The sequence below is a fragment of the Paenibacillus eucommiae genome, from assembly GCF_017874215.1.
Taxonomy (GTDB): Bacteria; Bacillota; Bacilli; order Paenibacillales; family NBRC-103111; genus Paenibacillus_AI; species Paenibacillus_AI eucommiae.
In genome coordinates this window covers 57,672-115,342 of sequence record NZ_JAGGLB010000010.1, presented here as the reverse complement: position 1 = coordinate 115,342, position 57,671 = coordinate 57,672, and the positions used below count along the sequence as shown (strand labels likewise).

Sequence of the window (57,671 nt, the reverse complement as noted above, 5' to 3'; positions counted from 1 at the left end):
TCGCCCGAGGCAGAGAATGGGCAGCGCTGACCAAGAATTTGATAGACGAGGATTTCACACCGAAGACAGGGATTGAAGTCAATGTGAATACGGTTCCGGGGGATTCGGAGCATCTGCTGCTGCTGGCCTATACGGCTGGGGAGGCGCCAGATATTGCGTTTGGGGTGTCGTCGCAGACTCCGGTTGATTTTGCCGCCAGAAATGCCCTGCTTGATCTATCCAGCTTCGCGGATACGAAGGCGGTTACGGATCAATTCGTAGCGGAATCTCTTATTCCTTACAGGTATGCGGGCGGATTATGGGCTTTGCCGGAAACGCAGGATTTTCAGATGCTGTTTTACCGCACCGATATGTTTGACAGCTTTGGGTGGAAGACGCCGGATACCTGGGAGGATGTGTATCAGATGCTTCCCCTGCTTCAAGAGCAAGGGCTGGAGTTTTATTACCCGAGTGGTGTGGGGGGCTTTGCACCGTTCCTGTTCCAGCGTGGGGGGGATTTCTATGCTTCCGATCAAACCCGCTCCAAGCTAGATTCGCCTGAGGCGTTTACTGCCTTCAAAGAATGGACGGCGCTTTCTACCAACTATAAGCTGCCGCTAAAAGCGGATTTCTTTCAGCGCTTCCGTCTGGGTGAAATGCCAGTTGGTGTAGGCAACTACGAATTCTATGTACGGCTGAAGACTTCTGCACCGGAATTGAATGGCTCGTGGGCGATGATTCCGCTGCCTGGCATGCGGAGTTCCGATGGTGAAGTGGATCGTTCCATCGGGGGAGCGGGCCAGACGGCCGTCATCCTCAAGACGACGAAGCATCCGGACGCCGCTTGGGCATTGCTGAAATGGTGGCTGTCGGAGGAGACGCAAACCCGCTACGGTTTAGAGGTCGAGGGACTTCTGGGAGCGGGATCACGGTGGAATACGGCGAATGTCAGAGCGCTGCAAAGGATGCCATGGACAAAACCGGAGATCGAAGCAATATTGGAGCAATGGTCGTGGTTTAAGGAGCAGCCGGTTGTGATGGGCGGGTATTACACGTCACGTCATTTACAGAATGCCTGGAACAAGGTTGTGCTGAATGGAGACAATCCACGAACCGCATTGGAAGATGCGATCAAAGAGATCGACAAGGAAATTTTGCGGAAGCGGGAGGAGTTTAATATCAAGCCTACTGACACCAGTTCGGGTGGCGTTGAGGAAGGAGGGGGAGATTCATGAAAAAGTCGCTGCCGGCCTTTGTGCTTACACTCTGGAGATGGCGGGCCTCCTATTTGTTTCTGGCTCCTTTCCTGCTGCTATTCCTCGTGTTTATCATTACGCCCGTGCTTACATCGGCGGGTCTCAGCTTCACCTACTACAACATGCTGGAGCCACCGCGGTTTAACGGGTGGTCCAATTATAAGCTGCTGTTTGTCGATGATGACATTTTCATCAAGGCGCTGACCAATACGTTTTATTTCGCCCTTGTGACAGGACCAGCCAGTTATATCCTGGCTTTCCTGTTCGCTTGGCTTATTCATCAGGTTCCGCGGCGTATTCGTCCGTTGTATACGACGATGTTCTACATTCCGTCCTTGACAAGCGGCGTAGCTATGGCTGTGGTCTGGCTCGTTTTATTCGCTAACGACAGCTATGGATACTTAAACAGCTTGTTGATGGTGGCCGGACTCATAGATGAGCCTATCCAGTGGCTGCAGAACGTAAAGCTAATTATGCCTGTTATCATTACAATATCTCTCTGGATGAGCCTGGGCACTGGCTTTCTCGCCTTTTTGGCCGGCTTTGAGACGATCAATACGGAATTATACGATGCTGGCAAGGTAGATGGCATCCGTTCCCGGGTGCAGGAGCTTTGGTATATCACGATTCCGTCCATGAAGCCTCAAATGCTTTTCGGGGCCGTTCTCGCCGTCGTCGGCTCGTTCAAGGTCGGTGAGATCAGCCAGGCTGTAGCCGGTTTTCCAAGCCCGCTTTACGCTGGTCACACCATAGTTCTTCATTTGCGTGACTATGCGTTCTTACGTTATGAGATGGGATATGCGGCAGCCATATCTGTGCTGTTGTTCCTGATTATCTACGGTCTTGGAAAATTATGTTTCAGAATGTTTGCGTCTAAGGGGGAGCTGTAATGAAAAAGTTGTGGAAACGCAAAGATGTCGGGCTGTTCGGAATTCTACTTTTGCTTACGGCTTTTGGAGTCTTCATGCTGCTGCCGCTTGTTTTTCTGGTGAGTACCGCATTTAAACCCCCCGAAGAATTGTTTATTTATCCACCCCGCTTTCTGGTCGACAATCCGACGTTAGCGAACTTTAGGGATTTGTTTATTTCAAGCTCGGCGGATCGTATTCCATTTACCCGCTATGTATTCAACAGCCTGCTAGTAACCCTTGTAACGGTTGCTTTTACCGTTATTATTGGTTCATTGGCCGCTTTTCCGCTGGCTAAGCATGCGTTTCCCGGCAGGAATGCTATCTTCGGCCTGATCATCGCTTCGTTGATGTTCGCGCCGGAAGTCGTGGAAATTCCTAGATTCCTGATCGTGACGAGTCTGGGGCTCATGGACACATACGGAGCATTGATTTTACCCAACCTGGCTTTCCCTATTGGATTATTTCTAATGAAGCAGTTTCTTGAACAGGTACCTGATGCGATATTTGAAGCAGCCAGAATGGATGGGGCTGGCGACTGGAGGCAGTTTTGGTTCATTGCGCTGCCATTGATTCGTCCAGCTTGGGCAACTGTAGTGATCTTGAGTTTTATCGGCGTCTGGAATGATGCCGGATCAGCTGCACTCTTTACACAAACGGAGCAGATGAAAACCTTGCCCTATTATTTGTCGACCGTTATGGGCCAAGGCGTAGCGCGTGCGGGTGCCAATGCCGCTGCCACGTTCCTTATGACCGTTCCGACTGTGCTTATCTTTATCCTGTTTCAAAGCAGAGTCATGTCGACTATGGCTTATTCGGGCATTAAATCGTAGGAGGCACCTTTTATGAAGCAATTACATAGGTTTGTGAGGATTGTTCTTGCGACGATCGTGGCTCTGACTGGCTTTGGCTTCACATCGGAATTCACATCGGAAGTCCATGCGGATGTACCCTACCCGCATTATTTCATGAGTCCGGCTGGGGACTACTTTCCAGTGCCTGCTCCTTATGAGCCGGATGGAACGATCCGGCTTGAAGGGCAGCTGGAGGGAGGACTTAGTAAGCCGAAGGATTTGTTTATTGACCGGGATGACCGCATTTATGTGGCGGATACAGGCAACAATCGCATCGTCGCTATGGATCGTTCAGGCAATCATTTGCAAATTTACGGCGGCGGGGCTGAGGGGGATGAGGAAGGGGAGCAGCCCTTAACGGAAGCGGAGAGTCTGAAGGAGCCTTCAGGTGTATTCGTTAACCAAGAAGGCATCTATGTCGCGGATACAGGCAACAAACGGATTGTGCTTTTTAATCGATCTGGAGAAGTATTGCGTACTATCGGACAACCGGCTTCTACACTTCTGGGTGAAGATTTTACCTATGCTCCCCTTAAAGTTGTTGTAGATTCGCGAGGGTATTTGTATGTGGTGAATCAAGGCACCCAACGCGGGCTTCTTATGATGGATACAAAAGGACAGTTCCGAGGCTACTTCGGTGCCAATAGAACGCAAGCCGGGTTAAGCCAAACGCTTATCAGGCTGCTGTATTCGAAAGAAATCAGACGCGGTACGGCGGTCATTCTGCCCTATTCGTTTAATAATGTCGTGCTCTCGCCGGACGGATTTCTTTATACGACTACGACAGGTCAAGCGAGCAAGCAGATTCGCAAATTAAATGCTGTTGGCGGAGATATTTTCCCTAACGCGGCCCGCAATTTCAGTGAACCCTCCCCCTTCCAGGCTGACAAGGGAGGACAAATCTTCACAGATGCGGCTGTTGATCAATCAGGAAATGTAACACTGCTGGACAGTACATACGGGAGAATGTACCAGTATGATGCGACGGGAAGGCTGCTCTTCTCTTTCGGTGCGACAGGTCTTGGCAAAGGCTTAACCGGCTCCCCTCAATCGATTGCGGTTGATTCTCAAGGTATTCTTTATGTTCTTGATGCAGCGCGGGGTGAAATTCAGCGTTTCCGGCCGACGCCGTTTGCGCAGCTGGTCCACCAGGCGAACGAGCTATACGCCCAAGGCCGATATAACGAATCCTTCGAGCCTTGGCGGGAGGTCGTGAGACTGGATGCCTATTATACGTTAGCCTTGCAAGCCATGGGACAGACGCAGCTTCGTCAGGAGAACTATGCCGGGGCTATGGATTCCTTTCGTGCCGCGGACGATAAAGGTGGTTACTCGGCGGCATTTTACGAGCAGCGCCGGTTATTTATTCGTGATCATTTTGGATGGATTGCATCTGTAGTACTGGCAGCTATTGCAGCTATAATGGTGATTAGATCTATATGGGTAAGGCGCAAAAGGAAATTGTCCAAAACGAGAAAAAAATCGTCCGAATTTTTGTTGATCGAGCAAATAAAAGGGGTTTTAAAACATCCGACTTCCAGCTTCGAAGCTCTGCGGTATGAAGGTAAGGGGCGCTGGAGAGATGCACTGCTGCTTGTCGGACTGTTCGTCATTGTCAATCTGCTGGGGTACCTGCTTCCTTCTTTTCATTTCCAAACAACACCGCTGCGGCTTGTCCGGTGGGAGTTCGTTGCTATGCAAACGATAGGGGTGTGGCTGCTATGGTGCCTTGTTCAATACGGTCTCACGACTGTCCTCTCAGGGGAGGGGAGACTGCGTGACGTCATGATTGGGACGGCTTATTGCTTTGCGCCGCTTATTTTGTTTACCGTTCCGCTTCGAATAGCTACGCATGCTCTGACTTTTCAGGAGAAGCCCATCTATGATCTGTTTATGACAGCTCTATATGCCTGGGTGATTGTTTTGCTGTTTATCAAAATTCGCGAAACCCACGATTACAGCAATCGCAAGGCGCTCGGCGTGGGTATGGCTACGGTAGCCGGATGCTTTGTTGTTATTGGATTTGCCATCGTTCTCTACGGCATGTCGTTGAATCTGCTGGATTTCGTCAATCAAATTGTCAAGGAGGCGACGGCTGTTGATTAATAAGGTCATTAAGGTCATTCATATCATGAATCGTAAAACAATAATCGGATTAGCATGGCTGCTCGTTATTCTCTGTATCGGAAGTTGGTTGATCCTAAGAATAGGGCTGGCCGATGGCAGCGCGGTTACCTTTCATTACGATTCGTCCATGGGCAGACCGGCCGGGCTGCCGATCGGTGATGAGCTTCCACCCGGAAAAGGATTGCAAACTTTCGCGGAGGACGGACAATGGGTCTTCTCCGCAGATTTGGACTCGCAATTATTTCAGGTTAGAGATAAGCGCAGCGGTGTAGTCTGGTCGAGCAGTCCAGTACCGGAAGCACTTACAGCTACCAATCAAACAGCAAGTCAAATAGCCGGATCACCGATCCTTCTATCGTATACGACCCAGTTCAAGGACATTTTGACCACAAGCTTGTTGACTGAGGATGTGACATGGAAATCCTTCAAGATGGAGGGAGGTGTACAGATTTACTATGAGCTGCCCCGTCTGCAGCTGGCGTTTACAGTGGAATACACGCTGCGGGATGGAGGCTTGCACGTTCGCTTGCCGGAAGACGGCATAAGTGAGGGTGGGGCAGCGGCCATCACCTCCCTGGAGCTGTTTCCGATGTTCGAAGCTGCCAAGCAGGGAGAAAAGGGGTATGTCGTTGTTCCGGATGGTTCGGGTGCTCTTATGTATTTCGATAGACCGCACACCTTTATCAATCGCGGATACGAGAAATGGATATACGGAGTTGATCCGGTCTTCGATTTCTCCAGGACCCCGCCGATCGGCGAGAGGCTCACCCTGCCCTTACTGGGCATGGTGAAGGAGAACGGAGGTTATGTGCAAACCATCCTGAAAGGTGCTGAGGATGCGAAAATCGTGATCAATCCGCCTGGTGTATACAACGTTGATTATTATCGCGGGGGAATGGAATTTGCTTTACGAAAAACGTATGCGACGAAATTATCAAAAGCTGGCAGCGACGTGCTGCTGGTCGAGAAAGAGCGGATCCGCAGCGACCGGGAAATAAGATTTGATTTCCTCGCAGGTTCCCGAGTAGGCTATCCTCAGCTAGCTGAGATCGTAAGGGAGAGGCTGATGTCTTCGGACATGTCTCCGGATACGTCTTTGGGCTTGGAGCAGACGAGTGAGGGCGATCCATATAATGCCCCGCTTATACGTTTGCTGATGGGAACTGAAAAAAGGGAAGATGGGCTTAGCGGAAGCCTTGTCATAACGACAACTTTTAATGAGGGAGGGGTCATTATGGATGAGCTTCTGCAAGCCGGGGTAGAGAAGCTGACAGTTGGGCTTAAGGGCTGGCAGCAAGCTGGCGCCTATGGGGATACCCACCATTCCGTTAAACCGGATGCCCGCTTTGGCGGAGAAAAGGGCTTGAACCGTCTGCTGCAGCAGGCGGAACAGCTGGGTGTTGCTATAGCGCTGGAAGACAATGAAACGGATATATACAGTCCGAGAAAAAGTAAAGTAGATATGCGCTCCCAAGTGGTGCGAAAACCGGACGGTTCGCTGTACACACACCTTCCGCTCGGACCAACGGGATCCTACCGGACGGAACCCTCCTGGTATTTGTTGAATGCAGCTGCAGCTGAACACATGCGTGGACCGAAGTTAGATGCTTATGAGGAACTTGGGGTTCCTACGGTTAATCTGCAGCGAACGGGTGACACCTTGTCCAGCGATTACAATCGCAAAAATCCTTTGCGGCGTAATCAGTGGGCGATACATGAGCAGCAGGCGCTGAGTGACATTCGTTCAAGACTTGGTTCGGTTGGAGTGTTCTATGGATATTTGTATGCTGCTAAGGAAGCGGATCGGATTATCGATATTCCGATATCGACGTCCCCGGATGATTTGTTGGATGAACAGATTCCTTTTCTCCAATTGGTTTATCACGGAAGCCTCACTTACTATGCCAGTCCAGTTAACCGCAGTGAGAACCCGCAGATGCAATTGCTGCGAGCCATTGAATATGGAGCCATTCCTTCATTCGAGTTAACGTACCGACCTACAGTTGAACTGAGAGACACCTATGAGGACCGCTTGTTTAGCGGGGAGTACTCGGAATGGATGGCAGATGTACAGAAGGCCTATTCGATGTGGGATTCTGCGCTCAAGGATGTGTATAAGCATCAGATGACCGATCACCGCGAGATGGCAGAGGGTGTGTACCGCACAACTTATGAGGACGGAACCTCAATCTGGGTCAACTATGGATCCCTGCTTTATGACAGCAACGGAGCGGTAGTAAAGCCGATGAGCTTCGCTGTTTACAAGGGAGGAGAGGGGCTTTGAAAAACCGGAAGATACTGCGCCGATTTGGTTATGAACGCCGGAGAATGGTCGAAGGAATGACGTTCGTGTCGATCTGGGTTATCGGTTTTGTCCTGTTTATGATTTATCCGCTGTTTTATTCACTAACTATTAGTTTCACTCACTCCACGTTAAAGGATATCTTTGGCGGTCCTTTCATTGGTTGGGACAATTACAGGTCGGTTGTATCGAGTCCTCAATTTGCAACGATATTCGTTAAAACATTGCTGAATGCGCTTTTGGATATTCCGACAATTGTACTGTTTTCCCTGTTGTGCGCTGTTTTGCTCCATCGGCCTATGGTAGGAAGGGTATATTTTCGAGCTGTGTTCTTTGTCCCGGTCATCATTGCAGGAGTCGTAATGCGTCTGCTGTTCGAGCAAAATGCGGCCGATTTTTCCATCTTCGGTAAATTGGCAGGCGGTATGCTTGTTGTTAGCGACATGATTGGTTCCGATTTGTTTGACAGGATAGGCGTATTGATGTGGCGCAGCAGCGTAGAAACACTGATCTTTCTAGCCGGACTTCAGGGAATTCCCCGGAGTCAATATGAAGCGGCACATATCGATGGGGCAACGGTTTGGGAGAGTTTTTGGTTAATAACGATTCCTTATTTGTCGCCGATTATATTGTTGAACCTTATTTATGCGACGATAGATTCATTCACGGAGCCGCTCAATCCTATTATTGAGTATCTGAAGCTTCTGGTGTTCAATCATTTTAATTTCGGTATCGCTGCAGCGATGAGCTGGATGTATTTCCTGGTTATCCTTGTCATTGTGCTTATTATGATCGCTGTCGGCAGGAGGTATGTCTATTATGGAAGTGATCCGAGGTAAGCTGAAAAGATGGTTTGAATGGCCATATAACCGAAACCTTTGGTTCCTATATCGAAAAAAGAGTGGGCATTTGCTACTCCATACAGCCGTCTACCTGATTGTACTTTCTCTTTCTTTTATATTTCTGCTGCCAGTACTCTATATGCTTGTAACTTCCTTTAAATCACTGGGAGATTTGCTGGATTCTACGATCGTATGGATTCCCAGGGCTATTCAATGGTCAAATTTCGTGGAGGCTGCACGTGGTTTGCATCTGGAACAATCGATTCGCAATACCTTGATCGTATCTGTCATACCTTGTGTGGGCCAATTGATTTCTTGTTCCATAGCGGGCTACGGGTTTGGCAGGTTTCGATTTCCAGGGCATAACCTATTGTTTGGGCTCCTGCTGCTCAGCCTGCTTATTCCTCCGCAAACGATCATTATTTCCCTGTTCACTTTATTTCAAAAAATAGGGTGGCTGAATACACTTTGGCCGTTCATTGTGCCGTCTTTTTTTGCCCAGGGTTTACGCGGAGCCTTGTTCGTGCTCATCTTCAGCCAGTTTTTTCGTAATTTACCACGCGAATTAGAGGAGGCTGCACGTATTGACGGCGCAGGGCCGATCCGCTTGTTCACGGTTATCATGCTGCCGCTGGCAAGACCTGCCCTGTTCCTGGTCGCCCTGTTTTCTTTCGTCTGGCACTGGAATGACTACTATGAGCCTTCGCTCTACTTGAATCTCGACTCCCTGTTTACCTTGCCCATCTGGTTATTATCCATTGGGGCTGGACCTAAAAGCACGTTCGATGCAGGTGCAGGCGGGCAGGCCGGTCTAGGATTCAATGAACCGATTATTATGGCAGCCTGTTTAATTGTAGTTGTGCCGCTGATGGTACTCTATGTGTTCGCGCAGCGTTACCTGAAGGAAGGGGTAGAGCGGACTGGGTTTGGTGGCGAATAGAGCGGACGCCTTGTGTGGTGTCCTTTGAAATGGGAATTCGATAAGTGGTGCGTAGGGAGGGAGCCTGCTATGGGATTCCACCGCTGTTAAAGATGTGTTCCCTTGAATGAATCTAAGTTGTTAGGAACACATCTTTAAAGGCGGACGCTATCGCTCTCCACCCCATAGCAGGCTCCCTCTATCAGCTGCCGAGCGTAGCGAAAACATCCAAACCTCAAACGGCCAACTGGCAAGGTGTTTTTCCTTGAATTGAAGGGATAGTGAAACAATAAAAATCTATGCTTCACATGATAGGTGCCTTGCAAGTATTTGGCGGGCTGAACATGGACTATACAGCGGCAGACTCCTGGAGGTAAATGGAAATGAGTACAAAGGGGCAAGCAAAACGTTTGGGAACGGTAGCAATCTGTCTGTTTGTAGTCATCATGGTTGTATTATCAGCTTGTTCAAGTACTGAAGGGGGAGTGGTTTCTACGAACTATTGGAACGGGAAAAAAGTTAATTTTATCGGGGATAGTATCACGTTTGGAGTAGGTGCCAGTGTTACAGAGAATCGGTTCACTTCTGTAACGGCGAAAATGCTTGGTTTGATAGAGACTAACTACGGAATACCTAGTAGTATTCTAGCGGTAACTGCGGCAAGTCCAACCGACCGGGATCCAATTGCGACAAGATATGTTGATATGACGGATGATGCAGACTTAGTCATCGTTTTCGCTGGTACCAATGATTGGTGGTCTGATCAAACTCCACTAGGTACGATGTCAAGCCGCAGCAATACCGACTTTTACGGAGCTCTGCACAATTTGTGTCTGGGATTGCTCGATAAGTATGTTGGTAAACACATCGTATTCATGACTCCGATTAAACGCAGTTACCTCAAATATATGGAGCCTGACGCGGTAAATGCTAACGGTAAGTCGTTAATGGAATACGGAGACATCATCAAGGAAGTCTGTGCCTACTACAGTATACCCGTACTTGATCTTAACAGGGAAAGTATGCTTAATCCGTATTTCGAAGGTCAAAAAAGTGCTTTTATTCCTGATGGAATTCATCCGAATGATGCGGGTCATAAGCTAATAGCACAACGGTTAGTTGGGTATCTCAAGCAATTGGTATCGAACTAACGACAGTTTCCGTTCTATTCTTGGAAAGGAGCATGCAATCATGCAAAGACAGAAGGGTGATTTAACGCATGCTACACCCACAAAGGGTATGAATGGCTTGCATGTGAAGTCGTATAGCCGTAACCGTGTCGAAGCTTTAGAAGGATTTTTATTTATTTCACCAGTTGTATTAGGTCTGCTCATCTTTTGGGCGTGGCCGATCCTGCAATCTTTTTATTATAGCTTTACTACATACAGTATTTTGAAGCCTGCAGAATGGATCGGTTGGGCAAATTTTAAGACGCTTTTCAACGACCCCGTGTTCTGGAATTCTTTAAAAATTACACTTATTTATACAGTGCTAGCCGTTCCATGCGGGTTGATCGTCGGGTTCTTTCTTGCACTGCTCCTAAAAAGACAGGTACCAGGCGGACGCTGGTTTCGGACTTTGTTTTATTTGCCGGTCGTAGTGCCCATTGTGGCCCAAGGGGTTTTGTGGAAGCATATGTACAGTCCGGAAGTAGGACTCGCTAACCAGATATTAAAGGGAATCGGATTACAGCCCTATCCTTGGTTCAGTGACCCTGACACGGTGATGACCTCCTTGATTATTATGTCCTTGTGGCAAGCGGGAGGATCGATGATCATTTGGATTGCGGGACTCGAAGGGGTGCCGGAGCATCTATATGAAGCAGCGATTGTGGATGGGGCTTCGCCGCTCCGCCGGTTCTGGAGTGTAACGATTCCGCTCGTCACGCCTGTTATCTTTTTCAATCTGATTATTGGGATGATCGGCGCTTTGCAAGTATTCGGTCAGGTGCTCGTGACCACTGGCGGGGGCCCGCTTGATTCAAGCAAATTCCTGATGGTGTTAATTTATGAAGAAGCTTTCGGCAAGCTGAACATGGGTTATGCATCGGCAGTTTCCTGGGTGCTGTTTCTTATTGTTCTTATGTTTACTCTCATTATTTTCCGTAGCAGCCGGCTTTGGGTGCATTACGAGGGGGAGCAATAATATGAAATCCATTCGAAATACGCGCATGATGTCCTATGGGATCCAATATGTTCTCATGATTTTCGGAGCTGTGATCTTTATGTTCCCTCTCGTATGGATGGTATCCAGAAGTTTAATGGGACTTGCTGATTTATACACGCTACCACCCCGTATTTTTCCCAGTGAATCAACGCTGCAAGCATACAGGGAAATATGGGACATAAAACCGTTCGGTCTATTCTTCAAAAATACAGTAATCATCGTTGTATGGACGGTGCTTGGAGGGACGATTTCTTCGGCTTTGTGCGCTTTTGGTTTTGCGCGGCTTCGATTCCCATTAAGAAATCTGATCTTTGGCATTGTGTTAACGACGATGATGCTGCCAGGTGCCGTAACGATGATTCCGGTATATGTGCTTTTCAGTAAGCTTGGCTGGGTGAATTCGCTGCTTCCGTTAATCGTGCCGAGCTTTTTTGGCGGCGGAGCCTTTAACATATTTTTGCTGCGCCAATTTTTTGCTACCATTCCCAAAGATTTTGATGAGGCTGCAAGAATGGATGGGGCTAGCACATGGGCCATTTTCTGGAGAATTTGTTTGCCGCTATGCGTGCCTGCTATAACCGTTGTTGCTGTTTTTGCTTTCAAAGGAGCTTGGGACGATTTTATGGGACCACTTATTTATTTGAACAGTGAAGAGAAATTCACCCTGGCACTGGGCTTGTTCAGCTTGTCGCCGGCACGTGTTGGCGTTGCGTCCTTTGCGAATACGGCCCATGTGATGGCGGCGTGCAGCCTGGCTATCCTTCCGGTCATTACAGTGTTTATAGTTGCGCAAAAACGACTTATCTCTGGTACAGTTGTCTCAGCTGGTATAAAGGGGTAGGTGGGATTTGAGTGTGTACTTCTTCACTTAACGTTGATTTTTTTCGCGTTCTTTATAAGTGGACAGGCTGCTCTCACTTATAAAGCGCTCTTAATACGGATTTGAAACGAGATACACACTATTGGGCATCCTGTTGAGGGTGTCCTTTTTATGTGCGCCTCACATTCGCACAATCTAAGTGGTTCAAATCCACTGAGTAACTTTACCCTTTAAAGTGCCGTAGCCGAAGCAGATGTCCTAGCTTCATGAAGAAAGAAGGACTGGCAGGGTGTCCCTCGCAAGAGGGAATCTGAAGGGCCTGCAAGCAAAGTCCAGCCCGACATCTTCAACGTAATCTTTAGGCAGCTCATTGTAGTGGAAGCTAACGATTTTATCAACAACGACCGTCTCCCGCAACTTCAACATTCTCAGTTCCAATGAAGAACCCCCTTTCTGCTCCGATTTAACGTTTACTAACTATATATTCTTCGCTTTCAGTAGTTTCCCTTCTGATCGAAAGAACAAAAAAGGTGACTCAAAATCCAAAGAAACCCGAATTGGAACCGGATATACTGGAATTCAGATGAAATAAACCGCTTTCACAGACAATTCATCGATTGGAGGTGATTTCCGATCCAAAAGAAATAGACGCATTTTTATGAGAAGGAAATATTATGTGCCAAGGAGGATTTATATTGATACGTACAAGTAGATCGACATCGAAATGGGCCATCGTTTTTCTCGTCATGCTGCTACTCCTCGTCTCTTTTCCGTTCGCGGATGTGCGCGCCGAAGGAGAAGAAACGTCGTTTTCGGCAAACGAGGGTGTTCCGAACATGATCGCAAACCCCGGCTTCGAAGACGATTTCGCTGGCTGGGACGTTTCTTGGCCGGACACGGTGGCCCAAATTACGGATGAGGCACAAAGTGGCAGCAAAGCGATCAAAGTCAATGCGAGCAGTCAGGAGCAAACTGTGCCGGTTGTTTCGGGGAAAAGCTACAAAATGACCTTTTGGGCGAAAAGGGCCGGACCCGAGGTGCTGAATCTGGTCGGCATCAACTTTTGGAACGTTCCGGGGATCGGCCTGCAGGGGGCCCGGGTAACGGTCGATTCGAGCGAATACAAGCAATATGAAATTTATTTCACCGCTCCGGCCGGTTTTTCTCATTCGACGATTGTCATTTATAGAGATCCCGGCATCGGCTGGGTTTATGTGGATGATATGACGTTGCACGAGCTGCCGAATTTAGCGGCAAACCCCGGTTTCGAAGACGACTTTACCGGCTGGGACTTGTCGTGGCCGGACACCGTTGAAAGCATTACAAGCGATGCCGCGAGCGGAAGCAAAGCGCTGAAAGTTAATGCGAGCAGTCGGGAGCAGACGGTAAACATCGTGACGGGCCAAAGCTATAAGATGTCCTTCCGGGCGAAAAAAGCCGGTCCTCCGGAATTGAACCTTGTCGGTATCAATTTCTGGGACGTGCCGGGAATCGGCTTGCAGGGGAGCCGCGTTACGGTTGAATCCGCCGATTACAAAGAGTACACGGTTTATTTCACGGCACCGCCAGGCTTTTCGAAAGCGACCATCGTCGTCTACAAAGACGCCGGCACCGGTTCGGTTTACGTGGACGACTTTGTCCTGACGGAATGGAGCGCTCAGAGCGAGGAACCGGCGCCAAAACGAAACGATCGAACGATTCTGCAGGAACAATCGAAAACGCAGCCGTATTTGATGCTGATGCAGCAGCCGGACGGCAATACGACGACTCCGGAAAAAGTGAAGGGCAACATCGAATATATCGAATCGCTGCCGTTCGACGGCATGATGATCACCCCGTCCTTTTCGCCGAAGCTGATGACGCGCGAACAGATTTCATACGAGACGATCTATGACGAGCTGAAAGTATTAAAAGGATTGTTTAAGCGGATGGATAAAAACTACTTGGCGTTTGTGTCAAACCGTCCTGCTGATCCGAATGATCCGACAGGAACGGGCGATACTGTCGACAACGAAGGATGGACGAACGTTGGAAAATCGGGCGATTTATTCGACGACGAAGGGTGGTCCATTGTCGAGCAAAATGTAAGAAATTTTGCCCGTGCCGCTAAAGAGGTGGGAATTACGCGTATTCTTTACGACAATGAGGAATACTTCCGCAAGTTCTCCTCCTACCCTCAAGACTCCTACTATAAAGAGAAATCGTTAAAAGAATATCAGGATAAAGCTAGCGAACGCGGAAGGCAGATCATGAACGCCATTGTTAGTGAAATTCCCGACGCCACCGTTATGGTGCTCCACGGTCCGTATGTGTCGGATAAAAATAAGCCAGACTGGTTTAAGAAAAATATCGGCACCGTAAACTTGATGGGTCCGTATTTCATCGGCATGCTGCAGGCGGTTAAAGAGGCCGGAGATAAAGCGAAGCTCGTCGACGGCGGCGAATTGTATTTGCTTCGATCGGAGGGCGATTTCGAAGACGCCTACCAGTTCCGCAAGTACGAGCTGGCGGACTCTTACAGCAACAACGATTTTATCCCGGAAGAATTGAGAGAAGATTTCGGGGATAGCGTAAGCATGGCTTTCGGCATTTACAATATGCCATGGCAGAACTATCCGATGACTCCGCAAATTATGAGAACGATGCTCGAAAACGCGCTCCGTTCCGCCGAGGAGATGGTCTGGTACTATACCGAACCGCCGGGCGGACATTGGTTGATTCCCGGGAGCATGGGCCAGGAATGGTTCGACGCCGTCATCGGAGCGAGACAAGCGGTCGCGGACGTAAAGACCGGAACGAACCGGATATACAACGGCGGATTCGAGTTTGACGATGTCAACTGGGATCTCTCCGGCAGCACCGAAATTATGCATAATATCGGGCCGATTTTGACGGCGTTTTCCGATGCTAACGCGCTCGTCATCGGCAAGGAGCAGGGAGCGGCGAAGCAGAAGCTAACCACCGGGTTGAAGCAGGGGAGCACCTATATGCTGAGCGCTTGGGGGAAAGCGTTGGCGAAAGGCGACCGGGCGCAAGTCGGAATCATCTTGAAGGATGAACTGGGCAACGTCGTTGGCGAACAATCGTTTCAGCTTGAAGCGGAGGTTTACAGCAAAGGGTCCGTCTCCTTCGTCGTACCGTCCGGCATCAGCAGCGCGGAGGTTTATGCGAAGAGGGAGGCAGGCGACGATTATATTTTCATCGACGATATCATTTTGCGCGAAGTAGAAGCAAGCAGCAACGCCGACTTGAGCGGACTGACCTTATCGGGCGGCGCATTAAGTCCCGCATTCGCATCCGGGACAACGGACTACACGTCCAGTGTGGCTAATGATGTAACGAGCCTAACTGTAACGGGGAGTGTATCCCAGAGTCATGCCACGATGACGGTGAACGGAATTCGGGCAGAAAGCGGTCAAGCGAGCGGAGCGATTAACCTGAACGTGGGCAATAACCTCATTACTATTGTCGTGACGGCTCAGAATGGCACAACGAAGACCTATGAAATTGCAGTGACTCGCGCGGGAGCCAGCAGCAGTAGCGGCGGCAGTTACACGGGTTCAATATCCTCAAGCGACAATATCGTTACCGCCATAGATGGCAAACTAACCCTTCCTGCAGGTAAAAAAGGAAAAGTTAGTTTGGAAGATACGATTACGATCGATATTCCTGCCGATGCAGCAGACAAAGAATTGAAAATAACGATAGACAAAGTAGCGGCGGACATTCAAAACCTGCTAACAAATCAAGACGTTCTAGCCAGTCCGGTCTTTGAAATTTTGAAAAACTTCTCGGACAATTTCAAAAAACCAGTGACCCTAACCTTTACTTTTGATCCAAACAAAGTGAAGAGCAATCAGCGGGCGGCTGTATACTATTATGACGAAGCGAAGAAGGTATGGGTGGAAGTCGCGGGCGGTAAGGTGAACGGCTCCACGATCTCCGTTGAGGTTAATCACTTTACCAAATTTGCGGTATTCGTTGTAGATGAAGCATCTGTGATAGACCCGGAACCGAATAGTACGTTTACCGATATTACTGGGCACTGGGCTGAGGCGAACATTAAGTTGGCGGTAAGCAGCGGAATCGTCAGCGGTTACCCGGACGGAACGTTCAAGCCTGGGAACAACGTGACGCGTGCGGAATTCGTGGTGATGCTGATGAATGCGCTTAAGCCGCAAGGAGAAGGAGCGGAACTCGCGTTCACGGATACAGCGAAGATAGGAGCTTGGGCACAGCAAGCGGTTGCGCAAGCGGTGCAAGCAGGCATTATCCAAGGATATGAGGATGGCAGCTTCCGTCCGGACGCAGGAATAACACGTGCTGAGATGGCGGTCATCCTTGCCAATGCGTTGGGTCAGCAGGGCGAATCGTATGCTGCAGCAGGCTTTGCGGATGATAAGAACATTCCGGCATGGGCCAAAGACGGCATTGCTTTCGTGAAGCAAGCAGGCATCGTTCAGGGCAAAGGCGATAACGTGTTCGCGCCTCAAGACCAAGCGACAAGAGCCGAGGCTGCAACGATACTGCTGAACATGTTGACGTACAAGAGCAAGTAAAGCTGGAGACGGGTACGCCGGAATTGCCGCAAGAGCGGCGAAAGCGGCGGTGACGCGCGCAGAATTTGCCGCCATGGGCGACCCGCGCCGAATGCGCACAGGCGGTCTATAACTTGATCAGGAGCACTCCATAATTCGGCAATGAGCCTTCCATACCATGACTAGGAGGCTCGGAGGAAAAAATAAAAAGCGGATCATCAGTAGACGGGAGCTGCTTGCTTCGATGGGCGCAGCCGGTGTGGCGCTCGCTTATGGCGGGCTCATTCAAGCCACTACCGTTCATGTGGATAATGAACCGGTAAGCGAAGCAGTGTACGGCACCGGCGCGGAGAATAAGAAACCGCCCGTAAAAGAGCCCTTTGCCGTCGATTGGCATAATGTCAAAGAATATGGCGCTCGCGGCAACGGAAGTTCGGACGATTTTCCGGCGCTGTCGCACCTGTTCGCCGCACGTTTGTCTGCGGAAAGCGGAACTGTCTATTTGCCGCAGGGAACGTACCGGATCGGGACTAGTCTGACGATTCCTGCTAATGCACATCTCGTTTTTGACAAAGGTGCTCTTTTAGCTCCCGATGCAGGAGTTACCGTAACGATCGCGGCAACTATCTCTGCCGGGACGTACCGCATTTTTGCGAGAAGCGGCTCGGTTCGTCAGCGGTTTCGGTAAGATCCATTCACTTGCGAAAGGAGCGGTTTGAAATGGAATATAACGTAGTGCATTACGGAGCGACGGGGGACGGGACGACCGACGATACGGCCGCGATCCAGTCGGCCATCGACTCCGCGCTAGGACGTTCACGACGACGGTAGCGGGTTACTTGTATGACAGTTCGGTCGACTCGAAGCCATTAATTTTTCAGGGACTGACGATCGATGGCAACTTGCAAAATCAAGGGACTTACGAGAATTATGAGCTCGAGCAAGCGCATCTCATCTTTCTGATGGGAAATGCCACCAACAGCGGCAAGCTGCGGGCCGTCATCGAGGATTGCTATTTCAAAAATTGCGTTGCCGACGCGATCAGTGTCTACACTAACGTATCGGTGCAAATATCCAATTGCACCGCTGTCGACTGCTTTCGCGGCGGTGTTGTCGTTACCGGTGGTTATTCCAATGTGCATGTGAACAATTTCAAAGCACACGGAGTGGTTCACGCGACAGGCATCGACGTCGAGCTCGACGGTTCGGGCTACGGAAATACGTTGAAAACGGACATAACGATGAACAATCTTTATTTGCCCGACGGCGAATTCGATGTGGGAGTGCTGCAAGGGTCGAAGTTAGTTTATATACTGTACATATTCATCCAGAAAGGAGGGGTAGGCAGTGGCCTCATATTCTCAAACGCAGCAAATAACTGTCAAGCCAAAGAAGCCAACCAGGTTTTCCGCCTGGCGCAAGAATTGGGATTTGTATGTGTTGATAAGCCCGGTAGTCGTGTATTTTATTGTTTTTCACTATTTACCGATGTACGGGGTACAGATCGCCTTTAAGGATTTTGTCGCGAGCAAAGGCTTTTGGGACAGCCCATGGGTGGGTTTTAAACATTTCCAACGTTTTTTTGACAGCTACTACTTTTGGCGGCTGATCAAAAATACGCTCGGCATCAGCTTGTACCAGCTGGCTATCGGGTTCCCTGTACCGATTTTGCTCGCGCTTATGATCAATGAAGTCCAGAGCAAGCGATTCAGGAAAACCGTGCAAACGATTACGTATGCGCCGCATTTTTTATCGACAGTCGTTGTGGTCGGTATGATTTTCATTTTTCTATCGCCGAAATCAGGCCTTCTTAATCTGGCGCTGCAGGCACTCGGGTTTGGTCCTGTTTTTTTCATGACGGATGCGGGCTGGTTCAAAACGATTTACGTCTTTTCGGACGTATGGCAGCAAATGGGCTGGAGCTCTATTCTTTATCTGGCCGCTCTTGCCGGAGTGGACCCCCAGCAGCATGAAGCAGCAAAGATGGACGGAGCCAGTAGGCTTCAGCGGATATGGCATATCAACCTGCCTTCCATTTTACCGACCATTATTATCCTGCTCATTTTGAGCATGGGCTCGATGTTCAGCCTTGGCTTCGAGAAAATCTTTTTGATGCAAAACGATCTCAATATGGAAGGGTCAGATGTCATCAGTACTTATGTATACCGGTCAGGGATTTTAGGTGCGCAGTACAGTTTTTCTACAGCCGTAGGCTTGTTTAATTCGGTTGTTAATTGCATACTGCTTATTTCTGTTAATCAGATAGCCAGAAAGGTGAGTAGGACCAGCCTATGGTAAAAGTAGAGAAGCTCAGACAAAATCGCATAGGCCAGACAAAGGGTGATCAAATGTTCAGCGTGCTGAATTACTTGATCCTGTCCATGACGCTGCTGATCGTTCTGTATCCGCTGGTTTTTGTACTCATCGCCTCGCTTAGCAGTCCGGAAACGGTTATCCGCGGCGAGGTATGGATTTGGCCGAAAGGCTTTAACCTGGATGCTTATTCCCGCGTATTCCAGAACAAGGACATTATGAGTGGTTATTTGAATACGATTATGTACACGATAGCCGGAACAGCCATCAACCTCGTTATGACTGTGCTGGCCGCTTATCCGCTATCGCGTAAAGATTTAAAGGGCCGGAACGTGATCGTGATGTTTATGATGTTCACGATGTTTTTCAGCGGGGGGCTCATCCCTACCTATATGATTATCAAAAACATGGGACTCATTAACACGTTCTGGGCAATGGTTGTGCCTAATGCCGTCTCAGTATTTAACATTATTATTATGAGAACTTTTTTTCAGCACACCATTCCGAACGAAGTGCAGGAGGCCGCTGTTATGGACGGATGCTCCAACATGAACATTTTGGTACGAATTGTGCTGCCTTTGTCTATGCCGATCATTGCCGTTATGATTTTGTTCTACGGCGTCGGGCACTGGAATGCGTATTTCAACGCTTTGATTTATTTGTCCGATCGGGATAAATTTCCGCTGCAGCTTATCCTGAGGGAAATACTGGTGCAGAACCAGACCCAGGATATGATGGATCTGAACAGCGAGTCGGCTTCACAGCAAGCGCTTGTAGCGGCTTCGATCAAATATGCGGTCATTATTGTGACCAATGTGCCTGTACTTTTACTGTATCCGTTTTTACAGAAATATTTTGTCAAAGGTGTCATGGTTGGCGCCATTAAAGGCTAGTGCTTGATTGACTAATTAGGAGGAACGATCCCATGAAACGTGTCACACTGATCATCTTGATGCTTGTCCTTTTTTCTACTGTTCTCCTGACTGCCTGTTCCGGAGGTACGGCGAAGCCAACAACGTCCCCGTCCCCATCTGATGCTCCATCCGGCAGCGATGCTTTGAACCCTGGAATGCCTATCGTCAATTCGCCGATTTCTTTGAAGGTGTTCTCCTACTACCCCGCAGCAGTTAATCCGGATTGGGGCAATATCAGACTGTGGAAAGATTACGAGAAAATGAGCGGCATTCATATCGACTGGGATTTGGTGCCAGCAGCGAATATGACAGAACGGCTGAATTTGATGCTGGCCAGCGGGGATTACCCGGAAATTATATATGGAACTGGCGTTTCCAATCTGGATTTAATTAAATATGGGGAAACCAAAGTATTTTTACCGCTAAACGATTTGATTGACAATCATGCACCGAATTTGAAAAAGCTGCTGGATGAGAACCCGTCTATCAGAAAAAGTATCACCATGCCTGATGGGAACATTTATGGACTGCCTACGCTCTTCGATCCGGAGTTCTCCTCTGTATTGAGCGGCCAGAAGTTCTGGGTTAAGGAAGATTGGCTGAAGCAGCTCGGAATGAAGCTTCCAACGACGGTTGATGAGCTGTACTTGCTGCTGAAGGCGATACACGAAAATGATTTGAACAAAAATGGCAAACAAGATGAGACTCCCATCTACTTCTCAGGGCCCCAACACTTGCTCTCCTATTTAAAAGGGGCTTGGGGTCTCGGTAATCGTGGATCAAAGCATTATTTAGTGGATGTAGACCAGAAGACGAATCAATTGCGCTTTATTCCGACCGATCCAGGCTATAAAGAAATTTTGGAGTTTATGAACAAGCTGTTTAAAGAAAATATTTTCACCAAAGAATTGTTTACAATTACGAATGAGGAATTCGTCGCCAGGGCGGGCGAAGGCAATATTGGTACCTTTGTTGGTATTGGGCCGGCTGCGTTCAACGGCACAGGGTACGTAGGAGGGGAAGTGCTGAAGGGTCCTCACGGTGATCAAATGTACTCGTTGGTCAATCCTTCCGTTATTGCTAATGGAGCGTTCGTACTTACGGACAAAAATAAACACCCGGAAGCATCCATGCGCTGGGCAGATTATTTCTACAGCGAAGAAGGGGTCCGCATGTACTTTATGGGATTTGAAGGGGATACGTACAAAGTAACTGAAGATGGAAACTACGAATATACCGACGAAATCGTCAAAAATCCGAAGGGGCTCAATTTGAATCAGGCCATAGGCCAATATTTGGTATGGCCGGGTCTGTTTTATCCGAGCATGGTCAAACAGAAGACGTTCAAAGGGACGGAAGGCAGTGTGGATGCGATTGCAGCAGCGGAAAAAGTGAAGCCTTATTTCCCTAAGGAGACATGGGCGGATTTCAGCTATACTCCAGAGGAAAACGATCAGATTACTGCTTACGGCACAGATATCGCTACGTATGTTATGGAAATGCAAGCGAAGTTCGTCAGCGGTGAAGTTCCGTTCACTGATTGGGATAAATATGTCGCTACGCTGAAAAAAATGGGTCTGGATAAATATATGGAAATTTACAATCTCGGTTACCAGCGGTATCAGAATAATTAACTCTATATAGATTGACAAGCGGGTAGAGATAAGTGGCAAACATCTGGGTCTACCGATCATTCAAAAGAACATTTTCCAACGGGCGCATAACGGGCATTCCCGGTCCCTCCAACATTTCCAGAAGGCCGGGCTTCCCCCAGTTCTCGTATCGGTACTTATAATCGAAAAATCTATCGATCGTATACGTCCCGCTTGCTGCATAGACGTTGGGATCGTTGCGGAACGTGTAGTAAACAGCAAGGCCATAGATAAAGCTGTTGGACGAACGATATTCTTCGAGCTGAAGGACTACATTGACGAAAGTATGGAGAACCTGTTTTCCCCGAAATACGAAACGATGGAGGAGCTAGAGGAGCTCGTTGTCAATTTCTGTTCCAGGGTATGCAGCTACATCGAGGGTCAGAAGGAAAGCAAGAACGTGAATCTGTATCAAAACGTACTGGCCTATGTGAACGATTGTTATACGGACCCGTCTGTCAGCTTGGAAAACATCGCGGAAAAGTTCGGTGTATCGCCCTCCTATTTATCCCGTTATTTTAAAGACCAAACCGGCTACCCGCTGATGCGTTATATGGATGGGATGCGGATGAACAAAGCGAAGGAATTGCTGAAAAATACGGATATGAAGCTGAAGGACATTGTCGAGCACGTCGGCTACGTAGACCAAACTAATTTCATCCGCAAATTTAAACGGAACGAGGGCATTACACCGATACAGTATCGCAATGTCGGTGAAGAGTGATGAGAGGGAAAGACGGACATACAGAAATACGGTATGTATATGAACCTTCTGAATAATATGTTGGTATCTAATGGAGCCTTCGAGTCATCTCGCCGCATCCATGCTATTGCATGGCCATATAAGCATGAACTATTGCGAGCTGAGGGCAATGACGGCGTTAGGATTAAGATCGTCAGCGATATGGAAGACACTATTTTCAATCGATTTCTGGCACTAAGCAGCTTTTTTGCTTAAGCCGGCTTACCGTGGGCTATTTCGACACAACCGTTTGTTTTGAAAGAATATGATAAATTTCTTTAATGGTTTGAATAAGAGGGAGTGTGCCGTATGTCGCATTATTATTCAATGGGCGAGTATTTGAAAGAGAAGTACAAGGAGACTGCAAGGCCCTTTAGTTTCCGAGCGGATAATAAGGAAGATTGGGAGCAATGGAAGCATCAATTCACGGAAAAGCTGTATGAGCTGCTGGGCGAATGGCCAGCGAAGATCGTCGATCCCCGTCCGCTAGTTCTCGAGAAGGTGCGTTATGAGGGGTACGTATGCGAGAAAGTAATGATTCATAGCGAGGCAAATATGCAGGTGCCATTTTATTTTCTCATCCCGGATTCAGATAACCCCAAAGCGGTAGCCCGCAGCAGAAACGGAAAGCTTCCTGCGGTGCTATGCCTGCATGGGCATGGAGGGGGCAAGGATGACGTTGCCGACATTCAACATGGGGAAAGGCTGCGGGAGGTTGACTATAAATCCCACAATTATCATATGGCGCCAGCCTTGGCGCGGGAAGGTTACATCGCGATTGTTCCGGATGCCAGAGGTTTCGGAGAGCGCAAGCTGGGCTACGGCAAGCCTCACGCAGGAGGAGAGAAGGATGGATGTGATCTTGTTTTCTTGAAGTCCATTATGCTTGGCATAAATCCGCTCACTCTGAATATTTGGGATGCCATGCGCTGTGTCGATTATTTGGAATCCAGGGATGAGGTCGATTCCGAGAGAATTGGCTGCATCGGATTGTCGTTCGGTGGAGCCTGGGCGCTGTATACGTCGATACTGGACAATCGCATCCGGACTGCTGTGATTAGCGGGTATTTTAATTCATTTGAGTCCCATGCCATCCAGTGGGGGAATTTCTGCGGCTCGATGACAATCCCTAATCTGTTGAAATATGGAGAGATGGCTGATCTGGCTGCGCTCTTGGCCCCTAAGCCTGTGCTGCTGACCAGTGGCAAGCATGATATTGGATTTCCTTATGAGGCATCGGAGCAAGCCTATGAGACTGTAAAAAGAGCTTATGCCGCAGCGGGCTGCGAGGAGAGAACGAAGTTTGACGGCTTCGATGGCGGGCATCAGTTCAATGTTCCGACTACATTGGATTGGCTCAATCAATGGTTATAAGCCTTCGTTAGGAGGGTTTCAATGCTGGATAGCCTGGAGAGGCGTTAGAATTGGCTTCCCTAACATCTTTTTGTACACTAATCAGAAAATGCATTTGAATATGTTGGTGCTAAATGGATGTTTGGGTTTCACCTGAAATCGGTGATTGGCCGTGAATACCTACAATTGTGCAGGAAAATATCCACTTGGAGCATCAAACGGACAAGAGCCTTCTATTTGAAGTGTATAGGATGGTAAACGTCAAATAATACCCACTTACAAGAGTATTGGCGTTGCCTCCTTTGCGAATACGGCGCATGTCATGGCGGCTTGCAGCCTGGCTATTTTTCCTGTTATTACGGTGTTTATAGTTGCGCAAAAACGACTTATCTCTGGTACAGTTGTCTCAGCTGGTATAAAGGGGTAGGAGGGATTTGAGTGTTTACTTCTTCACTTAACGATGTTTTTCATCGTTAAAGGAAGTGTTTCGAGGCCATCAGTCACGTTAATGATGATTTTCATCGCTAAAGGGGACGGATGGCCTCTTTGGGTGGTAAAAAGGGATTTTAATGATGTTTTTCATCGTTAAAGTAAGAATGTGGAGACCACTTTTGCTTTTAACGATGAAAAACATCGCTAAAGTAGCAGCACTTCATCCCCAGCGTCTTTACAGCTAGGAAATCTCCTCCGGCCAAGAGAAAAACCCTTGCTGGCTGCTCATTTGAGCTAGGTGTTCGTGCGATTGTAGCTGGGAGAGGTAAGGGATGCGATAGCTAACTATTTACGATGAGAACGATTCTCGATATAATGGGGGGGAGAAGGAAGGGAAGGTGTCATTCGATGAAGCGACAGGAAGAGTATAAAGCATGGAATCAATTGCATATCGAGATTTTGGATATTCGTCTGCATACTCTTGCACCGAGAGAAGCTAGTCTCGGCTACCTTTTGCCTGCCAGTGCATTGCTATTCCCATATCGGGGAAAAGCGAAAGTATGGATGGATAAGCTCTTGCATCCTGTGGAGCATTTTCATTTCTTTCACGGCTGTAAGGGCACCCGTCTTGATATCGAAGCAGAGGAACATTTTGAATATTATCTGGTATTGTATCGTGCCGAGCTTCCGGTCCGTCGAAGACTTTCTCTAGTCCATGGCGAGCTTCTCCCGTTTCAGCAAGTATTCGGGTTTTCACCTTTACAGCCTTTGCTGCTCTATCCGATTATTCAGCGTATGGAAGAAGAGTGGAGACGATCAACGGAGAAGGAGAAGCTGAGGGTGAAGGCTCTATTCTATCAATTCATCGTGGAAATGCTGCAGCAAAAGCAACAACAGGGACTCGAACTGCTTCCAGCAGAAGTAGTCAAGCAAGCAGTCCAGTATATGCTAGACCATGTAGAGCAACCCGTAACACTGGAGATTCTGGGACAAAAGTTCGGCTACAACTCCCAATATCTTGCCCGCAAATTCAAGGGAATTATGGGGCGCAGCCCGATTGATTATCTAATTGGCTTGCGGATTGACAAAGCGTGCAGCATGCTGCGGCATACGGATGCGTCAATAGGCGACATTGCACGCAGTGTAGGATATGAGGATCTCTTTTACTTTACCCGGATTTTCAAAAAAAACGTAGGTCTTTCTCCGAGTCATTACAAAAAAAAGATGCTGAACGAGACGGATGTACGCTTTTCTCCATATAAGGGGTGGACATCGTCCATGGTGAAATCAGATTCCCTATATTATAGTAATGATGTTAATGATAATCATTATCACTATAAAGAAGAAGGGGATTTTAACATGTACAAGACATCCAGAATGAATGTAGCGGTGACCGTTTTGCTAGGACTTACCCTGCTGCTAACAGCTTGCGGGGGAGGAAATTCTGCACCTCCAACCCAGTCAGGGGTGGCTTCCACTTCAATTGCATCATCGATTCCATCCAATGCAAATTCAAATGCCTCGACGACGCAGGAAGCAGCGCCAGCTGCAGCTACCAAGATCGTGAATACGGCATTTGGCGAAGTAGAAGTACCGGTAAAGCCGGAACGGATTGCAGCGATACAATATTTGAGTGGTATGCTTGCCGTCAAGGCTAGTCCGATTGCCTCTACTACGCGTATATTGGAAAATCCATATTTCAGCGGATTGACGGATCATATTGAAATTGTGGGCGCTTCAGGCAGTGAAGTTTCTTTGGAAAAGCTGGTGGATCTTGAGCCGGATCTGATTGTCGTTATGACCTCAAAGAAAGAAGAAGTTGAAACGTTCAGCAAAATTGCCCCAACAATCGGCATACCCTATGGATCGTTCGCAACTATTGAAGAAGAGGTGACTTTCTTTGGGGATTTGCTGGGAAGAAAGGACGAAGCCTCAGCATGGCTGACAGATTATGCAGCACGTATGGCTGCTGCGAAGGCAAAGGTCATGGCGGTTATACCTGCTGACGCAACCTTCAGTATTATTGAGGTGACGGATAAAAACCTGAGTGTATTTGGTAAAAATTATGGCCGTGGCGGAAAAGCAATTTACGAGATTTTTGAACGCTTGGCTCCTGCGTCTTATGCAGCCGAGATTATGGAAGAAAACTACCGGGAAATCTCAATGGAAGTGCTGGAGGAATATGCGGGGGACTACATCATTCTAACCACAGACAAATCATTGGAAGAAATAAGGGGTGATAAGCTTTGGGGAAAACTGGACGCAGTCAAAAAAGATAGGCTATATGTCTGGCCTAACAAGAAATCTTATTTCACGGACCCCTTGTCTGTGCTGTCACAGACGGAAGACTTGGCTGAATGGTTGACCCGTGGAGAAAAGAACAATTAAGGGATATGCAGCTAAAACAGTTCTCACATTTAAGACGATGTTAATAAAACCTCCCAAACAGGGGGGGGGGTTGTAATCAGCGCGCCTAGCCAAGCTAGGCACAAAGGACAAGAGAGAGTCGAGCCTTGTGTGTTTGGGCGAAGACCATGGAATGCGTGAAGCCCTTGGAAGTGCAGCGCGGAATGGTGGAAGAACTCAACCCCAAAATACAGGGATGGAGAAACTACTATGCGATGGATGCCTTTGCTGACCTTTTCTTAAATAAAATCGACTGGTACATTCGAAAGAGGCTGACGTTGTTTTAGAACAAGAAACGGAATTGGCGTAAGAAGCAAGGGAAGTCCAGATGAGCGGGCATTGTCGCTCAGCAATCGGGTCTGAAGAAACGGGTCGGCTAGGAAAGTACCGCAACGCGGAAGAAAGAAGAACATCGGAAAGCCGGATGAAGGAGAAACTTCACGTCCGGTTTGATGCAGGGGGAGCTGAAAAAGTAAAAGAAGGGCTTACGCCCTCCAATGAAATTTCAGTTGTCTACTCTACTGATAGCTAGACTATATCTTTACAAATTAAGGCTAGCGGTCGAAGTAGTATAATGCTCACTCAAATACTAGCCATAAAATTAGCCTGAAGAACGTTTATTCCACAAGAACGAAAGCCCGAAAGCCCGAAAGCCCGAAAGCCCCGCGATCCCACGGATATGCTCCGAAGTACGCTCCTCATGACCAATTTTCAATACAACATGGATGATTGGGTGCATCAGCTTAGCACTGCTTCTCCCCGCTGCTTACGAAATCCTCAGACATTTCCATATAAAAATCAGCCTCTGTTCATACAACTTGCGTAAGATCAGGTACTATTCCCCAGTTAACCTTTGATGGCCCCGAGCTGAATCCCTTTGATGAAATGCTTCTGAACGAACGGATAAATCATGAGTACCGGCAAGATGGACACGACGATGAGCGTATATTTCAACAGCGCTTGCATCCCGAGCTTGCTTTCAATAATGCTCGGATCTTGAATTTTCGTCATCATTTGCGGATCGAACTGATTCATCGCCAATATGTTGCGCAGGAAAATCTGGATCGGATACAGTTCGTCCGACGACAAGTAAATAAGCGCATTGAAATAGGAATTCCAGGAGCCTACGGCAACGTATAAAGCGATGACCGCTAGAATCGGCCTGCATAGCGGGACGAGGATCGACGTCAAGTATCGGAAATCGCTGCAACCATCCATGCGGGCAGCCTCTTGCAGCAATTCGGGAATCGAAGTCTGGATGTACGTCCTCATCAAGATCACGTTGAATACCGACATGGCGCCTGGAATAACCATCACCCAGAACGTATCGATGAGTCCCAGTTGTTTAATGACCAGATAAGTCGGGATCAGTCCTCCTCCGAAATACATCGTGAAGGCAAAAGCGTACATGACCGCGTTCCGATACCGGAAATCCTTGCGCGACAACGGGTAAGCGGCAACCGTCGTCATGAACAAATTAAACACGACAGCCACGCCGGCATACAGAAATGAATTTCGAAATCCAACCCACACTTGCGAATTTTCGAACACGGCCTTATATCCGTCCCATGTAAACCCGACCGGGAACAAATACACTTTGCCCGAATTGATGGCGGCGGGCGAGCTGAACGAGGCGCTAATGACAAATAGGAGCGGGTACAATACAACTATCATAACAACAATCGCAAACATAATGTTCAGACTATCGAACAGCCTGTCGCCCTTACTAATCTTCAACTTTGACCCTCCTCTTTTAAAACAGGCTAGTCCCCGTCACTTTCTTGGCCAATTTATTGACAATCAGGAGCAGGGCAACGTTCGCTACGGCGCTGAACAAGCCGATTGCTGTGGCGAAGCTGTATAGCGCGCTCTGCAGCCCGATTTTGTACACATAAGTAGAGATGACTTCCGAAATGGATAACGTCAACGGATTTTGCATCAAGAAAATTTTCTCAAAATCGACGTTAAGCGCGTTGCCTGCAGACAGGATTAACAGAATCATCGCAGTAGGCATAATATAGGGCAAATCAACGTGCCAGATGCGCTGCAGTTTGGTTGCACCGTCTATCGTAGCCGCTTCCTGGATTTCCGGATCGACGCCGGACAAGACAGCCAAATAAATAATCGCTGAATACCCGGTAAACTGCCACATGCCGGATAACACATAAATCGGAATGAAATAGGCCGGCTCGCCTACGAAGTTGATGGGATCCATTCTCAGTGCTTTCATCAATTGATTCAAGGGGCCGAGCTGCGGATCGAGAAATTGGTAGATCATGCCTACCAGAACAACGGTTGAAATGAAATAGGGGGCATACGTCACCATCTGGACCGATTTGCTGAACAGCTTGGAACGCAGCTCGTTCAGTGCGATGGCCAAAATGATCGGTGCCGGAAAACCGAACAGAGTAGAGAGAACGCTGATTATAACCGTATTTTTAATAATTTTGCCGAATTGGTAGGAGTTATAGAAATCTTGAAAGTGCTTGAGCCCTACCCATGGACTGTCCCATATACCCTTGGATATGCTAAAGTCCTTGAATGCAAGCTGCAATCCATACATGGGCCAATAGTTGAATATTCCAATGTATGCGACCGGCAGAAGCAGCAGCGCATAAAGCTGCCAATTTCGTAACCGGCTTCCTGACTTCTGCATGACGTTATTCTGTTGCGGTGTGGACAATTCGGCTCATCTCCGATTTCGCGAGTTGGAATATAAGGAGGGCAGAGACATTATGCTCCATCCTCCATATTGCTTCATTATTTTACATTAAGGAATACATCATATTGCTTCTGTTTTAATTCGACGAGACGGTCCACCTTCATTTTTTTCAGTTGTTCCACATAATTGTCCCAGTCTTTGTCGAGATTCCACTTGCCCATAATAAATTTGGTCGTGCTTTCCCTGACATATTCTTGGATGACTGTGCTCAGCTGTGCGTACTCGTCGGCATCGGCCACTTCGGAATACATATCTACCGGAATTGGTTCCTTGATTTGATGACCTTCATACAGCTCCTTGGTCCATTTCGTCATGTTGGCTTCATATGCGGATCCCCCGACTCCGACTGCCGCATTCTGGGCGGATATTTCCTTGAGCGGTACCGAATACGGAGGAGCAATCGGATGAATAAACACATTGTTCGGCTTGCTGCCTACACTGTCTTCTTTGGTCACGTACACGCCCTGGGCGTCTCCGAACAAATTTTTCATGCCCGGCTCCGCATACTCCCAGTCGATGCCCAATCTGCCGCGCCACACCATGCTTGCCATTTCGACCATATAGAATTGATCAGCCCATCGGAGTGACGCCTCCGGGTGCTTGTTCGCTTTGGTGATCGCGAAAAGTCCATTCGCATACATGTAGGGGTTGTAAAATCCGTTGACGGCTCCGCTCGGCCCTTTAAGCGGCGGGAGCGGCACATAGTCGTCGCTGCGCGGATTGGTCAGAAAATTGCCGAGTGCAACGCCATAATATCCACCGGGATAGCTTCCCACGATTTGTTCCGAAGCATCGCCCAATTGTTGCAATTGTTCACCGTTCATCGTAAACACGCTGGAATCGAACAATTTATCCGCATACAGCTTGTTTAACCATTTCAGACCTTCCTTGTACCCGTCCTGGATGGGTGCATACTTTAATTTGCCGTTCTCCGCAATCATATGGTCAGGATCGCCATTGTAAATAAAAGGATTCATGAAAAAGCCGGTAATGTTCCCAAACCATACGCCTGGGGATCCGACAAGGGGCAGTTCGTCAGGCTTCCCGTTGCCGTTCGGATCTTGCGTCTTGAAAGCCTTCAGCACTTCGTAGTATTCTTCCACTGTTGTCGGGACTTGCAAGTTCAACTTGTCAAGCCATGTTTTGTTGATCCAGCCCTTCATCCCCATCGAGACGTGGTAATTGTTGTACACGGCCGGAATCGAGTAAATATTGCCGGTCGGCGTCGTAATGGATTGCTTGACTTCTGGACGCACTTCAAATGTATGCTTGATCCATGTCCCATACTTGTCGATCAGGTCATTGATGGGAAGCAGCAATTCTTCCTTTACCCCGTATCGCATTTCCTCGCTTTTCGTGAGGCTGCCGCCGAAGATGATATCGGGCAAATCTCCGCTGGCCAGAATAACGTTCATTTTCTGCTGGAATTGTTCGGTGGGAACAAGTGTCCAATCAATTTCGATGTTCGTTCTTTCCTCCAGCTTCTTGAATACATAGTTGTCCTTGATGTCGAGCATCATCGGGTCTTGTCTGGCAAGCACTTTCAATTTAATCTTTTCCTTCGTGATCGGCCAGCCTTCGGTATACACCTTGCCGTCGAAATTCCTTTCGACGTTGTCCGGAGTTCTGCGGAACGTATACTCTTCCGTAAACTTCTTCGCATTATCCCATGGAGCAGGGAGCAAGTCCGGATAGGGAGAAGATTCCCATGAATCCTCCCATTCCTGATAAGTCATTTTCTTGCCGGTCGAATTGTCGGTCTGTTCACTCTGCCCATTTTGACCGCTTTGCTCATTTTGTTCGTTTGAAGCTCCTTCGTCTCCTCCCGCCTTCTCGTTATTGCTGCATGCAGACAGGAACATGGAGCTGGCAAGTGTTACAATCAGGCCCATTCGTACAACTTTTTTCAAATTCGTTACCCCCTACGCAGAATGTTGTTGCATCAGAGCATGAAGAAATCGATTTCTTTTGATAGCGCTCTCTTTATCAAGTTTACAAGATAAGGAAGCGAAAAACAGTGTCAAATCGTTCGGATATTTTATAGTTTCATCCGATAAGTTATAATAACGAAAGAAGGGAAAGTGAAACTGAACGGACTGGGGGAATACACGTTTGGAACAACGAAGCATCAGCCTCAATCTGGAACTGGAGATCAGCAATCTGTATACATTCTATTATTTCGAGCTTACCCATGATTTCAAGGCGGGCAACGACCAGCACAGCTTCTGGGAATTCGTCTATATCGATAAGGGACAGATTCATTTCTATGTCGATGGAGCCCTGTTCCCGCTCAAACAGGGAGAGATCATTTTCTACAAACCGAACTCCATCCATTGGGGTCATCCGGTTAATCATTCCACCCCCAATATCATGATCGTATCGTTCGACTGTACGTCCGCCTGCATGTCCTTCTTCGAAAACCAGTCCTTCCCCCTGACGGACAGCGAGAAGGGTATGCTCTCCCTCATTCTGAAAGAAGCATACCAATCCTTCGAACTGGATCTTTACTCCGGACAAATCGCCAGGAGAGAGCCATCCTCGTTCGGCGGCGAACAATTCATCAAAAATTACCTTGAAATCTTATTGCTGCAGTTCATACGCAGGAGATCAAATTGGCGCGCGGAGCCCAATAACAGCTCTACGTTGAAGATGAACAGGGAGGAAGATTTAATCGAGGATGTCATTGGGTTTCTCCTAAAAAATCTGGCTGTGCCGCTTAGCGTTGAGCATATTTGCAAACACTTCGGCATCGGGAAAACGCAGCTCCACACGTTGTTCAAAGCGAAAACCGGATACGGGCTCAAGCAATTTTTCAACCGGCTGAAGATGGAGGAGGCGAAGAAGCTCATCCGCGAAGATATCCGCTCCATTACAGAGATCTCCGAAGCGCTCGGCTTCAATAACGTGCAGTACTTCTCCAAGCAATTCAAGCAATTAACGGATATGAAGCCGACGGAATATGCCCGGTCGATCAAGGCCCGATTCGGCAACGGACTTAGTGAAGAGCTTCGGACCAAGTAAAATTTCATTCGGTTAAGAACCGGGAGGAGCCTGATGCACGTGATTCCGGAATATATGGATCTGCCTGCTAACCTGAGTTTGAGGAAAGGAGAGCTTCCCTTCTAGATTGGCATTAACAAAATGAAGCAGCACTCTCCTCCAGCCACACAGCAGCCTTCGAGGGAATTAAAAATACACCAAAGGAGAACCTATGACGTTTAAATCCTACCTTGGACTCGCCATCATGATTTCTTTTATTATTGTTGTGATCACATTAACAGGGGGCGACAGCTCCAGTGGTGCTAAAATTCTGGCTAACTCTTCTGGTAAAATACATAAAAACCAGTCAGTACCGCTAGTCATACATGCAGAGGTCAAAAAGAATTACAGACAAGTAAAAATCGAGATGGGAATTAAAAATAAGTCGGGGCTTATTAAATATGAAGTTATCACTCCAAAAGGAGACATAGTATGGCGGGGAGAACTGACGAATAAGCAGTATTTTGATGAGGTGAAATTTTTTGCAACTATTGAAGGTACCTGGCAGGTCCGTATTATTTCTGAATCAGGTGAGGGAGAATACGATATTATTATTAAAAAACCAAGTAGGCATGGGCACTAGTACAGCTTCTCGGTAAGCATCATGAGCATCATGCAAAATTGTATGGGTTAAAAAAAAGAGCCTTTCGGCTCCTAAAATATGGTATACTATTTTTCGTACAGGACAACCTTGGGTGCGGCATTCCTCCGGAAAGGAGGCAGATGCCATGGAAACTTTCCAGACGTTCATGATTATGTTCGCGTTCGGTAGCTTCATACTGGCGCTTCTCACATACATTGACAAACGGAAGTAACCCACTCATAGGTTGACGGCCTAGTGGGTTACTTCTAGCGTTAATTACTCAGGAGGATTCTCACCCAAGTCTGTGCAGGAGACGTGTTAGCCGCACGTCTCTTTTGTTATCTTAATCTTATCATGACTGATTTATACCTGCAAGTTATTCAAGATCTGCTGCTTGTATACTATTTTTCGTACAGGACAACCTTGGGTGCGGCATTCCTCCGGAAAGGAGGCAGATGCCATGGAAACTTTCCAGACGTTCATGATTATGTTCGCGTTCGGTAGCTTTATACTGGCGCTTCTCACATACATTGACAAAAGAAAGTAACCCGCTCTATGGTTGACCGCCAAAGTGGGTTACTTCTCCGAAAAAATATTTACTCAGGAGGATTATCCACCCAAGCCTGTGCAGGAGACGTGTTGGCGCACGTCTCTTTTGTTATCTTAATCTTAGCATGACTAATTTATACCTGCAAGTTATTCGTAATTTTCTGCTGTGATGCGACTTTCTATGCCTGATCCAGGCTAGTTTTACAACTCAGATTAACATATTGATATTGAAAGCCGAATCATACAATGCAATAATTATATTCAATTGATTAACTAGTGATTCCAGCTGGTATGAAGTTATTGTAATCTAGCCCATCGGAAATGTTTACCTGAGAAAGGATGTAACAGTATGAAAATCACTATAAATAGGTATACGATTCAAATTATCTTCATATTGCTGCTTGTTTCGATTCCTCCATTAATAATTGCTAGCGCTTACAATGCTAATTTATTTCTCAACAAGTCAGTTGAGCTTATTGACTCCAAAAATAGGAACGAGCTCGTTCGTACGGGAGTCCTCATGGAGAATACATTACGCCAAATCAAAGATATTGTTTTTTCTTTCAGTAATGATGCCAAATATGCGCGGACGAAATCGGTTGTTGACAAATCGAAAATAATGGAACAATTATACGCGGATAAGCAGATGAATAAGTACTTTGAAAACATTATGCTATATAACAAAACGGAAGATTTTGTTCTCGTCTCCGGTTACGGTATCGTTCAGCGTATGGAGAACACCCCTTTTGAATGGATTCAAAAGGAAGTGATGGATGACCAGATGACACCTTACCAAATGAAGCTGACAGAAACTAGAAAGCAGGAGCCTAACCAGCTTAAACAGCAGCCGGATAAGTCTCCTAAATATGTGGTTTCCGTTTTTGTCAAACTGCCCTTTTTGGATGTAAGTCAAAATTATATGGTGTTCAATGTGAATGTCGAAAATATGTATAATGATTTTTTAAAGCAGCTCAATATCGATCATGATATTTACAGCTATTATTTGACGGACGATTCAGGTAAGGTGATATTCAGTAAAAATATAGAAGAAATCGGCTCAATTGCTGTATGGCCACAGGCAATGGCACCTAACAAGAATAAGGTTGTCAACAGCTATAAGCTGGAGTCGCTGAATTGGAACTTAGTTAGTGAAATCAATAATTCTGCTCTATATCATGATATGTACAAATCACGAAACCAAATGTTTAGCATGTTTGTTTTCCTGGCTTTACTTATTGTTGGAATGATTATGTTTGGGTCCCGCCAGCTGTATAAGCCGCTTCGCAGGGTTCTTGCCCGGATGACGAACGTCATGAGCAGCAGGACAGCCAAGCAGGGAGAGTTTGAGTGGATCGGTACCGTGTTTGATAAGGTGATTCAATCCAATGATGAGCTCAAATTACAATTAAGCCAAAATGAACAGCTGCTGACAAAAACGCTGCTCCTTCATCTGATCAAAAATCGCTTGTCGCACAGTGTAGATACATCAGCTTATTTGGCTGACTACGATCAATCGCTTGTGATTACTCTATGGACGATTCCAAGCGAAGCCGAGTGGTTAAATGAGGAAGAAACGCTGCAGCGCAAGCTGGAAGCCGCTCTGAATGATCGCTTTTCAGTCGATTTATTCGCGGAATCACCGCATGCATGTATCGCTCTTTTTCGGCTTGAGCAGCCGGATCTCAATGCTTTGATTGTTGATTTGATTTCAAGTTTTGATGAAGAATTTCTAGCTGAGGTCACGATTAGTATTGGCGGCGTATATCAGCTGGACAACATCCACCGCTCGTACACGGAAGCTTTGTATGCTAACAATATTGGGCGTATTTACACTTCCGATACCAACCTGTTTTGCTACAACAAGCTGCCCATGGATTATGAGAAGAGCCGTTTCAGTGATGATGCTACCGCCGATAGGCTGGAACTTGCCATTAGACAGCAAAATGAAAAGGACTACATCGATTTGCTGAACGGCATGTTCTCAGACCGGATTAGCGTTAATGAATACAATTGCAACTTTTATCATACGGTTTCCCTGCTTATTAAACTGTTTGATCAGGACAGCATGATGCTGCTGCAGGATATTAATGGACTGATCAATGACAAGGGCATTATGAACGTGGCAACAGTCAAACAGTTTTTTTACACTCATTTTAAAAAATTTACAGCGGACTATGACTCCGATTTCAATGGATATGCCGTAAAGATTGATACTTATATCGCCGGGCATTTCGCTGAGAATTTTTCACTGGATGATGTGGCGGAGTACATAGGCGTTACGAAGCAATATATATGTCACCTTTTCAAGGAGCATTATCATAAGACCTTCATTGATTATTTAAGCGAATACCGGATTGAAAAGGCGAAAGGGCTGCTTGGTGAAACCCGCACACAAATATCAGAAATTGGGCGCATGGTTGGCTTTAATAGCAACAGCTACTTCGCCAAAGTTTTTAAGCAGTACACCGGTATCACGCCGACAGAATATCGCACCTTACTGTGGAACAGAGAGCGGAACCGTCAGCCCAGCTTGGCTGATATTTGATGAGAATAGGCTTTTTCTACTGCCAACAGTGATTTTTACAGCGATTTTAACATTGTGTGATTGCGAAATTGCTTTGGGCAAAGCATGATAAAGGTATCACATGAACGATTGGCGCCAATCGGAAAAAACATGCTGATGCACAGGTTAAGAGGATGCACCAATTAGACGGAGGGGTTTATTTTGAAAATAACCAAAAAGCTCTTTATATTAACTGTTATATGTATGTTAGCAGTTTCGGCTGCTGCCTGCAGCAGCAAATCAAATCCGTCGCCAACCAAGGAAACCGGAACGACGCATACAGCTGAACCCAAGGAAGAGGGGAATGGCACACAGGAACCTGTAAAAATAGTGGCAATTAACAGCAATGCAAGCTACAACAAAGGTTCTGATGTAGAGAAGCATGTACATGATACCATTCAAGAAAAAACAGGAGCAGATGTTCAAGTGGTATTTGCGCCTGGCGATCAATACGATACCAAATTAAATTTAATGCTCTCAACTAATGAACAACTGGATATTATTCCTCTGATTACGATGGAAAAAGCAATCGAGCTGTATAAGAATGATGCTATTATCTGGTTGGATGAACTTATCGAAAATAGTCCTAATATCAAACAGAATATGAATCCGAAGGCTCTTGAAGAGGTTGTTTATGAGGGTAAAATTATTGGAATTCCAGTATCGCCATCAGTTATCACGCCGAATGTACTCGAAGTTCGCACCGACTGGCTTAAAGCTTTAGGACTTCCCAAACCGACTACCATTGAAGAGTTCGAAGCTATGATGGAGGCATTCCAAAAGGAAGATCCAGGTAAAAATGGTAAAAATGGAACCTATGCGCTATCCACAGGCTGGGGGGACATAGACCGGTTAGAACTAGCCTTTGCTCCGTTTTTCCTGCCGCAGGCGATGGAATGGTGGCAGGATGACAAGGGAACCTTGATGCCTCCCGAATTAAACCCAGCTTATAAAGAGATGATGGGAAAATTCGTTGAATGGAACAAAAAAGGGTATATATGGCCGGATATGATTCTTTCCAAAGCAGATAAACAAATTGAAATTATCGGGCAAAACAAAGTTGGCGCCTTAGCGACCTGGTATTCGGCTCCAATAGGTGCGTTGGAGGTTCTCACGAAAACGGTGCCAGAGGCGGAATATGAGCCTATCGTGCTGAATGGCAAAGGGATTAACAAGCTGCCCACCTTTCCTTATGCGCAGTTGGTAACCGTCATTACGAAGAAAAGCAAAAATCCGGAAGCGGCTATGAAATTTCTGGATTACCATGCAACAAAGGAAGGTTACGACCTGGTCTATCTGGGCGTGGAAGGCGAAAGCTATACGAGATTAAGTGACGGTAAGGTCGAATTGATCGGGGAAGATAAACAGGATTTGAGCAAGGCTAACTATAATGCTCACTATTGGATGTTTCAAATGGATTTCAATGACGGTCTTATGTTTCCGTTAACTTCATTTTCCCATCTGATGTATACCAAATTGAAGAGTCAGGCGGAGAGCCTGCCGCGCTTCGATGCCATCGACAAAGGTGTTCCTTACGATAAGGCCAAGTGGAAATCTAACGCAAAGCTTGCGGATCTCGAAACGTTTATGAAGGAACAGAAGATGAAAGTGTTCTCAGGAGAGGTTCAACTAAGCGAATGGGATTCATTAATGAAAAAATGGCTGGATATTGGCGGCCAAGAGATGATCGAAGACCGGAATGAGCAGTTCAAGGCCGCCAGGCCGTAAATTCAAACATATGGCCCCCTTTGCTGGAAGCCAAGTGCAGGCCAAGTGCATGAGAGCTGCAGATCAACAGCAGGCTGAGGTAAAGGGGACCTTATAAGGAAATGTGGGAATGAGGCATGCATTCGAAAACAACCATAAGCGGGCATGGGGTGCTTCCCCCCGCGCCGAAAAAGCGTTACTTTGCGGAGATGCGGAAATATAAATTTTTATATTTGCTTGTAGCACCAGGTCTGCTCTATTTTCTTGTTTTTCATTATATACCTATGTATGGGGTGATTATAGCTTTTCAGGATTTTAAACCTTTTTCCAGCATATCGAGTATATGGATTAATCCCAATTGGGTCGGATTGGAGCATTTTCGCAATTTCTTCAATTCCTACTACTTCGGCAGACTGCTGCAAAATACGCTGTTAATCAGTATATATAAAATTATTTTCGGATTTCCGGCTCCCATTCTGCTCGCATTATTGCTCAACGAAGTCAGGCAGATGAGATTTAAAAAGATCGTACAGACGATTTCTTATTTGCCGCATTTCCTATCCTGGGTAATCATATCGGGAATGGTTATTGCTGTGTTGTCTCCGACTACCGGTGCGGTGAATTGGCTCATTGAGATGTTCGGAGGGAAGTCAATTTCTTTTCTGAGTGAAACGTCCTATTTCCGGAGTGTCCTGGTAAGCAGCGAGGTATGGGCCACTATCGGCTGGGGCAGTATTATTTACATCGCAGCGCTGGCGGGTATTGATCCAGCCCAATATGAAAGCGTGAAGATGGACGGAGCCAATCGTTTGCAGCAAATGATCTATATCAGCTTACCAGGGATGGCGAACATTATTTCGATTTTGCTGGTGCTAACCGTTGGAGGTATTCTTAATGCCGGCTTCGAGCAGGTTTTGCTGCTGTATTCGCCTAAAGTCTACAGCGTCGGTGATATTATTGACACCTACGTGTACCGGGAAGGCTTGATCAATAACAAGTATTCGTATGCCCAAGCGATCGGTATGTTTAAAAATGTGATTGGACTGTTCTTCGTACTGGCAACTAATATCATCGTCAAGCGATTGGGACGGGAGGGAATTTGGTAATGCGGAAGCTAAAGCTTTTTGACATGTTCAATGTAATCGCACTCGTATTGCTTTCGTTGACAATCCTTGTACCCTTTATGATATTGATCAGCCAATCGTTGATGTCGAACGAAGATATTATTAATTATGGGTATACGTTATTTCCCAAGCATATCAGTTTACAGGCTTACAAATATTTGCTGGCAGATAACTTATTCATTTACAAGGGCTTTGCTATTAGTTTTTTTGTTACGGTCGCGGGTACTTTTTGCTGTCTGTTATTTACGGGCAGTCTGGCGTATGGCTTGTCCAAAAAGCAGATGCCCTACCGGAATGCAATGTCTGTATTTGTACTCATAACGATGTTTTTCAGTGGTGGCCTGATTCCGAGCTATATCCTGATTATGAAGCTGGGACTGAAAGGCTCGCTCTGGGCACTGATTTTACCTGCACTAATCAGTCCGTGGTATATGTTTTTGATGCGCAGCTTCTTTATGGAAATTCCCAAGGAGGTTGAGGAATCCGCTTTGATTGACGGTGCGAACGAAATGATTGTTTTATGGAAAATCATCGTGCCGATGTCTATGGCTTCCATTGCAACTGTAGGCTTATTTTATGCCGTAGGACACTGGAACAGCTGGTTTCCTGCTTCTCTGTACCTGCAATCGCAGGATAAATGGCCTCTTCAGCTTATTTTAAGAGAAATTATTTCTTCGTTTGATTTTGCCTCCAAGGATCCTTCAAATTCTTTGGAACTTAAGCAAAGTATTCCACAGCAAGGGATTAAGGCGGCCGCCATTTTGGTCACATCGTTACCGATTATTTGCGTATACCCATTTATACAAAAATATTTTGTTAAAGGGGTCATCGTTGGTTCTGTTAAGGGTTAATTTCTGTTAATGGTCGATGTTGGAAGGCAACCAACAAACTACGTTAATAAAGGGGAAATATAAAATGACTGATGCAATCAATATCGGGAGCCGTCGGGAACTGTTATGGGACGATTACCTGATCGACAATGAATCAACAACAGCTGAATTAAAGCTGCACAAGCTTCAGCCAAAGGAAGTGGTTATCGAACACGATGAGCCATGGGAGGGGGATGGCTGTGATTTCCACTGCATTGTCAAGGATGATGGACTTTACCGCATGTATTATCTGGGTTGGGAGATGCCGGATCCGGATGCACATGCAAATGCAGCTTCAGAAGCAACTTCAGATGTGTCGCGTCCGATAGTGGTATGCTATGCCGAGAGTGTCTGCGGGAAGAAATGGATAAAGCCAAAGCTTGGTATATGCGAGTTTGAAGGCTCAAAGGAAAATAATATTATCCTGGATCAACATACCGCTAAATTTGATAATTTCTCTGTGTTTAAAGATACAAATCCCGATTGTCCCAAGGATGAGCTTTATAAAGGAGTTGGAATTGATGATTTTGGCAACAGCCATTATTTGTGGTGCTTTACTAGTGCGGACGGTATTCATTTTAAAAAGGCATGGCGCATGTCCAATCAAGGTAAATTTGATACCCTGAACATCGCTTTTTGGGATCCATATACAGAGCAGTATGTATGCTATATTCGCGATTTTCACAATATACCGGGTGATGATCTGAATGCTGGCATTAGGGATATTCGCCGTATGGTATCGTCTGATTTTAAAAACTGGACGGTCCCGGTCCTGCTCGATTTTGGTGAAGTTGATGATTATCCGCTCTACACAAATGTGGTTCAGCCCTATTACCGTGCGGATCATATGCTTGTGGGCTTCCCTTCCCGTTATGTGGAAAAGAAAGCATGGACTCCAAATTTTGATCAGCTTGCTGGCGTGGAAAGGCGTAAGAAACGGATGGAGATTCACCCGCGTCTAGGCCTGACGCTTACAGACTGTATCTTTATGTCATCACGGGACGGCCAGAAATGGAAGCGTTGGGATGAAGCGTTTATGACACCTGGTCTGGAGTATGAGTACAACTGGGTTTATGGAGACTGTTATCCGGCGCTTGGCATTATTGAAACCGGGAACGACTTGCCAGATAGGCCGAGTGAGCTCTCGATGTACGCTTTTGAATACCATATGTCAAAAAGGCCCGCTATTTTGCGGCGCTATACCATGAGGATAGATGGATTTGTATCCTACAATGCCAAGTATAAGCCGTGCACGATAGTGACCAAACCTTTTATATTTGAGGGCAATCAATTATCAATTAACTTCGCCACATCCGCTGTTGGTTATGTGAAAATCAAGCTGATCGGAGAGCAAGCAGAGCTTAATTCGGTTGAATTGTTCGGTGATAATCTTGAGAAAATAGTCATTTTTGAGGATGGAGACGCAGCGCTATTATCCGGGAAACCTGTTCACATGGAAATCACAATGAGAGACGCAGATCTATATTCTTTTAAATTTAATTGAAAATGGAGGCGTTAAATATGAAAATTGAGGAGAATGAACACAAAGAGCGTTTAATGAGTAGAAGAGGTATGCTCGCTTCTCTTGGGATGGCGGGCTTTGGACTAGCGGCAGGCAGTCTTCTTGGTGGAGCAAACAGTATTGCCTATGGGCATGGTCAGAGCAGTGTCACAGAAGCTGTCTATGGAGATGATGACGATGTACAACCAAATTGTTGTCAGATGACAACGATAGCCGAGCTGAGAGCTATGACCATAGGGGCAGATGTAGATCATATGTATTTTGTAAAAGATAAATATCAGGAAGGCCCTTTTGTTTATGATCCTTTGGATACGGCTTCCCTTGACAATACGGGTACCATTCTTGTTTCTGCATCGGGATATAGATTCAAAAGAGTATACAGCGGTGCAGTGAATGTGCACTGGTTTGGCGCAATAGGGGATGGCATTACGGCAGCGAATCAAGCATTTCAGCTAGCTATAAACAATGCGGATTGGGTTTATGTGCCTAACGGCAATTATGTATTCGTAAACTCAGTAGAATTAACCAATGACAAAAACATATTTGGAGAGTCAAGAGAAGGTACGAAAATCATCAAAAGGAATACAACGCAAAACAGCTATGGGTTCGATTCAGCTTTTACGGTAAAAATTGATGCTGTCTTCATAACCCCAATGTCCATTAAGAATTTGACCATAGACGGAGATTACGCTGCAAACAAATATCAACGCGGCAATGGAAGTATAGGCGTCCATCTGAATAATGCTTATCATTTTTATTTCGAGAATGTATTGGTTGAAAATTTTGAATACGGGATCAAGGGCAAATCCGTATGGGGCGGGGAATGCAGGTCGTTGTGGATTCTCAACTGCTTTTACGGCTTTTATGCCGATCCGCTTGAATCGGGTAGTGCCGGGTCTGCTTGTACTTCTTTATATTTTGACGGTTTAAAAATCGATGATTGCATGGTTGCTTTCAGGGTAGTTAATCTTGTTTACTCTGAGCTAAGGGGATATATTCAAGGCACAAGCACCCATGCCAACAAATGTCCTTCTGATCATATGCCTATTGCTCTTGATTTGCCTGCGGCCATTTCTGTTAACCTGAAATTTGGCATGGAGTGGCATGATGGCGTTGCTTTGAGATGTAGTGGCATTATAGAAGCCGAAATATTGGAATTTAGGCAGGATTATGAATACTTTTACCGGGACGCAAATAGAACGAATATTCCTTTTGAAGAACAGGCTATTTTCAGCATTAAGGGCGGGTCCTCAGCCGTTACTATCAAAAATGTTCCATTGGATTATACGATCCTTATGGGTTGGCCGGACCGCAGGCCGTTTGGGGATGCCATATTCTATTTGCAAAGCGGTGCCAAACTCAAGCTGGATGGAGGCTATTTCGGATTAAACTCACCTGCTTATCACATCGTTAATCCTTCGACCAGTCTTAATAACATCGTATCTGTTGGACAACTGGCTGCAGGCATCCCGCTACAAAATCAATTTAACGGAAGATCGAAAAGTTTCGTTAATGACAATCAGCGTGTGGATACGGGGAGTGTGGAAACAACAGGATCTTCCATTGTTATTTCACTGCCGGATGCATCCGAGTTTTCGAAGATTGATTATGTGCATGCCATCATACAGACCCCTACGCATGGCAGGAGCTGTGCTATTCATCCCGTATCTGTAAGTGGATTTACGATTATCCCTTACGAATCCGATGGTTCCATTATGGGAGTGGGCTGGTGGATAAGATGGATAGCGGTTAGAACGGTTTAAAAGAAGGATATAGTTTCAGAAAGGAATTAAACGTTGATGGTAAAATGGATAGAAGGACTTAAGGTTTCCCAAACGAATCCAGCAGGGATGGCGGTTACCATTACAGCTGGGGTAATAGAAGCGGATGGGAATCGTATCGCCGTTGAGGGAATAGAAAGGTTGCTCCTAACACCATCTCGGCAGCTTGCGCTGCGTGAACAATTCTATACGCTGGAACGAGAAGGTAAGACTTCCCCTTGCGGATGGAATTGGAGCGGACGAAGAGGATCGAACTTCAAACCGTATCAGCTGCGGGTTCCTGGATCACTTCGTGTATACGGAGTTGACCGGCAAACCGAATATGTACCTGATGAAGATTATGTATACGATGATTATTGGGGCTCGGTGATGGTTAAACCAGGGGGCAGATTGAAAGTAAATGAAACCGTCTTACTGGATTATGACGTATATACATGCCGCTATGACCTGATCTACGCTGATGCCAGTGGCAGGATTGGTGCCCAGGAGGGGGAGTGGAGATATGGCGACGAAACGAACTTATTGCTGCCGGACTCGCCTCAGCCGCCAGGTCATGCAACCGCCCTTGCTTCTATATTTATCCCATGGGGAGCCGCTGCTGTACATGAACGCAAATGTATCATTGAATACAGCGATAGCAAGGGACAATGGAAGAATGCTGAAGGATTTGCATGGGACAGCCGTCATATTGATTATCAGCCACGGACCTATGAAGTGAAAATAGGTGGACGTGACGATGACATTCATGATGATGACATTCATGGTAGTGGTAGCAATACTCATGATAATGGTAATCAGGTGGTTGATGTGCGAACAGCATTTTGTGCTTACGGGAGAGCAGAAGGACAGTCACTGATTCAGCCGGTTCTCGAAAATGGAGAAGTCGATTTACCGGTTGCCAGGGAAGACGGTCCGCCTGTCTTCTGGCAGGTCCGGCTGCCTTGGCGGAGGCTGCTGGCTGAATATCCGGAGCTAACTTGTGCTAAAGTACATACATTTCCCGCCAATGTGATGGATTTACGCGGAATGGATCTCACCCTTGAAGGCATTATTAAACAAGTGACTATTGAAGAAAATCATGCGATTGGGATCGAGTGGCTGACATCTTTGGCGAATAAGAAGGACATTCATCTTTGTTTCCACGGGGAGAGTACAACTTATGGCGGCGATTGGCCGCTGCTTATTACCAAACAGCTGCATCAGCTGTTTCCGGACAAACGAATATATAGCTCCAACTCAGCTGATGGCGGACATTCTTCTGTACATGGAATTACTCATGTGAAGAGGACGCAATCGATATTGATAGAGCAGTCATATGATATCATTTTTATAGATTATTTAATTAACGATACAGGCTGCAGCAGCGAGGATATTTATGTCGCGATGACGGGGATAGTAGACTGGGTTCGAGAGCATAATCCGCAAGCTGTCATTGTGATTATTGCCTTAAATGGCGGGAACCCGATGTTTATACCGGCGTATAATCCGGCGAATTTTCAGCGGGTATATGACATTCATCGTAAGGTAGCGGAGGCATGTGGGGTTGTATTTATCGGGATGTATGACTATTTCCGTCATCTCGATCGGTGGGGCATTTATTGTTTAACGGAATTAAAAGAAAACATGATTAATCATCCGTATTCGGATACAAGAATCGACGGTACGCTTTGGGATCAACGGGTGGCTGCAGTGTTTATACGGTGGTTAACGGATAGGCTGTCAGAGATGGGAATCTCATTAGGAATATGATGAAGACAAAGAACATTGAATAAATCCATAAACCTCCATGGCTGCTTACAGCTCCTTGGAGGTTTATGGATTTATTAGGGGTTCATTTAGCTGATCCTGAGCAGCCTCCGTCGATTGTTGATAGGTTTCCAGGTATTCAATGACGTTAAACAGGATAATGACAGCTTCTTCCCGAGTATGATTACAAACCAACTGTACCGTACACTTGTTTTGTTATGAGAATTTACTGTTGACAATGAAATAATACGCATGATATATTCTGTGTACGGTACAGTTGAGTTTTCAAATATAAACTGTACCGTACAGAAAGATGCCAGAGGTGATTGATTGTGAAAGAGGGTTCCGCTAACGCCAACAAGGCTAAGCATTTGCATGAACTGTTGAAGCGCGAATTAGAAAGCAATAAATACTCGAAAGGCGATAAACTTCCCTCAGTCAGGGATCTTTCCGCCGCTTACAATGTGAATAAGAGCACTGTCGTCAACGTGCTGGCTACGCTAGCCAATGAGGGACTTATTATTACCGAGCCGGGGAAGGGTTCGTTTGTACAGGAAATGAAAGAGGAACAGAAGCAAATAGCTGTTCTATTTTTCGATACAGTCTCTCCATTTAGAGTCGAAACCGAGATTCTCGCACAAATCCAGAAAAATATCCGCAGCGGATATTTTCTCTCTCTGCATGACACGACTCAAAACTACAAAGTGTTCGAAAGGAAAATTGAAACCTTGATCGAGAGCGGAGTCAAGGGAATCATCGCAATCCCGCCTAAATTTTACACCCCTAAATCAAGTGATGCCGAATTTTTGAACCGCCTGCTTGGCGATACCGTACCTTTGGTCTTTATTATTCGAAAAATTGAAGGTGTTCACGCCGACTTCTTCTCTATGGATTTAGACAAGGGCATTCAGAAAGCGGTTACCTATCTGGCCTCCATAGAAAAAAAGAAGATTTGCCTGATCAAACACGACAGCCAGAAATTTGTGGATGAAGAGCTTCACGGATTGGAGACGGTTTGCCGCAAGCATAATATCGATGTGAATCCTGAGTATATTCTGGAGTACGATGACAATATCGAGACGATTAGCAGCAAGCTGATGACTATTCTCCCTAAAGTGGATGCAGTCATAGGACCAGACCACACTTTGTGCTCGCTGCAAGGAATTATCCGGAGCAGCCGCAAACATATTCCTTCGGAATTGTCTATCGTCGGCATCAACGATGTCGTCTCGCATTATTTTTCGCCGCCGCTTACATCTGTACGATTTCCCGTGGAAAAAATCGGCGTAAATGCTATACACACCATGATCGACAGACTAGAAAGAGGGGGGACTGCGGATAAGATCGAGAAAAACTTCATACCTGACCTGGTCATTCGGGAAACATGATTGTTTGAAGGGGGTGAGCAAGCACACAGCTTAGTGTCCAAACGTGTTAAACACAGAGTTTCACTGTCACATCCTGTGTATTCTTCAAGAAAGGAGTTTACTATGCATTTTTTTTCGGGAAAAGAGTCGTCTATGCAGCACTTCACTTCCAGCGGGATAGTTCTCAGAAGAAGAAGGACGGCTAAGGAGATGTGGAAATATAGACATTATTATATTCTTCTGCTTCCTGCTCTGCTATTTTTTGTATTTTTTCACTATGTTCCTATGGCAGGCGTTATATTGGCATTTAAAGATTTTTCTTACGCTAAAGGTATATTTGGCAGTGAATGGGTAGGGCTTGAGCATTTCAGGCGTTTGTTCGGCAGTGCTTCTTTCTATGAAGTCTTAGGAAATACGCTGATCATCAGTTTTTACCGAATTGCCTTTGTTTTTGTTTCGCCGATCATTTTCGCCCTGCTGCTCAACGAGCTGCGAAATGTCAGATTCAAGCGCTTTGTACAAACGATCTCTTACTTACCGCATTTTATCTCCTGGGTCGTACTGGGAGGCATCATTATGGAGCTGCTTTCACCGACGCGGGGGGTTGTCAACTATTTTATCAAGCTGCTCGGCTTCGAACCCATCTATTTTCTGTCCAGTAACGATCACTTCCGCGGTGTGCTAATTGTTTCCGATATTTGGCAGTCCGTCGGCTGGGGGAGTATCATTTATTTGGCTGCGATTGCCGGGATCAATCCGGACCAGTATGAATCGGCTTCAATCGATGGCGCGACAAGGTGGCAGATGGCATTCAGAATAACGCTCCCCTCCATTCTACCAACCGTTGTCATCCTGTTCATTTTTCAGCTTGGCGGAATTATGCATGCCGGCTTCGACCAAATTTTTAATCTGTATAACCCTTCGGTGTATAAAGTTGCCGATATTATCGATACTTACGTTTACCGGATCGGACTGGTTAACCTCGATTATGACTATACGACTGCTGTCGGGTTGTTCAAAAATGTCGTGGGCTTCATTCTCGTCATTTTGGCCAATGTCGTCACCGGCCGAATCAGAGAGGGGGAGTATAGATTGTGGTAAAGCGAACATGGAGCATCTTCGACGGCTTGATTTACCTTGTCATGTCGATTGCCGCGCTGGTTTTCTTTTATCCTTTCTGGCAGACGCTTGTATTATCGTTTTCGGGTTCCGGATATGCGACTAGCGTCGGATTAAAGTTTATCCCGTTAGAGTTCTCGTTAGATTCCTATAAAACGGTGTTTTCGACAAGCAGCATTTATGTAGGTTACGGGAATACGCTGCTGCGTACGGTTGTCGGAACAACACTGACGATTGCGGTTACTTATTGTGCAGCTTATGCGCTTTCGAGGAGGAAACTTCCATTTGTAAGGGGCATCACCTTTTTTATTGTGGTTACGATGTTTTTCTCAGGCGGACTGATTCCCACCTTTCTGGTAATGAAAAGCTATGGACTTGTCGGTACAAAGCTGGCGCTCATTCTTCCGATGCTCACATCGGCATGGAATCTGATCATCACAAGAAATTTCATTGCCTCGATCAGCCATGAAATAGAAGAAGCTGCATTGGTTGACGGTGCATCTCCGTTCAAAATTGTATTTTTAGTGATGTTTCCGATTTCAATGCCAATTATATCCGTATTGACGATCTGGACGGCAGTGTCCCATTGGAATGCATGGTTCGACGCTTTGATTTACACGAGCAAGGAGGCGGACGTTGTCCTGCAACTCGTCCTGCGACGTCTTTTGATCGATACCCAATCGGAGTCAAGTATTCTGCAGTCTACGTTAGCCTCAACGACAAGTGAAACGATTAAATCTGCAACGATCATTGTCGCTATCGCACCTATTCTTTGCGTTTATCCGTTTCTGCAGAAACATTTTACAAAAGGCATCATGGTCGGCTCCGTTAAAGGTTGAATTATCGGAATATTTAGAATAATTAAATTATTGGAGGTTTTATTTCCGATGTCTTTGAAAACAAATAGGTACAAAAAGCATATTCGCGGATTTGTTTTCGCATTAGCTTTTATTATTCTTCTATCGGCATGCAGCGGGGGAGGAAACACAAGCAGCACTCCGCCTGAAGCTTCCAACCCGCCTTCATCCAGTTCAGAAGAAAACAAGGAGCCTTTGAAGATTTCCATTATTGCCTATCCTGCCAGCGGCATGATGCCTCTCGATGGAACGAAAACGCAAAAACTGCTTGAGGAACGGTTTAATGTTAAATTTGAGGTACTTCCCGTCGATGCTTCCCAACCGGAGAAGTTCAACCTGTACTGGGCGCAAGGCGAAACTGCGGATGTCATTATGGCGTTCGGCGGCAGTTACACGGCTCTAGTCGATCAAGGTTTGTTTAGAGAAATCAGTACGGAGCAGTTGTATAAGAACATGCCGGTATGGATGCAGAAGATAGAAAGCCTTGTTGGCGATCCGGAACTGGTTAAGACGTTGATACCGTACAAAGGCAAGCTATACTCGATTCCTTTCACTCACGGTCCGCTCATGGAAAGCGGCATTATGATCGCTCGAAAAGACTGGATGAATAAATTAGGAATTGAAAAACAGCCGGAAAATCTGGAGGAGTTCGAAGCCTTACTTAAGGCATTTACAGAAGACGATCCGGATGGCAACAACAAAAAGGATACGTACGGCATTCATGGCGGCCAGCGCTATCACTTCAACTACGTATGGGGCGCGTACGGGTTAATGCCAAAGACGTACACGCAACAAAATGGCAGCATCACCTATACAAGCATTTTGCCGCAATATAAAGAAGCGCTGAAGCTGATTCAAAAATGGTATAAGGCAGGCTACATTGATCCTGAATTCGTCACTGACGATCGCACGCAGCAGCGCAACAAGTGGAGTGAGGGCAAGTTTGGCATTTTGGCCGACAATGCATTCTGGATGGATTCTACAAGAGGTGAGAATGGCGTTTTGACTATGCTTGAAATGAAAAATAGTGCTGCACAATTCGAATTCCTGCAACCATTCAAAGGCCCGGATGGAAACAAAGGATCTTATATCGACTTTCCTACGCTAAATGGAGATGGCGCGATTTATTTCGGTAAAGACGCTTCGGATGAGGTTGTGGCCAAGATGATGGAGATTAAAGAAACACTTGCCTCCGACTGGGAACTGTACAAGCAAGTTTATTTCGGTACTGAGGGTGCGGATTACACAGCTGATGCAAATGGCAAGCTAAAAATTTCTCCGGATCTGAACATCGAAAAAATTAACAAAGCCGGTATTGCTCAGACATTCAGCCTTATGCCGATTACGATGGATTGGATGAAGAACACCATGAACGAACGTGACGAGCTTGTTCATAGCCAAGGGCTGGAACAGCCGAAAGTTTTTAACGGCATGGATTTTGCAGTAAGCAATATTAATGAGGTGCAAGAGAAGAAGGAGACAGATGTTGTCAAGATTGTCGACGAATATTATATCAATGCCATTACCGGAAAAGTGGATATCGACGCAACATGGGACAGCTATGTGGAAAGTGTTAACAAATCGGGTTTACGCGAAATTCTTGCCAAATTCGAATCTTTATATAAGGAGAGCAAGTAATCATGAATAAAACAATTGTCATTGATAACGTATGCGGGTGGCCCAATCTGACCCGGATGCCGGATGGATCCTTGATCAGCGTTGTGTTCAACCACCCCAGTCATGGTGAGGCTGAAGCGGAAGTGGACTGCTATAGAAGTGACGACGAAGGTGTGACTTGGAACTATCATGGAACTCCTGTGCTGCATGACCCGGCTTGCAACCGGATGAACGTCGCATGCGGTATCGCTTCAAACGGTGATTTCATCGTCATGGTCGGCGGTTGGGACCGCCGGCCGGCTAAGGGGGAGGCCGTTCCGGAGTACACCGAGTGCAACAGGCTTCCCGCTGTCATTTGCCGCTCGGCAGATAACGGTCAGACTTTCAAGGTGTCACCGCTTGAATATACAGTGCCGGGTGACGACCATGTGCTGGTTCCATATGGAGATATGATCAGAATTGGAGGCAATACGTTAGCTTGTGCCTGCTATACAGTAACCAAGGATATGGAGTATACCCGATCGTACGTCATCTTCAGCGATGACGACGGATTCTCATGGACACGGCATGGATTGATTTCCGGTAATAATCACCATGAGACTGCGCTATGGTTCCACGATAAGGAACATGGCATTGCTATAAGCCGAGAAAACGCCTGTGATCGTCTGGATCAATTCATAACCGATGATGGAGGTCAAACCTGGCGATTTGACCAGCAAATCACATCTCCAGGGATTCTTCCTGCACATGTAATGAAGCTCGATAACGGTCAATTGCTTATGACATGCGGCATACGCATCCAAGGGCTTTGGGGTATTGGTGTTAGTAGTAGTGTGGACGCTGGGAAAAGCTGGAGTAGAGTTAGAGCAATTTGCAGTTTTGGAGACTTGAAGGACGGGGGTTATCCGACCAGCGTTCAATTGGATAACGGGGAGATCGTAACCCACTACTACGCTAGCGGTGTGCCTTTCCATGAGCGGTATTTTGTCGGGCAAGTTAAATGGAGGTTTGACGAAGTTTTTGAGTGAATGCAGTTGTCAAATGGTTCGAGACCGGAACCCGCTCAGTTTCGCGCAGGTTCCGGATGTACGTCCAGAATAAATCGGGTAGGTGCCAACGTGGAGAAAGCAAACAAATACTTAAAGAAAAGCGTCATTCTAAGGAAACTACGCAGCAATCAGCTCGTTAATTGCCTAAAGTTAAACGTATCCAACCAAGCGGCGTTCGAGATTGCCGCAATGTCCGGCATTGACAGCACATGGGTGTGCAGAGAGCATACGGCAAGCGATTGGGAGCTTATCGAAAGGCAAAGCGTAGTAGCCAAGCTTTATGATTGCGATCTGATCGTCAGAATTGAAAAGGGAAGCTATAGCGATTACATTAAACCGTTAGAGCTGGATGCGACCGGCATCATGATCCCTCATGTCAGGTCAGGCAAGGAAGCCGAGGAAATCGTACGAAACACCCGCTTTTACCCATTGGGACAAAGAGCTTGGGACGGCGGCAATGCTGACGGCAAATATTGCGCGATCGACACGGCTGCATATATGTCGTACTCCAATACAGAGAAAGTGGTTATCGTGCAAATCGAAAATCCCGAAGGCGTTGAAGCCATTGAGGAGATCTGTGCCGTAGAAGGGATCGACATTATTTTTTTTGGTCCTGCGGACTTGTCGCAGGCATATGGCATTCCGGGGCAAATCAACCATCCGAGAATCGTAGAAGCCAGACAAAAGGTGGCCGAATGTGCCATTAGAAACGGGAAGTTTCCGGGAACGATTACAACGCCGGACATGATCGAAAATATTATCGCCGAGGGCTATCGCTTCCTGAATATCGGCGCGGACGTCCATGCGCTGCGCAATACCTATGCGGCTGCCATTCACAATTTCACAGTCCTTTCAGGAAACGCGGCAACTGTTTAGTCCGTTTATAATATTTACTATTTATACAAAATATTAGAAACTTGTTATAACTCAGGAGGTGCGCTATGAGCTTGGTGAGTAAGCAAAGCAAGAAAGTCATTCTGCTGTTTATCATGTGTTGTCTTATTTATTCTACATTCGGTTCGTTCATCGTACCGGTAACCGGAGCGGCAGCCGCCGAATCGAACAATCCCCTTTCATCCCTGGCTATGTTGTCGGATGTGAAGAATCATTGGGCGAAGGAAACCATTCAAGCCTGGGTGGAGAGCGGTTACGTGGAGGGTTATCCCGATGGCACATTCCAACCGGATCGCCCGATAAATCGGGGAGAAGCCATCGCGCTCATCAATCGGTCTTTCGGATATCATGACAAAGCGTCCGTCGACTTTGCTGATCTTCCCGCGTCCGATTGGGCGTATGACGAAGTGGCAAAAGCAGTTCAAGCCGGTTACATAGAAGGCTATCTCGATGGGACGATTGGTACGAAACGGGAAATCAGCAGGCAGGAGGCGGCCGTCCTTCTTGTCCGCTTGCTGGGATTGAATGCCGATGGGGAGAGCGCTTCTGCCGTTATATTTGCGGATGACGAGAAGCTTCCTGAGTGGAGCAAAGGAGCGGTGGCGGCTGCTGCAGCGGCAAAATTGGTGGAAGGTTATGGGGACGGACAATTCCGTCCGCAAGCCGCCATCACCCGAGCGGAGCTGCTGGTTGTGCTCGATCGGGCACTGAAGTCCGATACGGCTCTTGAGTTCAGCCAGGCAGGAACATATGGACCTGGCAGCGGCATCCGATATGTTAGCGGCAATGTCATTGTAAACGCTGCCGGTGTCACCTTGCAGAACATGAGGATCGCCGGAAATGTAATATTGGCCAAAGGCATTGAAGAAGGGGACGTGTACCTTCACAATGTAACAGTTCTTGGAACAACCACTGTTCAAGGCGGGGGAAAGAACAGTATACACGTGAAAAATAGCGTGCTAGCTACTGTCATCGTGGATAAGAAGCAGGGAACGGTGCGGATTGTTGTTGAGGGAACGACTAAGATAGCCGAGGTCCTTCTGAAAACGCCTGCGATTATCGAACAATCGGGTTCTCCTGATAACGCTGCAGGTATCAGTCAGGTGAAGCTGCATGAGACGATTGCGGAAGGCTCCCAAATCACGCTGCGCGGTTATTTTGACAAAGTCCATATTGCCGCAAAAGGTATTGTAGTTGAGTTTCAGCAAGGAGTTATACATGAATTCATAGCTGCCGGGCAAGCAACTAACTTGAAATTAGATATCGGTGTGGAAGCCCGCATCCTTGCAATGAGTATTGATGCGATCATCAAAGTACTTGGCGGAGGTGTGATTGAAAAAGCGACACTCTCTGACAAGGCGAGAGGAACAACTTTTGAAAAACAGCCCTTGTTGATGGAAGGTGCAGGTAAAGAAGGTACCCATTCTTTTTTCTCGCCAGGAACCGGGGGAGATAACGGAAATGGCGGAGAAGGCGGGTCAGCCGTGAGACTTGCCAATGATGGGCAAGCGCTATATAAAGTCTTTGTTCACAGTGATGCAAATATCATGGAGAAGCATGCGGCCGAAGAATTAGTCAACTATTTGAATGAGGTGACCGGGGCCACTTTCCAATTGACAGAAAGTGCCAACCCGCCTAGCGGTCCTGTCGTGCTTGTAGGCAGAAACACCTTGACGGATAGTCTTGTGCCTGAATTGACTGATGAATCGCTTGGAGAAGACGGTTTTGTCATCCAGAAGGAGCAGCAGTATATTGTTATTGCCGGCAGTCATTCACGCGGAACGATGTACGGGGTGAATTATTTCCTCGATGATTACGTTGGAGTCAAATGGTATTCTCCGATCTATACATTTGTTCCCAGTCATACCACTTTGCAGCTAGACATAAACAAAGATATTCAAGTGCCACGTTACGAATACCGTGAAATGTATGTCAACGATGGCAACAATGAGCTATACAGGGCTCATAACCTGCTGAACGGCAAATATAGAGATCATTACGGCCGTATTCCGCAATCTGAGCCATGGTTGGACAGCTGGTCCGATTTTTGGCCGTCCGATGTACACAATTTCCATGAAATCGTACCGCAAACCGAATACCACAACGGCGGGCAGCTGTTAGCAATGGACGAAAATGTTCGTGAAATTGCTGCAACCAACCTGATTGATTTGATCAATCAAAGAAAAAATGAGGGGAAAAATGCTTCCTATGGGTTCAGCCAGCAAGATGAACCTGTATGGTATGCAGATGCAGACAGTAAGTCTTTTGCAGAGCAGCATGGAGGAACATTGGCAGCCCCTATCTTTGATATGGTCAGTGATGTTGCGGCGCGGGTAAAGGCTGAAATTCCTGAAGCACGTATTGGTACGCTTGCTTATATGTTTACAGAAAAGGCACCTACGAATGTTACCATCCCTGATAACGTGGTCATTACCTTCGCTCCTATTTTTAAAAATCATGGCCGTCCAATTTTTGATCCGGAAAATCAGTTTTCTGGAGATAACGCAAAAGAATGGGCGGATATATCACAAAACATTATTATTTGGGATTATTTGATCAACTATGGCAGCGGGGGATATTTAACGCCCTATCCGAGTCTTTATGCGATGAGCGAGACGATTCAGTCCCTGGCTCAATACCCAGCCTTCAAAGGCTACTTTGGTCAGCATATGCATGGCATTACTGCTCCGGCGAGCACTGGTCTTAACGACCTGCGTGCATGGATTGGGGCCCGCCTGTTATGGAACCCGAATCAGGATTACCGCCAGTTAATTGAACAGTTTGTCGCGGGTTACTATGGAGATGCTGCTCCGTATATCAGCCAATATATTGAATTGCTGCATGAGGCCTTCGAACAAAGTGATTCTCTGCTTAGCACCTCTACATCACTTGAGTCCTCTTACCTGTCCTTTGACGTTATGCGCCAGGCCGATAAATGGTTTGCTCAAGCAGAAGCTGCGGTGGCAGATTCCCCCGATTTTCTGAATCATGTACAAAGGACCCGTGTCGAGGTGGATTACGTTATTTTGATGCGTGGAGCCGACTATATGAAGGAGGCACAAGCGCGCAATATTGCTTGGAACCTGGATTTCAACAACCGTTTTACAAGATTCAAGGAATTTACGGCGGGCATTAAACATTATAAGATCAATGGAACGATGGAATCGCTTTATGATCAGATTTTTGAGCGAACTGTTTCGGCAACACCGGATTTTGTAGCCGATTTGCCTAAAGCGGATTGGAGAGAGTATCAGGATTATGCATTACAATTATACTCGCCTGTTGGCACGAAGATGGTGCAAGATCCGAAGGCTTCGGATAGCGCAGCAGCCAGAGTAACAGGCAGCACGAATGCATGGGCCATTCAATTGCCCAATTTGAATCTTCCTCGTGAAGGGAAGTGGACCCTGTATGCCAATGTCCGTATTGATCCGGGCACCGGGACAGCAGGCGACACCGCATTCAGATACGGTATCTCACACCCAACGAAGGGTGTATCAGCATCGATGGACTACGCACAAGTAGCGGATGGCGAATACCACTGGGTAGCTTTACCCGGACTTTATGAATATGACCCGGAAGATATATCCGATCACTTCGCTTGGCTGGCACCAACAGACTCAACCGTCATCCAAAATTTATACGTCGATCAGATCATAGCCGTCAAATTTCAGCGGACCGTACCAGCAGCACCGGACTTTGTGGCGAACTTGCCTGAATCAGACTGGAGAGAGTATCAGGATGATGTGTTGCAGTTATCCTCACCTGTAGGAACGGGGATCGCACAAGACCTGAAGGCTTCGGATCACGCAGCAGCTAAAGTGACAGGCAGCACGAACGCCTGGGCGATTCAATTGCCCAATCAGAGCCTGCCAAACGAAGGCCAATGGAAGTTGTACGCAAATGTCCGTATTGATCCAGGAACGGGTACAGCCGGCGACACTGCGCTTAAGTTCGGGATCTATCACCCGGCGCTTGCAACCTCAGCTGCGATGGATTACGCACAAATGGCGGACGGCGAATATCATTGGGTAGAATTCCCCGGAACGTATCAGTATGACCCGGAACAAGAGTCAGATCACTTTGCTTGGCTGGCACCGCCGAACTCAACGGCTATCCAAAATTTATATGTCGACCGGATCGTAGCGGTCAAAAATTCGACTATCCCTGACTTTGTGGCAGCTTTGCCTGAATCGGACTGGAAAGAATATCAGGATGATGCCTTACATTTATCTTCCTCTGCAGGAACGCTGGTCGTACCTGACGCGAGGGCTTCGAATCACAAGGCGGCAAGAGTAACAGGCAGCACGAACGCATGGGCGATTCAATTACCCAATCAGAGCCTGCCAAACGAAGGGAAATGGAAGTTGTACGCAAATGTCCGTATTGATCCAGGTACGGGTACGGCAGGTGACACTGCGTTCAAGTTCGGGATCTATCACCCGACGCTCGCCACCTCAGCTACGATGGATTACGCACAAATGGCGGACGGCGAATATCATTGGGTAGAATTCCCCGGGACGTATCAGTATGACCCGGAAGAGGAGTCAGATGACCACCTTGCCTGGATCGCGCCGCCTAACTCAACTGCTATCCAAAATTTATATGTTGATCGGATCATAGCCGTTAAAATTTCGACTATCCCTGACTTTGTGGCAGATTTGCCTGAATCGGACTGGAAAGAATATCAGGATGATGCTTTACAGTTGTACTCGCCTGCTGAGATTGCGCGAGACCCGAAGGCTTCTGATACTGTAGCGGTTAAAGTGACTGGCAGTACAAATGCCTGGGCGATTCAATTACCCAGTCTGAATCTTCCGAACGAAGGCCATTGGAAGCTGTACGCGAGTGTCCGCATTGATCCGGGCACCGGTTCAGCAGGAGACACAGCTTTTAGATACGGTATCTACCATCCAACGATGGCCAGTTCAGCTTTGATGGATTACGCACAAGTGGCGGACGGTGAATATCATTGGGTAGAGTTCCCCGAAATTTATCAGTACGACGCGGAAGCGTTATCCGATCACTTTGCATGGCTAGTGCCGCCCGACTCAACCGCCATCCAAAATCTATATGTCGATCGGTTTATACTAGTCAGACAGTAAAAATTCTTTAATAGGATTTAAAGCGTCTAAGGCACGGTGGAAATGGAGCGTTTGGATTCGGACGGTCCCCGACTAAACGGCATCGATTGACTACGGGCAGTTGTAAGATCGACACTTGGCCGATTGCATAATGCTACTAAGCGACGATACACTACACACCATACACTGCACCGTACGACTTGTAAGCTGCAGGGAGCGGATCGTATGATTCGCTTCCTATTGCCATAATGAATTTCAATACCGCTTCGTCGAAATACTTAATAGATGGAAAAAGAATGATGTGCGGATACGGAGGCGTTTTCGCATGAGCGGTATAAAATGTAAAATGGTTGTTATTTACTCGCTGCTGGTCGTAATGCCTTTGATCGTGATCATCAGCTTATTTTATTTCCGCTCTACGGAAATTATTGAAACAAAAATAAGGGAGACGACGAACCAGACCTTGGTGGAAACGGTATTCTCCACAGCATATACACGACGCCTGGCAAATCTCGCGTGAAGGTAAAAATATGTACCGCAGTGTCATTTTGGACCGAGACGGCTCTTGAACTCGGTTTTAACTATATAATTTCACCGCTTGGAAACAGTATGTTGAACAGCATATCGCCACTCTGTCCGTCAAAAACCACGGGAGAGTATGACTTGTGGCGGGGATTAGCCGCTGCTAATTACCAAACAGCTGTAGCAGCGAGGATATTTATGTCGCGATGACAGGATTAGTAAACTGGGTTCGAGAGCATAATCCGCAAGCTGTCATTGTGATTATTGCCTTAAATGGCGGGAACCCGTGTTTATACCGGCGTATAATCCGGCGAACTTTCAGCGGGTGTATAACGTCCATCGTAAGGTGGCGGAGGCATGTGGGGTTTATTATCGGGATGTATGACTATTTCCGTCATATCGATCGGTGGGGCATTTATTGTTTAACGGCATTA

Annotated in this window: 46 protein-coding genes (2 of these 46 cut by a window edge); 42 read left to right on the top strand and 4 right to left on the bottom strand. The window is 46.8% G+C overall.

From position 1 onward, the window contains the following. The 10 genes from J2Z66_RS16185 to J2Z66_RS16140 form a co-directional block, all read left to right on the top strand. Positions 1-1,214 carry the 3' end of an extracellular solute-binding protein gene (locus tag J2Z66_RS16185; protein ID WP_209972483.1) on the top strand. 1,789 nt of this gene lie to the left of the window's left edge, so the window shows 1,214 of its 3,003 coding nt (coding positions 1,790-3,003); the start codon falls outside the window, past its left edge; the stop codon is at positions 1,212-1,214. Beyond that, positions 1,211-2,125 carry a carbohydrate ABC transporter permease gene (locus J2Z66_RS16180; protein ID WP_209972482.1) on the top strand — a complete coding sequence of 305 codons (915 nt, stop codon included), beginning with the start codon at positions 1,211-1,213 and terminating at the stop codon, positions 2,123-2,125. Before J2Z66_RS16185 ends, J2Z66_RS16180 begins: the two co-directional genes overlap by 4 nt. After that, a complete protein-coding gene (locus J2Z66_RS16175; protein ID WP_209972481.1) occupies positions 2,125-2,976 on the top strand; it encodes a carbohydrate ABC transporter permease in 852 nt (283 codons plus the stop codon). Before J2Z66_RS16180 ends, J2Z66_RS16175 begins: the two co-directional genes overlap by 1 nt. A 12-nt stretch (positions 2,977-2,988) precedes the next feature. Then, positions 2,989-5,103, top strand: a complete 2,115-nt coding sequence (locus J2Z66_RS16170) for a YIP1 family protein (protein ID WP_209972480.1) — start codon at positions 2,989-2,991, stop codon at positions 5,101-5,103. Beyond that, the gene (locus J2Z66_RS16165) at positions 5,096-7,408 is read left to right on the top strand and encodes a DUF5696 domain-containing protein (RefSeq protein WP_209972479.1); all 2,313 of its coding nucleotides are present in this window, start codon (positions 5,096-5,098) and stop codon (positions 7,406-7,408) included. The genes J2Z66_RS16170 and J2Z66_RS16165 overlap by 8 nt, the downstream gene beginning before the upstream one ends. Then, positions 7,405-8,265, top strand: coding sequence for a carbohydrate ABC transporter permease (locus tag J2Z66_RS16160; protein WP_209972478.1), 861 nt, complete (start codon positions 7,405-7,407; stop codon positions 8,263-8,265). Before J2Z66_RS16165 ends, J2Z66_RS16160 begins: the two co-directional genes overlap by 4 nt. Continuing rightward, a complete protein-coding gene (locus J2Z66_RS16155; RefSeq protein WP_209972477.1) occupies positions 8,246-9,208 on the top strand; it encodes a carbohydrate ABC transporter permease in 963 nt (320 codons plus the stop codon). The genes J2Z66_RS16160 and J2Z66_RS16155 overlap by 20 nt, the downstream gene beginning before the upstream one ends. Before the next feature lie 362 nt (positions 9,209-9,570). Next, positions 9,571-10,338, top strand: coding sequence for an SGNH/GDSL hydrolase family protein (locus tag J2Z66_RS16150; protein ID WP_209972476.1), 768 nt, complete (start codon positions 9,571-9,573; stop codon positions 10,336-10,338). A 40-nt stretch (positions 10,339-10,378) separates the two neighbouring features. Further along, positions 10,379-11,332: a carbohydrate ABC transporter permease gene (locus J2Z66_RS16145; protein WP_245375597.1), complete on the top strand. Its 954-nt coding sequence runs from the start codon at positions 10,379-10,381 to the stop codon at positions 11,330-11,332. A gap of 1 nt (position 11,333) precedes the next feature. After that, positions 11,334-12,194, top strand: a complete 861-nt coding sequence (locus J2Z66_RS16140) for a carbohydrate ABC transporter permease (RefSeq protein ID WP_209972475.1) — start codon at positions 11,334-11,336, stop codon at positions 12,192-12,194. 243 nt (positions 12,195-12,437) lie between these two features. Here the strand turns inward: J2Z66_RS16140 and J2Z66_RS16135 are convergent, their stop codons facing one another. Next, positions 12,438-12,611, bottom strand: coding sequence for a hypothetical protein (locus J2Z66_RS16135; RefSeq protein ID WP_209972474.1), 174 nt, complete (start codon positions 12,609-12,611; stop codon positions 12,438-12,440). 257 nt (positions 12,612-12,868) lie between these two features. On the opposite strand from J2Z66_RS16135, the gene J2Z66_RS16130 reads away from it, so the two are divergent. The 12 genes from J2Z66_RS16130 to J2Z66_RS16075 all read left to right on the top strand — a co-directional run bounded on the left by J2Z66_RS16130 (position 12,869) and on the right by J2Z66_RS16075 (position 27,055). Next, positions 12,869-16,732, top strand: coding sequence for an S-layer homology domain-containing protein (locus J2Z66_RS16130; RefSeq protein ID WP_209972473.1), 3,864 nt, complete (start codon positions 12,869-12,871; stop codon positions 16,730-16,732). Between the two features lie 157 nt (positions 16,733-16,889). After that, positions 16,890-17,399 carry a glycosyl hydrolase family 28-related protein gene (locus tag J2Z66_RS16125; RefSeq protein WP_209972472.1) on the top strand — a complete coding sequence of 170 codons (510 nt, stop codon included), beginning with the start codon at positions 16,890-16,892 and terminating at the stop codon, positions 17,397-17,399. A gap of 32 nt (positions 17,400-17,431) precedes the next feature. Continuing rightward, positions 17,432-17,542: a glycosyl hydrolase family 28-related protein gene (locus J2Z66_RS44080; protein ID WP_209972471.1), complete on the top strand. Its 111-nt coding sequence runs from the start codon at positions 17,432-17,434 to the stop codon at positions 17,540-17,542. Between the two features lie 8 nt (positions 17,543-17,550). Continuing rightward, a complete protein-coding gene (locus tag J2Z66_RS16115; protein ID WP_209972470.1) occupies positions 17,551-18,225 on the top strand; it encodes a right-handed parallel beta-helix repeat-containing protein in 675 nt (224 codons plus the stop codon). Next, the gene (locus J2Z66_RS16110; RefSeq protein ID WP_245375608.1) at positions 18,143-19,009 is read left to right on the top strand and encodes an ABC transporter permease; all 867 of its coding nucleotides are present in this window, start codon (positions 18,143-18,145) and stop codon (positions 19,007-19,009) included. The genes J2Z66_RS16115 and J2Z66_RS16110 overlap by 83 nt, the downstream gene beginning before the upstream one ends. Before the next feature lie 50 nt (positions 19,010-19,059). Further along, positions 19,060-19,917 (top strand): carbohydrate ABC transporter permease, encoded by an 858-nt coding sequence (locus J2Z66_RS16105; RefSeq protein ID WP_376774424.1) that lies wholly within the window; start codon positions 19,060-19,062, stop codon positions 19,915-19,917. 32 nt (positions 19,918-19,949) lie between these two features. Then, entirely contained in the window at positions 19,950-21,572 is a 1,623-nt protein-coding gene (locus J2Z66_RS16100; RefSeq protein WP_209972468.1) for an extracellular solute-binding protein, read from the top strand. Positions 21,573-21,990: 418 nt separating this feature from the next. Further along, on the top strand, positions 21,991-22,314 hold the full coding sequence (locus J2Z66_RS16095; protein ID WP_209972467.1) for a helix-turn-helix transcriptional regulator: 324 nt from the start codon (positions 21,991-21,993) through the stop codon (positions 22,312-22,314). Positions 22,315-22,641: 327 nt separating this feature from the next. Beyond that, positions 22,642-23,706, top strand: a complete 1,065-nt coding sequence (locus J2Z66_RS16090) for a dienelactone hydrolase family protein (protein ID WP_209972466.1) — start codon at positions 22,642-22,644, stop codon at positions 23,704-23,706. Positions 23,707-24,525: 819 nt separating this feature from the next. Further along, entirely contained in the window at positions 24,526-26,505 is a 1,980-nt protein-coding gene (locus J2Z66_RS16085) for an AraC family transcriptional regulator (protein WP_209972465.1), read from the top strand. Between the two features lie 146 nt (positions 26,506-26,651). Next, complete coding sequence (locus J2Z66_RS16080; RefSeq protein WP_209972464.1) at positions 26,652-26,810, top strand: group II intron maturase-specific domain-containing protein; 159 nt, start codon at positions 26,652-26,654, stop codon at positions 26,808-26,810. Positions 26,811-26,851: 41 nt separating this feature from the next. Continuing rightward, positions 26,852-27,055 (top strand): hypothetical protein, encoded by a 204-nt coding sequence (locus J2Z66_RS16075; protein ID WP_209972463.1) that lies wholly within the window; start codon positions 26,852-26,854, stop codon positions 27,053-27,055. A gap of 314 nt (positions 27,056-27,369) precedes the next feature. Here J2Z66_RS16075 and J2Z66_RS16070 read toward each other — a convergent pair whose 3' ends face one another. The 3 genes from J2Z66_RS16070 to J2Z66_RS16060 form a co-directional block, all read right to left on the bottom strand. Beyond that, positions 27,370-28,215: a carbohydrate ABC transporter permease gene (locus tag J2Z66_RS16070; RefSeq protein WP_209972591.1), complete on the bottom strand. Its 846-nt coding sequence runs from the start codon at positions 28,213-28,215 to the stop codon at positions 27,370-27,372. Between the two features lie 61 nt (positions 28,216-28,276). Next, on the bottom strand, positions 28,277-29,206 hold the full coding sequence (locus J2Z66_RS16065) for an ABC transporter permease (RefSeq protein ID WP_245375596.1): 930 nt from the start codon (positions 29,204-29,206) through the stop codon (positions 28,277-28,279). Between the two features lie 77 nt (positions 29,207-29,283). Then, positions 29,284-31,155, bottom strand: coding sequence for an extracellular solute-binding protein (locus tag J2Z66_RS16060; protein WP_209972462.1), 1,872 nt, complete (start codon positions 31,153-31,155; stop codon positions 29,284-29,286). A 202-nt stretch (positions 31,156-31,357) separates the two neighbouring features. On the opposite strand from J2Z66_RS16060, the gene J2Z66_RS16055 reads away from it, so the two are divergent. The 20 genes from J2Z66_RS16055 to J2Z66_RS15970 all read left to right on the top strand — a co-directional run. Continuing rightward, positions 31,358-32,266, top strand: coding sequence for an AraC family transcriptional regulator (locus J2Z66_RS16055; protein ID WP_209972461.1), 909 nt, complete (start codon positions 31,358-31,360; stop codon positions 32,264-32,266). Positions 32,267-32,456: 190 nt separating this feature from the next. Beyond that, positions 32,457-32,867: a hypothetical protein gene (locus tag J2Z66_RS16050; protein ID WP_209972460.1), complete on the top strand. Its 411-nt coding sequence runs from the start codon at positions 32,457-32,459 to the stop codon at positions 32,865-32,867. A 145-nt stretch (positions 32,868-33,012) separates the two neighbouring features. Continuing rightward, positions 33,013-33,099: a putative holin-like toxin gene (locus J2Z66_RS42680; protein ID WP_281068847.1), complete on the top strand. Its 87-nt coding sequence runs from the start codon at positions 33,013-33,015 to the stop codon at positions 33,097-33,099. A 228-nt stretch (positions 33,100-33,327) separates the two neighbouring features. Further along, positions 33,328-33,414 (top strand): putative holin-like toxin, encoded by an 87-nt coding sequence (locus J2Z66_RS42675; protein ID WP_281068847.1) that lies wholly within the window; start codon positions 33,328-33,330, stop codon positions 33,412-33,414. Between the two features lie 351 nt (positions 33,415-33,765). Further along, a complete protein-coding gene (locus tag J2Z66_RS16045; RefSeq protein WP_209972459.1) occupies positions 33,766-35,961 on the top strand; it encodes a helix-turn-helix domain-containing protein in 2,196 nt (731 codons plus the stop codon). Between the two features lie 180 nt (positions 35,962-36,141). Further along, positions 36,142-37,707, top strand: a complete 1,566-nt coding sequence (locus J2Z66_RS16040; RefSeq protein ID WP_209972458.1) for an extracellular solute-binding protein — start codon at positions 36,142-36,144, stop codon at positions 37,705-37,707. A 116-nt stretch (positions 37,708-37,823) separates the two neighbouring features. Continuing rightward, entirely contained in the window at positions 37,824-38,792 is a 969-nt protein-coding gene (locus J2Z66_RS16035) for an ABC transporter permease (protein WP_209972457.1), read from the top strand. Further along, positions 38,792-39,661: a carbohydrate ABC transporter permease gene (locus J2Z66_RS16030; protein ID WP_209972456.1), complete on the top strand. Its 870-nt coding sequence runs from the start codon at positions 38,792-38,794 to the stop codon at positions 39,659-39,661. Before J2Z66_RS16035 ends, J2Z66_RS16030 begins: the two co-directional genes overlap by 1 nt. 64 nt (positions 39,662-39,725) lie before the next feature. Beyond that, positions 39,726-41,183: a hypothetical protein gene (locus J2Z66_RS16025; protein WP_209972455.1), complete on the top strand. Its 1,458-nt coding sequence runs from the start codon at positions 39,726-39,728 to the stop codon at positions 41,181-41,183. Positions 41,184-41,200: 17 nt separating this feature from the next. Further along, the gene (locus tag J2Z66_RS16020; RefSeq protein ID WP_209972454.1) at positions 41,201-42,964 is read left to right on the top strand and encodes a putative phage tail protein; all 1,764 of its coding nucleotides are present in this window, start codon (positions 41,201-41,203) and stop codon (positions 42,962-42,964) included. Positions 42,965-43,000: 36 nt separating this feature from the next. Then, on the top strand, positions 43,001-44,731 hold the full coding sequence (locus tag J2Z66_RS16015; protein ID WP_209972453.1) for an SGNH/GDSL hydrolase family protein: 1,731 nt from the start codon (positions 43,001-43,003) through the stop codon (positions 44,729-44,731). 329 nt (positions 44,732-45,060) lie between these two features. Next, positions 45,061-46,116, top strand: a complete 1,056-nt coding sequence (locus J2Z66_RS16010; protein WP_209972452.1) for a GntR family transcriptional regulator — start codon at positions 45,061-45,063, stop codon at positions 46,114-46,116. Positions 46,117-46,305: 189 nt separating this feature from the next. Further along, positions 46,306-47,196 carry an ABC transporter permease gene (locus tag J2Z66_RS16005; protein ID WP_245375595.1) on the top strand — a complete coding sequence of 297 codons (891 nt, stop codon included), beginning with the start codon at positions 46,306-46,308 and terminating at the stop codon, positions 47,194-47,196. Continuing rightward, positions 47,190-48,053 (top strand): carbohydrate ABC transporter permease, encoded by an 864-nt coding sequence (locus tag J2Z66_RS43440; protein ID WP_209972451.1) that lies wholly within the window; start codon positions 47,190-47,192, stop codon positions 48,051-48,053. The genes J2Z66_RS16005 and J2Z66_RS43440 overlap by 7 nt, the downstream gene beginning before the upstream one ends. Positions 48,054-48,101: 48 nt before the next feature. Further along, a complete protein-coding gene (locus tag J2Z66_RS15995) occupies positions 48,102-49,709 on the top strand; it encodes a type 2 periplasmic-binding domain-containing protein (RefSeq protein WP_209972450.1) in 1,608 nt (535 codons plus the stop codon). Between the two features lie 2 nt (positions 49,710-49,711). Next, positions 49,712-50,716, top strand: coding sequence for a sialidase family protein (locus tag J2Z66_RS15990; RefSeq protein WP_209972449.1), 1,005 nt, complete (start codon positions 49,712-49,714; stop codon positions 50,714-50,716). 90 nt (positions 50,717-50,806) lie between these two features. Further along, positions 50,807-51,613 (top strand): HpcH/HpaI aldolase family protein, encoded by an 807-nt coding sequence (locus tag J2Z66_RS15985; RefSeq protein ID WP_209972448.1) that lies wholly within the window; start codon positions 50,807-50,809, stop codon positions 51,611-51,613. Positions 51,614-51,678: 65 nt separating this feature from the next. Then, complete coding sequence (locus J2Z66_RS15980) at positions 51,679-56,736, top strand: DUF4838 domain-containing protein (protein ID WP_209972447.1); 5,058 nt, start codon at positions 51,679-51,681, stop codon at positions 56,734-56,736. Between the two features lie 304 nt (positions 56,737-57,040). Next, positions 57,041-57,235, top strand: coding sequence for a hypothetical protein (locus J2Z66_RS15975; protein ID WP_209972446.1), 195 nt, complete (start codon positions 57,041-57,043; stop codon positions 57,233-57,235). A 208-nt stretch (positions 57,236-57,443) separates the two neighbouring features. Further along, a protein-coding gene (locus tag J2Z66_RS15970) for a hypothetical protein (protein WP_209972445.1) crosses the window boundary here: on the top strand, positions 57,444-57,671 show its 5' portion. Its footprint extends 117 nt past the window's final position; only the first 228 of its 345 coding nucleotides appear in the window; it begins with the start codon at positions 57,444-57,446; its stop codon lies off the right edge, out of view.

What these genes read in the sequence shown, in the direction of transcription:
- J2Z66_RS16180 (WP_209972482.1), top strand. Translation starts at nt 1,211, where the DNA reads ATGAAAAAGTCGCTGCCGGCCTTTGTGCTTACACTCTGGAGATGGCGG.
- J2Z66_RS16175 (WP_209972481.1), top strand. Translation starts at nt 2,125, where the DNA reads ATGAAAAAGTTGTGGAAACGCAAAGATGTCGGGCTGTTCGGAATTCTA.
- J2Z66_RS16170 (WP_209972480.1), top strand. Translation starts at nt 2,989, where the DNA reads ATGAAGCAATTACATAGGTTTGTGAGGATTGTTCTTGCGACGATCGTG.
- J2Z66_RS16155 (WP_209972477.1), top strand. Translation starts at nt 8,246, where the DNA reads ATGGAAGTGATCCGAGGTAAGCTGAAAAGATGGTTTGAATGGCCATAT.
- J2Z66_RS16150 (WP_209972476.1), top strand. Translation starts at nt 9,571, where the DNA reads ATGAGTACAAAGGGGCAAGCAAAACGTTTGGGAACGGTAGCAATCTGT.
- J2Z66_RS16145 (WP_245375597.1), top strand. Translation starts at nt 10,379, where the DNA reads ATGCAAAGACAGAAGGGTGATTTAACGCATGCTACACCCACAAAGGGT.
- J2Z66_RS16140 (WP_209972475.1), top strand. Translation starts at nt 11,334, where the DNA reads ATGAAATCCATTCGAAATACGCGCATGATGTCCTATGGGATCCAATAT.
- J2Z66_RS16125 (WP_209972472.1), top strand. Translation starts at nt 16,890, where the DNA reads ATGACTAGGAGGCTCGGAGGAAAAAATAAAAAGCGGATCATCAGTAGA.
- J2Z66_RS44080 (WP_209972471.1), top strand. Translation starts at nt 17,432, where the DNA reads ATGGAATATAACGTAGTGCATTACGGAGCGACGGGGGACGGGACGACC.
- J2Z66_RS16105 (WP_376774424.1), top strand. Translation starts at nt 19,060, where the DNA reads ATGTTCAGCGTGCTGAATTACTTGATCCTGTCCATGACGCTGCTGATC.
- J2Z66_RS16100 (WP_209972468.1), top strand. Translation starts at nt 19,950, where the DNA reads ATGAAACGTGTCACACTGATCATCTTGATGCTTGTCCTTTTTTCTACT.
- J2Z66_RS16090 (WP_209972466.1), top strand. Translation starts at nt 22,642, where the DNA reads ATGTCGCATTATTATTCAATGGGCGAGTATTTGAAAGAGAAGTACAAG.
- J2Z66_RS16085 (WP_209972465.1), top strand. Translation starts at nt 24,526, where the DNA reads ATGAAGCGACAGGAAGAGTATAAAGCATGGAATCAATTGCATATCGAG.
- J2Z66_RS16080 (WP_209972464.1), top strand. Translation starts at nt 26,652, where the DNA reads ATGGAATGCGTGAAGCCCTTGGAAGTGCAGCGCGGAATGGTGGAAGAA.
- J2Z66_RS16075 (WP_209972463.1), top strand. Translation starts at nt 26,852, where the DNA reads ATGAGCGGGCATTGTCGCTCAGCAATCGGGTCTGAAGAAACGGGTCGG.
- J2Z66_RS16070 (WP_209972591.1), bottom strand. Translation starts at nt 28,215, where the DNA reads ATGTTTGCGATTGTTGTTATGATAGTTGTATTGTACCCGCTCCTATTT.
- J2Z66_RS16050 (WP_209972460.1), top strand. Translation starts at nt 32,457, where the DNA reads ATGACGTTTAAATCCTACCTTGGACTCGCCATCATGATTTCTTTTATT.
- J2Z66_RS42680 (WP_281068847.1), top strand. Translation starts at nt 33,013, where the DNA reads ATGGAAACTTTCCAGACGTTCATGATTATGTTCGCGTTCGGTAGCTTC.
- J2Z66_RS42675 (WP_281068847.1), top strand. Translation starts at nt 33,328, where the DNA reads ATGGAAACTTTCCAGACGTTCATGATTATGTTCGCGTTCGGTAGCTTT.
- J2Z66_RS16045 (WP_209972459.1), top strand. Translation starts at nt 33,766, where the DNA reads ATGAAAATCACTATAAATAGGTATACGATTCAAATTATCTTCATATTG.
- J2Z66_RS16035 (WP_209972457.1), top strand. Translation starts at nt 37,824, where the DNA reads ATGCATTCGAAAACAACCATAAGCGGGCATGGGGTGCTTCCCCCCGCG.
- J2Z66_RS16030 (WP_209972456.1), top strand. Translation starts at nt 38,792, where the DNA reads ATGCGGAAGCTAAAGCTTTTTGACATGTTCAATGTAATCGCACTCGTA.
- J2Z66_RS16025 (WP_209972455.1), top strand. Translation starts at nt 39,726, where the DNA reads ATGACTGATGCAATCAATATCGGGAGCCGTCGGGAACTGTTATGGGAC.
- J2Z66_RS16020 (WP_209972454.1), top strand. Translation starts at nt 41,201, where the DNA reads ATGAAAATTGAGGAGAATGAACACAAAGAGCGTTTAATGAGTAGAAGA.
- J2Z66_RS16015 (WP_209972453.1), top strand. Translation starts at nt 43,001, where the DNA reads ATGGTAAAATGGATAGAAGGACTTAAGGTTTCCCAAACGAATCCAGCA.
- J2Z66_RS16005 (WP_245375595.1), top strand. Translation starts at nt 46,306, where the DNA reads ATGTGGAAATATAGACATTATTATATTCTTCTGCTTCCTGCTCTGCTA.
- J2Z66_RS15995 (WP_209972450.1), top strand. Translation starts at nt 48,102, where the DNA reads ATGTCTTTGAAAACAAATAGGTACAAAAAGCATATTCGCGGATTTGTT.
- J2Z66_RS15990 (WP_209972449.1), top strand. Translation starts at nt 49,712, where the DNA reads ATGAATAAAACAATTGTCATTGATAACGTATGCGGGTGGCCCAATCTG.
- J2Z66_RS15980 (WP_209972447.1), top strand. Translation starts at nt 51,679, where the DNA reads ATGAGCTTGGTGAGTAAGCAAAGCAAGAAAGTCATTCTGCTGTTTATC.
- J2Z66_RS15975 (WP_209972446.1), top strand. Translation starts at nt 57,041, where the DNA reads ATGAGCGGTATAAAATGTAAAATGGTTGTTATTTACTCGCTGCTGGTC.